The following is a 57,671-nucleotide window of genomic DNA, read 5'->3' as shown; positions in this document are numbered from 1 at the left end:
GCAATTATGGGGGCTATGGAAAATCAAAAGCCTCCTAGACCTTTAACCCATGACCTGATGGTGAATATGCTGGAAGCATGGAATATGACCTTGGATAGAGTCATTATTCATACTCTCCAAAAGGATACCTTTTATGCTGCGTTAATTCTTCAGCAAGGGGATGTCAAAAAAGAAATTGATGCTCGTCCCAGTGATGCGATCGCTATTGCACTCCGTACAAATACCCCGATTTGGGTCATGGAAGAAGTAGTTGCTGATGCTTCTATCCCCGTAGATCGTGATGCTGATGAAGCTGAACAGGAGGCCTTCCGCGAATTTATTTCTAATCTCCGTCCCGAGGATTTAATTAAGCGGTTTGGAAATAGTGAAAGCTAATATCGGTTTATCAAAAGGAAAAATTAACAATTGAAAATTAAAAAAGCAAATAAAAAAAGCTTTTTAGAAATTTTTAATAGTTATTTAATTAGCTGGACAGAATTAATTACATATTAGTTATTTACCACTTCTTTGCTAGTCAAGGATTTCAGTCGGTATTTTTGTGTAATTAATTTTGTCTTATTACTGATCTGTTCTAAGTGATTGACCGAAAATAATGGGATACAAGCCCCGTCCTTCTAGGACGGCTTTTTATTAATTCTTAATTAATTCTTAATTACAGCACTTCCCGATGTTATGAGGTACAAGAACCCCACCCCCAACCCCCTCCAATATCAAAAGTTTATCCTTTTCTTCCCCCCGCAGCGGGGGGATTGAGGGGGGTGCGAGGAGGGGGCTTAGGATGTACCTCATAAGAGCGAAAACCTCTGTAATTCTTAATTTTCTAATCAATTCTCTAAGCACATCAGATTTTGTAATAAATGTATTAACGGTGGGTTAGGCTGTCGCTAACGCACCCTACAAGGTAAAAATCGCCCAGTTGAAACCGTCAGTTGGTATGATCAGGTTTAAATTAAAATTATGCTTTTTTCCTGAAAAATGAGTAACGAAATTCGTACTATATTTAACCGCATTGCTCCCGTATATGATCAACTAAATGATCAATTAAGTTTAGGACAACACCGAATTTGGAAAGAAATGACAGTCAAATGGAGCGCTGCTAAACCTGGTGATACTAGCTTAGATCTATGTTGCGGTACGGGTGATTTAACTTTTCGTTTAGCACGTCGTGTGGGAAGGACAGGAAAGGTTTATGGAGTTGATTTTTCCCCTAATTTACTGAATAATGCTCAAGAACGCTGCAAAAATTATTATCCTCAACCTCCGATTAATTGGGTAGAAGGAGATGTATTAAATTTACCTTTTGATCATAATTATTTTGATGCAGCTACTATGGGATATGGATTAAGAAATGTTAAAAATATTATCAAAAGTCTTCAAGAAATATACCGTGTTCTTAAACCAGGAGCTAAAGCTGCGATTTTAGACTTTCATCGTCCCAGTCATCAACAGTTACGCGCTGTGCAACAGTGGTATTTAGATAATTGTGTAGTTCCTATAGCCACTAATCTTGGTTTAAAGGAAGAATATGCTTATATTAGCCCTAGTTTAGACCGCTTTCCCACGGGTAGGGAGCAGATAGAGTTAGCGCGTCAGGTTGGTTTTCAGGAAGTTAGACACTATCCCATTGCGAACGGTATGATGGGAGTATTAGTAGTAATTAGGTAATCCAAAAGCCGTGGATTTGTCTCAAATCTTATTATATGTATCACCCCCAATTCTGGGTGGATTAATTGGCTATTATACTAACGATATAGCCATAAAAATGCTGTTTCGTCCCTACAAACCAGTTTATGTTTTTGGGAAAAGAGTACCATTTACTCCTGGGTTAATTCCTAGTAATCAAGAGCGGTTAGGACAAAATATTGCTAATGCGATTATGAAGTCCCTACTGACTCCAGAAGAACTGCAAAATCTAGCGCGAAAACTTTTACAACCTGAACGGTTACAAGGAGGAGTTCTGTGGTTATTACGTCTGCTATTTGAGCAAATTAGAGATGATAAAAACCCCCGTACTACTAAAATTGTAGCGGGAATTTTACGGGATTTATTGGGTGAATCTTTACCGCGTCTTTTGAGGGTATTAGCACGACAGGAAACATTTTTAGAAACTCAAATTAACCAAATATTTGATAAGGTATTACTAGAATTTCAACTTAGTGAAGAACAGTCTAACCGGTTAGCTGATTGGTTATTAGAGATAGTTTTACCTCCTGATAGATTACGACAAATTATCATTGATTTCTTAACAGATCGGACAATTCAAACTATTGATGAAAGCTTTCGAGAAAAAACCAGTGGTACTTATTGGGTAGTTGCAAATTTGTTCGGTTTAAAGAATACTCTAACCCGGTTACGGACATTTTGTTTAGATGAAAAAGAAGCGACCAATGAACGATTACAAGAATTAATTAAAGATCTAAAAATGCGCGATCGCATTAAGGGATTATTACAGAATTTATCTTTACAAAATCTCCCCGTCGGTACTGTACGTCAACTGCGAAAAACTATTAGAGATAATGTACGTCAATACCTGCAAAATAGTGGTAGTGATTTACTCAAAGAATTAACAGAATCCGCTGACTGGGAAAGGATATCTATTATATTACTAAATCGCTTGAGTAATTCACCAGTTGTCAATACTTCTTTAGAAGTAGTTTCTGGGGATTTGACCTTAATTTTAGAAAAGTATCTAGAGAAAGATTTAGAAATTATTGTAGCGCAAACAATTCCCATTTTATCTATAGATCAAGTAATTGTAGAACGAGTAAAAGCTACACCACCGGCTGAACTAGAAGACGCTATTGAAGGAATTGTCAGAAATGAATTACAAGCAATTGTGACTTTAGGTGGTATTTTAGGGTTTTTTGTTGGTGTATTACAAACCGGATTTTTATTCTTTAATTAATCTATAAAGTACCTAGTTTATGTATTTTTGGGCGGGCTAGAAGCCCACCCCACAATTACCAATTACCCATTACCAGCCTCAACTAGATAACTAACAACTTGAGTTAATAATATGAGCCTGTTTTCCGGTGGTTAATAGCAGTTATCGCATCAGGTTTAAGTAATTTACCATTATCTACAGTTGCATATATTACCCAATGATCACCGCATTCTAACCGCTGCTGTACTGAACACTCTAAGTATGCACAAGCATCGGTTAATACTGTACAACCATTGTCCGCTTCCGCTGTGGGGAAGTTACTAAAGCGGTTTTCTCCTGGTTGGAAATTTTTGCGGAAATGTTTCATATATTCCACGTGAATACCTTCAGGGAGGATATTCAGCACCAATTTACCACCAGGATATAATAAAGATTCGATCGCTCTATCCTTGGCGATCGCTACCGTAATTCCCGGTGGATTAAACGTAGCTTGAGACACCCATGCGCCCATCATCCCCGTAGAAAATTCCCCCTGTTTAGCTGTAATAACGCATACAGAACCGATAATCCGGCCTACAGCTTGTTCCGTAGGGGTTGCTGCTTGTTGGGGAACGCGGACTTTCTTGGCCTTTCGCAAGCTTTGAGCAAAATCTGTACCCACTTCTTCACAATATTTAAGAGTTACTTCATCAGGTTTAAATTTTACCTTCAAAGTATCAAAACCAAAACGATATCCAGCGTCTCTAAGTTTACCTTCTACTAAATCTAAAGCTTCACCACTCCAACCGTAAGATCCAAATACTCCCGCAGGTTTACTATTATCACCCGTAGAAAGAACAATACCTAAAGCAGTATGAATAGGTGTAGGTGCGTGTCCTCCAATAGTAGGAGTTCCAATAATAAAACCGTCTGCTTGTTCTACAGTAGTACAAATTTCATCAGCAGAAGCAAATTCACAATTAACAGATTTAACCGCAACTCCACCTTTTGTTAATCCTAGCGCCATTGCTTGTGCTAAAGTTGCAGTATTACCATAAGCAGAAGCATAAAGAAGTGCTACAGATATTTCTCTATCTTTTTGGGCGCGACTCCACTCATGATAAGATTTTGTTAATTCAATTAAACTAGTACGTACTATAGGTCCATGACCTACAGCATACATTCTCACTTGTAAATCAGAAATTTTCTCCAAAGCTGATTCTATATGTGTCGCATGGGGAGCCATAAGACAATTAAAGTAATAGCGTTGATCTTCTTTAAAGCTTTCCCAGTGATCATCAAATACTTCTTCACCACAAATATGAGCGCCAAATAACTTATCTGTAAACAGAATTTGCGTTTTTTGATCATAGCTACAAAGTGCTTCTGGCCAACGAGGACTAGGAGTAGGTAAAAATCTTAAAACATGATCTTTACCCAAATCTAGTATTTCTTTTCCTCGCATAACTAAAACTTTAATATCTTGGTCAGTGAAAGCCGCACGTAAATTATTAGCAGCAGGAAGAGAACAAACAAAAGTAATTTGTGGCGCAATTGCTAAAATTGCTTTTAACGTTGGAACACGATTAGGGTTAAAATGTCCTAAAATTATGTAATCTAATTTTTGAACATTAATTGTTTTTTGTAACGCTTCTAAATAAATTTCTGTAAACCCTTCCGCTGGTGGGTCAGTAATAGCAATTTTATCTGCTTCTATTAAATAACAGTTAGAAGTAGTACCGCGTTCTAGTGCATATTCAATTTCAAATCTGAGTCGTGATTTACTCCGCGCTCTTAAAACTTTTGTGTTAGTACCAATAGGTAAAATTTGTACATCTCTGGGTCGAGAATCATTCATAGATACCTGTTGAGGTGAAAAAACTTGAGAAACCCAATTTTTAGCTGATTCAACAGCGTTAGAAAAAGAATCTGGAATTGACATATTAATGATCTGCAACGAGTAAATAATTATCTAGATAAGAAACAATTAATAATTGATAATAAATTATTACCAATTAAAAATAAGTAATGGATTAAATGCAATTAACAATGGATTAAATGCAATTAGCAATGGATTAAATGCAATTAGCAATGGATAATAAAACTTAATTTATTGTTTATTATCCATTATTTATTGTAATTAGTAGTAATTTCCTACTTTACGATGACGAACTGCTGTAATACCATCGGGTTTAGAAACTTTACCATCATTAACAATGCAATATAAAATCCAATGATCACTACATTCCATACTATTAATAACTTCACATTCCATATATGCGAGTGCGTCGCTAAGAATAGGTGAACCATTTTTAGCAATTTGGATTTTTACATCTGTAAATCTATCAATACCGGGAAGTAAACGTTTAAGAAAATGTTTTTTCAAGTCTTGATAATTTCCTTCTTCAAGAACATTGAGAACAAAACGATCATTAATTTGCAGTAAACTATCAAGAGCGCGATCTTTAGCAACCGCAATAGTAAAACCTAAAGGTTGTAAACTAGCTTGTGTTACCCAAGAAGCAATCATTGCACCACTAACATCACCTTTTTTAGCAGTAACAATATATAAACCATTGCTAATTCTTCCCAACGCTTTTTCCATATTCACGTCGAGAGCTTTGATTTGTTTAATATTGCGTTCTCGTACTAACAATTGTCCTAAACCAGTTCCCGCTTCTTCACACAGTTTATAAATAGATTCATTAGGTGTTTCTTTGATCCGAATAGCTGGAAAAGCTTCCTTAATACCTAAGTCAATAAATTTGCGTCTAAGAGTATCAATTGGTTCATCATCTCCACCATAAGATTCAAATAAACCAACTACTTGTTTATTTTTAGCAACTGCTAATAGAGAACTAATTGCGGCTTGTGCTTTAATTGCACTAGTAGGAGGCATACCAATAATTAAAGCAGATGATCTTCCTGCTAACTCTTGAATTTCTTGGCTTTCTGCGGTGCTAAGATCCAATATTTCCACACCGATACCGGATTTTTGTAAACCCTCAGAAATACTATGTCCTAAAAGATCACTATGTCCATAACCAGAAACATAAAATAAACCGACAGTAGTTTCTGTTTTCGTTTGTTTCTGACTCCAATGCTGATAAAATTCAGTCAGAATATCAAGATTATGATAAAGCAATGGACCATGGCCATTGGCAATAATTTTAATTTTACCAAGTTCACCCATTCTCTTCATTGCATTTAGCAAAGAACGAGCATTTGGACCCATTAAACAATCATAATAAAAGCGAAAATCAGCTTCAATGGCTTCTAAATCTTCGTCGAAAGTGCGATCATCACAGAAGTGCATCCCAAAAGCATCACAGGTGTAGAGAATTTGGGTTTTGCGATCAAAACTAAAGATAGTATCTGGCCAGTGTAAATTTGGCGCACTCACAAATTCTATGTCATGATCTTGACCGATTTTAATCCGATCTCCACTTTTAACAATGCGTTTAGAAAAAGGTTCATGTACCAAACCTTCTAGAAATTGTAAAGCCACTTTTGATGCTAAAACAGTTGCTCTGGGAGCTAATTGTAAAACATCTTCTACTAAGCCACTGTGATCAGGTTCAGTATGACTAACAATGATATAATCAATATTTTTAGGATTAACTAAACCTTTGAGAGTGTCTAAATAAAGTTGACGAAACTTCTGATGAGAAGTATCAATTAAAACTGTTTGTTCACCCCTAATTAAATATGAATTATAGGTTGTACCATTTTGTAACCCAAATTCAATATCAAAACGATCTCTATCCCAATCAAGAGAGCGAATTGCGGTGGTATTGGGGGCAATTTCTACAGTTTGTATAGTTAATCGGTTCTGAATGTTCTCTGAGATAGCTACCATGATTTCACAACAGCAAATAAACTATTATTTCTTCTGCCCCCCATTCTCCCTATTATTTTTTTTTAAAGCTGTAATGAAAAGTATATTTTGGAAAATTAAAAGTGTAATAATAGCTGCAAAAAAATTAAAAAACGACTGACAACTAACAACTGACCACGGACAACTAACAAATCAGTCCACTTTCACGGTAAACTCTTTATGTTGCAATAAAAGACATTTACCCTCATGACTGGAGAATTAAGACTTTGGGCATAGAACTACGCAGTTTCGTATTTCTAGACAACCTGCAACCTCAACACGCTGCATATATGGGAACAGTAGCCCAGGGTTTCTTACCATTACCAGGGGATACATCCTTATGGATTGAGATTTCCCCTGGTATCGAAATCAACAAGATTACGGACGTAGCCCTCAAATCTGCTTCTGTCCGTCCCGGAGTGCAAGTAGTAGAACGTTTATACGGACTTTTAGAGGTACATTCTGGCTCTCAGGGGGAAACACGAGCCGCTGGGGATGCGATTTTGGCGTTTTTGGGCGTGAAAAAGCAGGAATGTCTCAAACCTCGTGTGGTTTCTAGTCAGATTATCCGCAATATTGACGCGTATCAAACTCAATTGATTAACCGTACTCGTCGAGGACAACTGTTATTAGCAGGACAAACTCTGTACGTATTAGAAGTTGAACCAGCAGCTTACGCAGCACTAGCAGCTAATGAAGCAGAAAAAGCAGCACAAATTAATATTCTGGAAGTTCAAGCTGTGGGTAGTTTTGGCCGACTTTATTTAGGGGGAACGGAACAGGATATTTTAGCAGGAGCAGCAGGAGCGTTAGCAGCAATTGAAAATTCACCTGGTAGGGAAAATCTTCAAGGTAAGCGGAACGAATAAACAATTAAAAGTTAAAAATTAAAGGTTAAAGATTTTTTCTAATCATATAAATGATGTATTAAACTCTTTAATTTTTGTTAATTTTTGATCGAGGAGGAAAAAATGGCGAATCAACAACATCTTAATTTATTACGATCTGGGGCAGTTATTTGGATAGAATGGAGAAATCAAAATCCTGAAATTGAAATTGATCTTAGTGGTGCAAATTTACTAGGAGAAAACCTGCGAGGGGCAAATCTTACAGGGGTAAATTTTAATCAGGTCAATTTAGCTTATGCTTTGTTAGTGCGAACTAATTTTAGTCAAGCAAATCTGAGTAATGCTATTTTTTATGAAGCTAAATTAATCGCAGCTAATTTGAGTCAAGCTAATTTGAGTATTGCTAATTTGATCGGAGCAATTTTGACCGCAGCAAATTTAAGTTATGTAAATTTAATTGGTGCTGATTTAAGTGGAGCAAATCTAGAAAATGCTATGATTAATGATGCTAATTTAATTGGTACAAATTTTCAAAATGCTAATTTAAAAAATGCGGATTTATCAGGGTCAAAACTTATTCGCAGTCATCTCAGTTTTGCTAATTTAATGGCGGTTAATTTAATTGCGGCTAATTTAAGTCAAGCTAATTTATATGAAGCAGAATTAATCACTGCTCAACTTTATCAAGCTAACCTACATCAAGCTAATTTAACTAAAGCTCATTTAGGAAACGCATTTTTATCTAAAGCTAATTTAACAGAGGCAAATTTGACAGAAACTGATTTAAGTTGGGCTAATTTAAAAGGTGCGAATTTAGCAGGTGCAAATTTACAAGGTGCAACTATTAGGGGAGCAAATTTTCAGGGAGCAAATTTGAAAGGCGCGAATACCAAGGGGGTAAATTTTCAGAGTGCAAATCTAAAAGGAACGATTCTAGAAAAAGATTAATGTTCTATAAAAACCTCTTTTTGGGTTTTGATAAATTTGTTTATCTCAGAGGTTGCTTGAAAAGTTAGGACTTACGCACAAGTCACGGAATAATGAACCACGTTCGCGGAGCGTCCCGTCAGGGATAGGAACGAAGAGAACGAAGAAAAGAGGGTTTGAGAGATATTTTGCGTAAGTCCTGAAAGTATTAGATGAAACTGATAATCTCCAGAAACCTAACCCCCCTTCCCTGCCTCTCCCTAGCCCTCTCCTCTTAGAAAATGAAAACCCCCTGCTTACAAAGCAGGGGGAAACAGAAACCCAAAATCTAAAATTTTTCGGTCAACCCAACCCGAAATTTTGATTTATATAAACGGTGTTAAATCTAAATGTTCTTCAATGTGATTCCCTAAAGATTCTAAAAGTTGTTCTCGCTGTTCTCTGTAATTTCCTACACCTGTGGGTAAAGATTTCAAACCTCGTTGTTGACGAAGACGATTTAACCAAGCACGTCGCCAAGGTCCATTATCAAAAATTCCATGCAGATAAGTTCCCCAAACTGATTGACAACTATCTACTAACCCTAAATTAACATCATCAAATAGAGGTTGATAGGATTGTTGATCTAAAATTGAGTTTTCTATGCGTGTACGCCCTTGGTGAATTTCAAAGCCTGTGACAGGTAAACCCGCTTGGGGATAATTGGAGGTAACTTGACGCTGACGGGCAATTTTATAACCTGTGATTACTGTTTGTATTGGTAATAAATTTAACCCTTGATATCTACCAGATTGTCCTTCGTTTGCTTCTGGGTCGGCTATAAATTGTCCCAGCATTTGGAAACCGCCACAAATGCCTAAAACCGTGCCACCAGAGGCTGCGTAATTTTGAATTGCTTCTGCCATACCGCTTTTTTGCAAAGCTATTAAATCGCCAATGGAGGTTTTTGTCCCAGGTATAATTACTGCATCTGGATGTCCTAAATCTTGCTTAGGATGTAAGTATTTTACTGTTACTGATGGTTCTGATTCTAGGGGGTCAAAATCGGTGAAATTGGCAATTCTGGGTAAACGAATCACCGCAATGTTTAGTTCAGAGTTAGCTTTTGTGGGTTTGCGTTCCAGTAAATCTAGGGAGTCTTCTGCGGGGAAAACCTGTTCTAAATAGGGAATAACACCAACCACAGGTATACCTGTCCGTTCTTCTAACCATTTAATTCCGGGTTCGAGAATTGAGCGCTGTCCTCGAAATTTGTTAATGACTACACCTTTAATTAAGGCGCGTTCGTCTGGATCTAATAGTTCTAATGTGCCGACGACATGAGCAAAAGATCCACCCCTATCAATATCTACTACTAATAATGTAGCTGCATTTAAATGTTTAGCAACCCGCATATTAGTTAAATCCCGGTGTTTGAGATTAATTTCGGCGGGACTACCAGCACCTTCACAAACTAGGACTTCATAATCTGTAGATAGGCATTCTAAACATTCTTTGATGGTCTGCCAACCGAGTTCAAAATATTGTTCGTAGTAATCTGTGGCGCTGACTGTACCTATGGCTTTACCTTTAAGAATGATTTGGGATGTCATATCCCCCTGGGGTTTAAGTAAAATTGGATTCATTTCTACCCGAGGTACTATTCCCGCAGCCCAGGCTTGTACTGCTTGGGCATAACCAATTTCTCCCCCACTGGCGGTAACATAGGCGTTTAAAGCCATATTTTGACCTTTAAAGGGGGCTACTTGCAACCCGCGCCGGGAAAGAATCCGACAAATGGCGGTGGTTATCAGTGATTTTCCTGCGTGGGATGTTGTTCCCACTACCATAATTGATTTCATTTTTAACTACTATTTAGTATTATTAGATGCAGTAGTGTATCAGTGAATAAACTGTTATTTTTTCAAGTTGTATAAGTATGGCAGCCAGGATGCCTACCATACAAGATTTTTAACCACAATTAAGTTAGTTAAAAGGGTAAGCGTAACCAACGGGTGATAAAATCATTTAAGCGATCGCTCAGTGTAGCATCAGGAAGATTGTGATTTTTTAACTTTCCGATCAATTGATGACCAAGGGGCGTTAAACGAAAACTGTCTGTAATTCCCTGGCCGTCAACTTCTCGTCGCAATACGCCTACATCAATTAACCAGGCTAAGGCGTTTTCACAGCTTAATTCTGATAATGGGCGGTTGGTGTAATTTTGCTTAACTCCTTTATCCATTGCTATAGCACCCAATTGGATGCTTTGACTAGTCATGGCCATAAACAAATTCAGATTAAAGGGCGAACAAATTAGCGATCGCTCGGCTCTTTTTAGTGCTTCCTTAGTATAAACTAGGGGTTTGAGGTTTGGAGAATCCACAGCAGACATTTTTTCTTACTCTAAATTGGGCTTTTTGTCAAGGCTTTGAAAATAAATACTTCTGGGGGAACATATTGAATAATCAGGTTATTTAAATATTGTAAATTATTGTAAAATCTTGATTGCATGAATATTTCTTAAACAGGATAAGGTGAATTATGCCTCTAGCAGTTGGTACAGACGCACCTGCATTTACCACTAAAGATACTAACGGTAACACAGTTTCATTGTCTGATTTTGCTGGTAAAACAGTGGTTCTCTACTTTTATCCCAAGGATGACACACCGGGCTGCACTAAACAAGCTTGCAGTTTCCGCGATGCTCAATCAGAATATATAAGCAAAGGTATCGTGGTCTTAGGTGTGAGCGCTGATGATGAAGCTGGTCATCAAGCTTTCACCCAGAAGTATAATCTAAATTTCCCCTTATTGGCTGATACCAACAAAAGCATCATTACAGCTTATGATGTTGATGGTGGTGGTTATGCCAAGCGTGTTACTTACATCATTGATGGTAATGGCAAAATTATTGATGTTGATGCTTCTGTTAACACTTCTACCCACGCTAGTGATGTCTTAGCAAAAATTGGGTAATCATCAGCATTGAGTTTTTTTCCTCTGGGTTCTGTGTCTCTTGGGTAAAAGGTAATTTATTACAGCACTTCCCGATGTTATGAGGTACAAGAACCCCACCCCCAACCCCCTCCCCGCTTGCGGGGAGGGGGCTTAAGATGTACCTCATAAGAGCGAAAACCCCTGTATCTAACCACAGAGGACACAGAGTTAAGAGGTTTATGAGAATTTTTCCGGCTTCAGGTTTTATTTGCCTGATGATGGTAGGGTTTTTAAGGGCAATTCTGATGCAGTTGGATTTTGTTGTGACTGACTTTGAAGCCGTTTCTGTTGTGCTGCTTTAAATGCTGTTGCTGCTTGATCTAATTGTTGATTCTGTTCTTCAGCATTCCATTGGATAGTCCCCATTTGTGCTTGATGAATCAGGTTGAACATATTAAAATCTGAGCTATTACCAGATAAAGGGTTACTATTGCGATCACTTTCCAAACTGCTAAAGGTTTGGTTAGGATCAGCTAAGGCAGGTTCTAATGTGACTATAGTAGCAGTAATACTAGCAATAGTCACGGCCATAATTTTGTGAATTGCTAAAAATGATCTTTTCATGGATTTTCCCCTCCTATTCTGCTTTTTGGATTAAGCAAGACTGCGACGTATTTGCGATTGTATACTAAGTAAAGCAAAGAGGGCAAAACCTAGTAAGACTAATAGTGCAGACCCAAAGGTAACATTACCCCAGAAGGCTTGCATGACTATATTATCTAATCCCCAACTGCTATGTAGATATAAGTAGCGAATTGGTTCAATTGCGTAGCTGAGAGGGTTGAGGGTAGCAATAACCTGTAACCAACTGGGCATAAAGGATAAAGGCGCTAAGGCTGTACTGGCAAATAATAAGGGAAGATTAGTAACAAAAATTACGGCTATCAGTTCAATGTGTCCCGGTAATGCAAAGGCCAAACCTAGTGATATTGCGGTGACACCCAAGGCGAGAAGAAAGACAATCAAAGCGATCGCACATAATCCGGTAAAATCAGGTAAACCAGCCCCTAAAAATGCCGCTGCTGCCACAATTACCGCCGCTTGTAGTAAGCTTTGGCTAATGATAAAGATAGCAGATGCAAAAACAATTGAAAAGCGTGAGGCTAAGGGTGCAACCAGTAAGCGATTTAAAAAGCCAAATTCTCTGTCAAACATGACGGGTAAACCGGCATTTAAAGCCCCAGCAAACGCGGTAAATACTATTACACCTGCTGCAAGAAATTGACCGTAATTAGACGTACTACTAAATAAACCTTTGGGGGCATTTTGGAATAATGCACCAAATAAAACTAACCACATAACGGGCTGAATAATCCCTGCTATCAGGCTGGAAGGTCGTCGTTGCAGTTGAATAAACAGACGACGGGTTAAAGCAAAGGTTTCTTGCACAATTTCCCCGAATAAATTGGAGTTTGTATCACCAATTACATCTGGTGTGGTTAGTTGTTGCCAGTTCATAACTAATTTATCATTACTCATACAAAATGCTAAAATCAAAAGGTATCAATTATAAACATCCCTGCTATGCTAAATTAGCAAAGAATATTTATGATTCTTAATATTACATTATAGGGCTTGCTGAAAAAGTTGTCTGTGAGGGCAGGGAACTCTTAACTGGGAACTCTTAACTGGGAACAGGGAACAGTTTTAACTGTTTGGATATCGATATCCTCAATTTTCCAAATCCGACAAAGAAAAATGCAAATTTTGAGACACCATTAGCCAAAATCTTGCACTTTTCTGTGGTAAAAATCCGCGAAACCCTTTGTTAATAAATGGTTTTAGGTTTATATGGCTAACGCCACGCTACGCTATCAGCAAGCCCTAACTAAAATCATTACAGTATATAACGGGTATATCAAGTCTAGAATTTGGTGAACAGCCGTAATTCATTGAACTGTATACAGAATATACTTGTGAAAAAAGTTAAAATTAATACGTTTATAAAAAGTCTGAATTATGAGTGAAGCTTTATTTGTTGTGGAAAATCTGCGTGTAGCCTATCCTCAACGCAGTGGAGAAAGGGAAAACTGGGCTGTTGATGATGTATCTTTTGTTCTCAAATCTGGTCAAAGCATGGGATTGGTAGGAGAGTCTGGTTGTGGTAAATCAACTATTGGTAGAGCAATTATGGGTTTATTACCAGCCTCCAGTCGTGTGGAAGGATTAGTAAAATTTCAGGGAGAATCTGTATTTAATTTAACACCAATGCAGATGCAAAAGTTTCGGGGTGAAGCCGTGGCTTTGATTTTCCAAGATCCCATGACGCGATTAGATCCATTAATGACTATTGGTAATCATTGTATTGAAACTTTACAGGCTCATGCACCAGAATTATCCAAACAGCAAGCCAAGGAAAGAGCTTTAGCGACTTTAGACAAGGTAAAAATCCCTTCTAATCGTTGGCATCAGTACCCCCATGAGTTTAGCGGAGGAATGCGTCAACGGGTAGCGATCGCGTTAGCTTTGTTATTGAGTCCTAAATTAATTATTGCGGACGAACCAACAACTAGTTTAGACGTGACTGTTTCTGCTCAAATTCTCCAAGAATTAACGCGATTATGTAGAGAAGAAAATATGGGATTATTGTTAATTTCCCATGATTTAGCCATGGTGGGGGAATATTGCGATCGCATTGGGGTGATGTATCAGGGTAAAATAGTCGAAATGGGGAAAACGGAAACTGTATTTGCTCACCCTGAACACAAATATACTCAATCCTTATTAAAAGCAGCGTTACATATTCAACAGGAAGAGGGAAAAGAGAACGGGGAACAGGGAAAACTCAACCAAGAAAATCCCATTTTAAAAATTACCGAACTCAAACAACATTATACCATAGAACCGAATTTTATTGAAAGAATATTTAAAGGAGAAGGTCAAACAGTTAAAGCCGTAGATGGAATTAACTTAGAATTGTATCCAGGGGAAATTTTAGGATTAGTAGGAGAGTCTGGTTGTGGGAAAAGTACACTTTCGAGAACCATCTTACAATTGATCAGTCCCACATCAGGAAAAGTCGAATTTTTAGGACAGGAATTAACCAGTTTATCCCGTCAAGAAATCCGTTTTTCCCGGAGACAAATCCAAATGATATTTCAAGATCCTCATGCTTGTTTAAATCCAGCCATGACCGTAGGGGAAAGTATCACAGATCCTTTATTAATTCATAATTTAGCTCATGGAAAAAAAGCCAAAGAACAGGTGTTATGGATGTTAGAAAAAGTTGGTTTAACCCCAGCAGAATTATATTATCACCGTTATCCTGCTGATTTATCTGGAGGACAACAACAACGGGTAGCTATAGCCCGGGCTTTAATTACTCGTCCGAAACTGATAATATGTGATGAACCGGTGAGTATGTTAGATGCGAGTGTACAAACCCAAGTCCTCGATTTAATGTTACAATTAAAAGCAGAATTTGATTTAACCTACTTGTTTATTACCCATGATTTATGGTTAGCACGGTTTTTGTGCGATCGCATTGCCGTCATGAATAGTGGTAAAATAGTAGAAATAGGACAGACTAAACAAATTTTTGCTCATCCTCAACACCCTTATACCCAAACCCTCCTAGCTGCTGCACCTTTACTAGCAAAAGCTTAAAGGAGTTAGGAGCAAGAAAATTACCAATTACCAAAGTAATAAATGTCTAAAAATTCACCTGCTAATACTTATAAAACCAATAACTATTCCGCTGATAAATGGCAAGAAAGAATAGCACAAATAGCATATCGTTTTAACCGTCAATATCAAAATCAAAAATTTACATTACCCGAAGAAATAGAAGCAATGCCAATATTTCAGGAATGGATTAATGGCAGATTAAATGATAGAATAGTTTCACCATTTTGGGAAATTGCTCAACCTCAAAAAAATCAACACTGTTTAGACATTGGTTGCGGTTTTAGCTTTTTAATCTATCCTTGGAGAGATTGGCAAGCATTCTTTTATGGACAAGAAATTAGTAATATAGCCAAAGATACTCTTAATTCCCGTGGTTCACAATTAAATTCCAAACTGTTTAAAGGTGTAGAATTAGGACCATCTCACCATTTAAAATATCCAGAAGATCAATTTGATTTAGTAATTGCCACAGGATTTAGTTGCTATTTTCCCTTAGAATATTGGCAAGCTGTATTAATAGAAGTCAAACGAGTATTAAAACCAGGAGGAAATTTTGTTTTTGATATTCTCAATTCCGAACAACCCCTAGCAGAAGACTGGGCTGTACTCGAAACCTATTTAGGTGCGGAGGTGTTTCTCGAACCGATTTCAGAATGGGAAAAAATAATTAAAGCTGGGGGTGGTAAAATTGTTAAACAGCAATTAGGAGAATTATTTGAATTGTACAAAGTCCGGTTTTGAACTACCCACACTGACTTGGAGTATCAAGTGCAGTGTTGGCTTCTGTACTCACGGAGGAGTAGCGCAACTTGGACTTTCCTCCTAGCTTTGGTCTTACCTCCCCTCATACAGCAGAGACGGCTGAACCTTCCCCCTTAAAATGGTCTAAAAAACTCAGCCAGGAAAACCCAAACTGGTGTTTTAGCACATTTTCAAAAATTATCTTTCTATATGGGAGTGGGGGGACTTGAACCCCCACGACCGTTTAAGGTCAACGGATTTTCATTCTCCTGCAGTTTTCACTACTACTCAGTTGCTAAAGCAGTTCTAAGTTTTGAGAATTGGACTCTCTCTTTACCCTCGTCTTGACGTTAGGGTAGCTCCCGTCGAGTCTCTGCACCTTCCCATAGTCTTTAACTTGAGAACTTTTCATCTCAAATTTTAGATTTTTTGGGCTTGGCTCAGGATTGCCATATCTATAAACTAAATTTAGGTTATGAGATTTAGGTTTCCCTGAGTTTGAGAGCTTCCACTTGAAAGGTTTCCCAATCAAGGCTCAATTCCTTAAGTCCGTAGCGTCTACCATTCCGCCACACTCCCGAAGGGTTTTTAGTTTTTTGTGCAGTTTTTCGCCTGCTTGTCTGTTATACCACTAATTACTTTTTTTTGGCAAGTAGATTTTGAAAAAAATTTCCAAAAAATTTAGTTTTTATTTTTCTAACTTGAATATTTGGGACTTGGCCCCAAACAAAACAGAAAGTTAGTCTTTTACTTGCTCAAGTTTCCAGTTTAATGGTTCTATCCGATTATATCATAAAGTTGAGATTTTGAGCAAATTAAATTTTTCCCGTGTTGAGAAATGGAGATTGATACACTAAATTGCTGATTACTGATTCCCTTAATCCGGGCATTCAGCGTATTATGAAGTGAATACACCAAATATAGTTTTCTCAAATTGCGGTAAGGAATATGGTTGTAGCACTACTGTATCTGAGTTTGGCTGGCGCTTATCTGCTGGTGATACCAATTGCTGTCTTGTTTTACTTGAGTTTAAGATGGTATGCGGCTGGTTCTGTGGAACGGGTGTTTATGTACTTTTTGGTGTTTTTCTTCTTTCCGGGTTTACTCGTTCTCTCACCATTTGTAAATTTGAACCCCCGTCCGCGCAAAATTGCTTAAATTAAGATTTGGTAGGTCATAAAACTCATGCGACGTATTGACGCGATTGGTATTGGTTTCGGCGTTTTCGTAGCCGGTGGTTTGGCTTATGTGGGTTTGCAGCTAGTAGGTTTAGATAGTCAAAATGCTGGGATCTGGAGTCAGGTATTTTTGATAGCGGGTCTAATTGGCTGGTTATGCACCTATATTTTCCGAGCAATGGGGAATAAAATGACCTACCATCAACAACGAGAGGCTTATGAAACAGCTTTTTTGCAAAAGCGTCTTGATGAACTTTCTCCTGAAGAATTAGCCAAACTACAGGCGAAAATTGAACAGGAAAAAGAATCTCAGGTTTAAGGTTATCATTGTTCAGTTGTCAGTTGTTTCTTTATGTTTCTTTATAAATAACCACTGACCACTGACCACTGACCACTGACTACTGACTAGGTGAAATGACTGCTATTTCTCGTTGCTTTGAAAGTTTGAGACGGAATCAGGAGTGCGCTTTGATTCCCTTTATTACCGCTGGTGATCCCGATTTAGAAACTACAGCTAAAGCTTTACAGGTTCTAGATCGTTCTGGTGCTGATCTGATTGAGTTGGGTGTACCCTATTCTGATCCCTTGGCCGATGGTCCAGTGATTCAAGCTGCTGCTACTCGTGCCTTGCAACGGGGGACAACTCTAGAGCGGGTATTAGAAATGCTTAAATCTATTAGCCCAAGCTTGCGATCGCCGATTATTTTATTTACATATTACAATCCGATTTTACATCGAGGTATTGATAAATTTCTCCAGCAAGTTCAGGAGGCTGGAGTAGCGGGTTTAGTAGTTCCTGATTTACCCCTAGAAGAGTCAGCAGGGCTAATAAAACCTGCCGCCGAGAGGGGGATAGATTTAATCCTATTGGTAGCTCCTACCAGTGATCAGGAGCGGATAAAAGCGATCGCTCGTGCTTCCGGGGGCTTCATCTATTTGGTAAGTGTTACTGGTGTCACTGGTATGCGAACCCAGATACAAGGACGGGTTTTTGATTTACTCCAAGAAATTCGTCATGTTACAGATAAACCCATTGGTGTGGGTTTTGGTATTTCCGAGCCTGAACAAGCGCGACAAGTAAGGGAATGGGGTGCAGATGCAGCAATTGTGGGTAGTGCTGTAGTCAAGCGCCTAGCAGAAGGAACGCCAGAACAGGGACTAGAAGCCATTGGTCAGTTTTGCCAAAGTCTCAAGACAGCCCTCAACAATCCCATTTAAGCAAAAATAAAAACAGTGTATTTTTTGTGATTTTCTACTGGACAATTTGACTGTAATAGCGTTAAATAATAACAGCATATATTAGAATAGGCGAAAAAATAACTGATACACTGTTTTAAAACTTGATTCTTACACATAGGAGGTAAGTAAAAATTATGGGTGTGAGAGTACATCTGTTAAAAATGAATTACTGTTCATTAGTATTAAGGGGTAACAACAATGAGTGAAAGTATGGCATTTATTGGTGGAGTTGCCGTAGCTGGGTTAGCGGCTCTAGTTTTGCTTAAAGGGACAAATACCCCTTTATCATCAAATTTTGCTGTCAGCCCACAAATGCCAGGAACAGTAATGGCACCCCAGGTAATGCAGTATCCTCCTAATTACGGGCAACCAGTGTATTCTAATCAGCCGCCAACTGCTCCCAACTCTGATCAGCGGTTAGAAATGGAAAAGCAGAAGATGCAGATTGAGAAGTTTAAAAGTGACTATGAACAACTAAAGTTACAAAACCAACAACTCCAACAACAACTGCAAAGTGCTACTCAACAGCAATGGCAAGCCCAATTAGCTAGTCAACAACAAAAAATGGCTGCGTTACCACAACCGGAGCAAAATGATTGGCGAAATTCCCCCATGCTTTGGGCTGTGGGTGGTGCAACATTAACCATTGGTGGGGGTATTGTGGTTGCTGGAGTATTGTCCTTATTTGCGCCGAAACAGCGTCCTATTCGTACTGTCCAAGTAATTCATCCTTCTTACAATGGACAGACACCGCCCTTAGCCCCTGTTCGTCGCGCTGAGTTTTTACCTTCTTCGCGTATGGAAGCAAGAAGGGTAGAAACCGCTGAATACGACGAAATGCACTAAGAGACAACAGAAAGTTACACATCAAAATGTAGTTTTCTGGATTTTGAACCAATCAAAAAGCATGAGCAATACTTAGGTAAAAGAGTTAAAAAAGGTTTATTTAATTCCTAGTCTGGTAAACATTATTCAACAGACTTAAACGGTTCTTTGAACATATTAAGAAAAGTAGTTGGGGACTCTATCTTTGATAGAAACTCAGTTTTAGTGGCTTGTAGTTAGTCCTGTAAGGTGTAGGCCTTACCAAGCTAGAAATATTTGACTATATTTCTAGTAACTATCTGAAAAAAGAATTTAGAATTAAACTCTGTTACCGATAAAATACAAAAGTGCCATTCGTACTGCTACACCGCTAGTTACCTGAGATTGAATCAAACTAAATTCAGGGTCATCCATTAAATCAGAACTAATTTCTACACCACGATTAACTGGTCCTGGATGTAAAACTTTAACGTCAGGTTGACAAAGTTTTAATTTAGGGCGAGTAATACCAAATAATTGATGATATTCTCTTAAACTAGGTAATAAATTGGCTGTCATGCGTTCTTTTTGTAAACGTAAAGTCATGACAAAATCAGCATTTTCTAAAGCTGGTTCTAGTTGCCAATGGGTAAATAAATTATGGGAATTTTCATGAACACCCAAATATTCAGCGAAGAATTTAGGTAATAATGTGGGGGGTGCTGCTAAATGAACTTCTGCCCCACTAGCAATTAAACTCCAAATATTAGAACGGGCGACACGGGAATGTAAAATATCTCCAACAATAGCAATTTTCTTACCTTTTAATAATTCAATTCTTGGTTGTGCAGGATCAATTAAATTACAAATAGTAAATAAATCAAGTAATCCCTGAGATGGATGTTCGTGTTGTCCATCACCAGCATTAAGAACGCTAACTTTTACACCTAAACGATCCATTTCTTGGGCTATACTCAAGGGTACTCCGGCATCTTTATGGCGGATTACCATGATATCAGTTCCCATTGCTAAATAGGTTTTTGCTGTATCTAAAATAGTTTCTCCCTTAGTCATGGAAGATGTGGAAGCAGCAAAATTAAGAGTATCTGCACTTAACCGTTTAGCTGCTATTTCAAAACTACTGCGGGTGCGGGTAGAGGGTTCAAAAAATAAATTTGCTACCACCTGTCCCTGTAATGTGGGGACTTTCTTTGTCCGTCGTGATAGTACCTCTTGAAATGAAGCCGCAGTTTGTAAAACGGCGTTATATTCGGCCGTTGTAAAGTCCGCAAGTGTGAGAATATGATGACGATTCCAGGTAGTTGTAGGCATTTGGATTTTGGATTTTGGATTTTAGATTTTGGATTTTAGATTTTGGATTTTGGATTTTGGATTTTGGATTTTAGATTTTGGGTTATTAGATTTTGGATTTGAGATTTTAGATTTTGGATTTTGGATTTTGGATTTTGGATTTTGGGTTATCAGATAATTAGTAATAATGAAAATAATATATACAGGACTTACGCAAAATATCTCTCAAATCCTCATTTCTCCGTGATCTCTGTGGCTGGAGTGGTTCGTTATTCCATGAATCTTGCGTAAGTCCTAATATATAATTACCCGTTACCAATTACCAATTACCCATTACCCATTACCCATTACCCATTACCCATTACCCATTACCCATTACCAATTACCCATTACCCATTACCCATTACCAATCTTTTAAGATTGTAAATGAAATATATTTAAAGCCATAGAAACCATACTGAGAAAGGTTAAAAAACCGATGGTATCTAACATGGTTGTGACTAACGGACCACTCATTAAAGCCGGATCTAATTTGCACCGTTTTAAGGCCATGGGTAACAAAGTTCCCAGAGTCACAGCCACCATTGTATTAGTGGCCATGACTGCCCCTGCAATTAAAGCTACCCATTTTTCTTGAGGTTTAGCCCAAATCAGGGAAAGGGCAATCATTGTTATTCCTAATGCTAGGGCTGTTCCTAAACCAGCTAAGAGTTCTTTACGGAGGATTTTCCAGGTATCTTCAGGTGTAACGTCTCCTACGCCTAAACTACGAATAGTTACGGTAAGTGCTTGTATACCGACAGTGCCGCCAGTATTAGAAAATATGGGCATAATCACGGCCAGGACTGGTACAGCAGCAATCACAGATTGAAAAGGAGCGATCGCACTGGCCGCGCCAATGTATAATCCCATAATCCCCAATAACCAAGGCAACCGTTTCCGAATGGTGATGTGTGGGGCAGATAAAGCTTCTTCGTCACCACTGACCCCGGCCAATTTTTGGATATCTTCTGTAGCTTCTTCTTCTAAAATATCTACTACATCATCAATCGTAATAATACCGACTAATCTATCTTCCCTATCAACCACAGGCATGGCGATTAAGTCGTAACGCTGCATAATCCGGGCGACTTCTTCCTGGGCTGTTTCTGTTCTCACTTTGACAACGTGAGGGCTGGCAATATCTTTAATTAAAACATCGGGAAAGGTAAATAATAGCTGACGCAAAGAAACTACACTCACTAATTTGCGGTTATCATCAGTTACATAGGCGTAGTAAATTGTTTCCTTGTCTTGGTCTTGCAAGCGGATTTTACTGAGGGCTTCACCCACCGTTAAGCCTCGCCGCAAGCGGACATATTCCGTAGTCATTACCCGCCCCGCTGTCCCCTCTGGATAGCCGAGAATCGTTGATGTGGCTTGTCTTTGTTCTGGGCTGAGTTGTTGTAATAGTCGTTTAACTACTCCCGCTGGTAGTTCATCAAATAATTCCGCCCGTTCGTCGGGACTCATTTCTTCCACCAGGTGGACTACCTGGGCATCGTGAAGAGAGTTGATTAGTTCTTCCTGTACTTCTGTGGGTAAATATTCAAAGACATCTATGGCTTGGTCTTTGTTGAGTAGCCGAAAAGCGATCGCCCTTTGTTTTTCCGGCAATTGGCTGATATAATCTCCCACATCTACAGGTTGTAGACAATTCAAATCAAATTTAAGCTGATTTAAGTCAGCAAGATCTAAGGAACTACGAATTTCCTGGGTCAGCATAATAGACATCTCCTAAAGTCTCCCCCGCGCTGGGAGACTGCCTCGCCAGCTTAGAGGAGGGTACTACTGCCATCTGTTGGACTTTTGTCCATAACCTCTCGTGAAATTTAATATAAACACTGAAATCAAATAGCACTGCTAATTGATGGGTTTAGCCTGGAATTTGATTTCCCGATAGACGCTGTTTAACATTTTAAGGGTAAGTTGTCACTTGTACAAGTGGTGACAGCAAATTATGGGTAAAGACTGGGAAGAAATTAATTATCCAATCTTTGCCCCCAGATGTCTATTAGACATCTGGTGAAAATGAATGTAGAGACGTTCTATAGAACGTCTCTACAAGGGTTTCAAACCACGCACATTTAATTACCCCAGATGTCTATTGTGTACATAATCAAAAAAAGCAATTTCACCTTTCCCAACTCCATGTCCCGTGGCGATATTTCACTCGATCCATAATAAGCTGTTACGCACCTAAATTTTCTCATCCTAAAATGGTTAAATCTTGTGGGGTGGGCATACAACGGCCAAACCAGACTTATACAAATTAAATACACAACAGCTTAGTCCCACTAAGTAATGACTTTAGCCTGAAATTTGGTTTTCCGATTGGTAGTGTTAAAAACTTTTTCATCAAAATATCATGGTTTGCGAGAATTGATATTAGCAAATAACCAAGAAAGAAGATTAGCAACTGTAGCCGCACCAAAGGAAAATAGGGCAATAATGGCATCACGAGGTAAAACACCATCTAACCAACTACCTTGAATACTAGAAACAGGAAAATCTTGATCTAATCCGATTTGAATTTTTTTAGTTTTCCCAGAAAAACGGGCTTGTATACCTTTCTTTTCGGGAATTATTTGCATATTGTTGATTACTTGAATATTTAAGGGTTTATCACTGTTTTCTCCCATGAGAAATTGATTTTCTTTAATGTCTCTATCCTGTTCTACCATACGAATTTTACCTTCAATAATAGTGGATATTTCTAAATCATTTTTGGGATCGTTACCATCTTTCAATAATTGAGTAAATTTTACATCTTTAGTTTGTATTTTCCCTTTAAACCATCGGTTTGATTCAGATTTTTTTGGTGGTTTTGATTTTGATTCAGATTTTTTTGGTGGTTTTGATAAGGTCAGATAAAGATTAATATCCTTTTGAATTTTCAAGTTCAATCCTGGATTATCGGGGGTGACAATAAATTCTAATTCTTCTTGATCATCTGGTGATTTCGGTAAATTTAAACTGGGTATTTTATAACCTGCTACGGTCACTTTCACGGGTTTTTGACCTAAAAATATTTCTAAGATATTGGGATGATTCCGAGAATTGGGAACTACAGAAAAAGCTAATCCTTGACGCTCAAAATCATAATTTAATTTAGTTATTCTTGTTTGTGGTTGCAGTTGTAATTTTTCTAGTGTAATGTCACTTTCTGTCTGAGAATTAGCTGGACTAATAATAATTTTACTTTTCTCTTCTAGAAGTTGGATTTCTAATGAATTTGATTTATTAATTTCTGGTAATTGACTTTCAAAACTGCCAGTAAAGGTTAAAGTTTGTATACCTTCGTTTTCTAATTCCTGAATATTTTTAATATTTCGCAGAAAAACTTTAGGTTGTGGTTCATTATAAGTAAAACTCATTTCTTGAAAAATAAGATTACCTTCAAATGTATGATTTCCTGGAGCAATAGCAGCAATAGTAATAATACACAAAACCGCAAGCAATATGATCACTAAAATAGATGATTGTTGCCGAATTAGATATTGTTTCAAATTTGGCAATTGCTGGAGAAAATTATTAAAATTATTATTGATATTATTAAATTTTGTCTGAATTAAGCCAGACTTAGTAATAATAAAGTTCTTAATCTTAGTAAATCTGGAATTTTGAGAAGATTTCTGTCTGCCTTTTTGCCGAAATGCCATGATTTATTTTAACCAATTGGGATGATGTTCAAATACAATTACATTCTCAATGCGATCGCTAGGTTCATTAATTCGGTCAATAAAAGCAATATAATGTAACTTATAGCGTCCCCCAGGGGCTTTACTACCATCCGGTTTACTACCATCCCAGGTAAAACTAATTTCACCACTATTTGCAGTCTTACGAGATGTATTATATATTGGATTTTCCTGATCTTTATCTTCGAGAGGGAAGATTTTTAAACTATTAAATCTTACCCGATCTTGAGAATAAAAAACAAACTCATATTTACCAGAACTTTTTGCCAAAGTCACAGGAACATAGACCTTTTGAGAACCGAGACTATAGGACGCTAACGCGCGGAGTTTATTTGCGGGTATATTGGCTTTTTTCAGAACGTAGGTATCCCAGCTAAAGCCAAAATTTGCACCATTATTAGATAATAGCAAATCATCTAATATATAGTTATATTTATCATCCCATGATGTCACTAAAACTTGAGGATTGTTACCTTTTTTGATGCGGGGAACTTGTAAGCTTATCCTATTGCCATAATCAGTAATATTGCGAGTAGCAATAGAAATTAAACTCAAACTATTACCGCTTATTGGTTGCACCTTAATACCTTCGCAACGGTCGGGAGTTTTACGACGGATATAATCTGTAGAACGGGGATTTCCTTGCGGACAATAAGCATTAGCAGATAGAGGATTAATGCCGAGGATTAATAAGCTGGTAAGAAGAATTTTGTAATTCATAAATCATTGTTTGGTGAAAGTAATTTTCCAGATGGACAGTTGTTTTTTAACCTGAGATATAGGATAGGCAAAATTTCTAGTTTCACCTGGTTTTCGGGCATAAACTATGGCTATGAACCTATTTTCTGAGTCTATCACAGGACTGCCAGAATAACCAGGTCTGAGTTCAGTTTCAGATATTTCTAATTCTTGATTTTTAACAATGATTTTTCCCGATTTTACAGACCATGATTTATCTTCACCTCGTTGGGCATCATGACCGATAATTTGAATAGGCATTATGGGGTCAATGGTGGTAGAGATTGATAAAGGTTGGATGTCTTCTGGCAGTTTACCGCTAATTTCCAACACAGCTAAATCAAGTTTGTCCTCTGTAGAAGTCATTTTCAATAGTTTGGCATTTCGTTTCATTCTGACTCTATTTGCTGGTGGTACACTAAAAAACTCCACCTGAATATTTTTACCCTGGTCATTACCATCAAAAATCACATGACGACCTGTGAGAATTAATGTCCGGTTAGCATTTCGCTGGATAACTACACCAGTACCAACCTCAAGCCCCTGACGTTCGCTATTAGAAAACTTAGCAGTAATGCGTACTACAGAACGCTTAACAGGTAGATTTGGGTCATTTTTGGGCAACCATGGGCTATCATCTTCTACACTACCTAGTTTATTCTCTTGTTCAGTCAATAAATCTCTTGCTGCTTTATTGTTGTTACGGGCATATATATAATCGGGGTCAAGTTTTTCTGACTCATCAAAATATTGTATGGCTTTTTTTAACTCACCTTGGTCTTGCAATGCTAAACCTAAACCATTATTTGCAAGAGTATGGGCAGTTGTTGGAATTACTGAAGTATCTTCTGGTAACGATAGGGCTGTTTTATATTTGGATATAGCTGCATCTAATTTCTTCTGGCCTCTCAGGACCTTGCCAAGATTGTTGTAAGCAGCAGCTAATTTAGGGTCAAGTTCAATAGCTTTTTGGTAAGCAGCAACAGCCTCATCTAATTTCTTCTGGTCATACAGGGCATTGCCAAGATTGTTGTAAGCAATAGCATATTTAGGGTCAAGTTCAATAGCTTTTTGGAAAGCAGCAACAGCCTCATCTAATTTCTTCTGGTCATACAGGGCAATGCCAAGATTGTAGTAAGCAGTAGCATATTTAGGGTCAAGTTCAATAGCTTTTTGGTAAGCAGCAACAGCCTCATCTAATTTCTTCTGGTCACTCAGAGCATTGCCAAGACCATTGTAAGCAATAGCATATTTAGGGTCAAGTTCAATAGCTTTTTGGTAAGCAGCAACAGCCTCATCTAATTTCTTCTGGTCACTCAGGGCATTGCCAAGACCATTGTAAGCAATAGCTAATTTAGGATTAAGCTGTAAAGCCTTTTTATGGTACGCTAAAGCTTCCTCTGGCTTACCTTGGGCATTTAATACATTACCTATGCCAACATAAGCTTCTGCATCATTATGATTGATTTGTAAGGCTTTCTGGTGTGCTGCTAAAGCCTCCGCTAATTTTCCCTGTCGTCGTAAAGCATTACCCAAATTGTTATAAGCCTTGCCATTATTGGGTTCAACCCGCAAAATCTCACGCCAAATCGTCTCCGCTTGGGAATTGTTACCCACTGCTTCCGCTGTTTCACCTTGCTTAAATAGCTGTTGGACGGTATTTTGAGCAAATACAATCTGAGTGGTGCTAGTTAGAGATAAAGTCAGCAATAAAGTAATAAATATCCGATTCCTCATATATTTTGAGATATTTGCCATAATTTGACTTTTTTATCTCAATAAAAAAACAGAGCATTTATGGCATTACATAGACGATATTATCACAATCACGACAATATTTTATTTCTTCAAAAACTTTTGTCGCATCTTAATTACAAAACTATTCACCTCAGGAATATTCATTCTCGAAGCAATAAGAGAAAAAACACCAATTCCCACCAAAGCAGATATAGATAATTCTATTAATAAAGTAATTAAATTTGGTTTACCCAAAACTTGACGAGAAACTATTAAAGCTCCAAAACTAGCTAGACCCGATATAATACTACCACCAGTTAAACTCAAAATAGGAATACACCATTCCCGCCAAGGTAAACCATTAAGTTTGCGGTTCAGCAAAAATAACAACATCAACATGGAACTACAATTAACGCCAACTGTAGCCAAAACTAAACCCGGTGCGCCAAAAGGTTCAACTAATAAGAAATCCAATATAGCATTGAGAAAAATATTAAATGTACTAATTTTAAAGGGTGTTTGTCCATCACCTAAAGCATAAAATACTCTGACTAAAACATCACGCCCTAGATAGACAAACATCCCAATTCCATAGGCAATTAATAGAGAAGATACTAACTGAGTTGCTTCCTGTTTAAATGCTCCCCGTTGATAAACTATCTGGACAATTGGTTCAGATAAAGATATCATTAAAGCCCCTAAAGGTAGCATGGTGACAGCAGTTAGTAAAAGTCCTTGACGAATGCGTAATTTTAGTTCTGGCCAATTGTCCGGGTGAGAAAGTTTAGCAAATGTTGGTAATAAAGGCAGTAAAATAATATTAGAAATAATTCCCAAAGGAGTTTGCACTAAAAGATTAGCATAGGTAAAACCTGCTGCTGCACCGGCAATAGGACTGGCAAAATAAAGGTCAGTGGCGACATTTATTGGCATCATTCCTGATGATATGGTGGCTGGAGTCATGATTTTAATTACTTCTTGAACACCAGGAGATTTAAAATTAAATCTTAGCCTTAATGTCCCTAATCCTAACCGCCATTGGACAATTAATTGCACTAACCACTGAATAATTCCTCCTGCTAAAGTCCCCCAGGCTAATACCATGCCACCGATGAAAGCATATTCGGGATTAATAATTTGTTTACCATATTCTAGAACTAAAATACCGATACCGATAATAACGGCTAGACTGGATAATAAAGGACTAATTGATAATAACCAATATTGATTAGCTGCATTTAAAGTCCCAAAACCAATCCCAATTAAGCCCGCGAATAAGGATAATGGGGACATAATTTGGATTTGACGAATTGCGATCGCTCTTGTAGTCGCTTCTAAGCCATGACCAACTAAATCAATAATTAACTCAGCGCAGAAGATTTGGGCAATTGTCACTACTAGCAACAACCCACCCACAAGAGTTGTTACTGTTTCTACTATAGGTGCTGCTTCTTCTTCTTTATGTTTAGATAAAACACTGACAATGGCACTATGTAAAGGTCCGTTGACACCACCAAGTAAGATTAAAAGAAAACCGGGGATAATATAGGCATAACTATAAGCCGTAGCTGCTGCACCTACACCAAAAGCCGCAGCGATTATTTGTTGTCTAATTAAACCAAATACCTTACTAATTAATGTTGCTGCGGCAACAATACCAGCAATTCCAGCGAAAGAACGGGCAGTTTTTTTTTCTTGTTTTGTCACAAAATATTAGTTGTCAGTGGTCAGTGGTCAGTTGTCAGTTGTCAGTTGTTAAGCTGTTACGCAGCTAAATTTGATAACCACAATTTACTTGAACTTTGTGGTGCGGGCATCTTGCCCGCTATAATTATACAAACTAAATGCAGTACAGCTTAGTGGTCAGTTGTCAGTTGTCAATTGTTCAACGACAACCTAAACTGTCGCGGGTAGAAATACCAGTTACAGAATTAACACCATTTGCTCTTTTACACAGCAGCGATACTTGATAACGGTCAATGATTGCATTTGTAAAATCAGCGCCAGTGATATCAGCATCATAAAAGCGGCTGCGGGTCAAAGTTGCTTCTGTAAAAACGGCATTTCTTAGATTAGCACCATCTAAGGTAACACGATCAACTAAAGCGCCAGTTAAATTTGCATCTTCTAAATTAGCCTTTAATAAAACGCCTTTGGTAAAAATTGCGTTAGTTAAATTTGCACCTTGGAAATTTGTTCCCCGCATTTCGGCTGCTACAAAAGTTCCACCGACAAAATCAGTATAGGAAAAGTCACGATTATTTAAGTTAGCATTACTGTAGTTAATGGTATTAACTTGAGCCAATGTTACTTGCGGAAGCATAATACACAATCCCGCCAAAATAGAAATTAAAGTTAAATATCTTAACAAAATTTTGTTCATAAACTTGCTAAGTAGGTTGGCGTTAAAAATTGTCGTTATAGCAAGGGAAAGTTCCCCCCTTTCCCCTTCCCAGTTCCCTGTCCCCTATTCCCTATTCCCCGTGACCAAGTTCCTTATTTCCAATCTTTACCAATGCGAATTGTCAGGTCAGATTCTAGATCACCGTTGCCTGAAACCTCAACTTGTCCTAAACCTAAAACCTGTTGCAAATCAACTCCTGGTTTTCGGTTGCCTTTTTGGACAATAATCTGAGTTTGATTCTGGGTATCTGGCCAGTCTGGAACTGGGTAAACATTAGTAAAACCCTTCTGTTTAAGATAGGTAATTACCCTTTCCGTTAGCTGAGGTTGATTAGTAGTATTTTGAACAGCAACTCTCCGGGCAGAAATAGGCCTGGTATCCGACGTAATACCAGCGACATTTACACCAGTAAAATCACTTAACAAGCTTTGTTGACCAGTCATATTTAACCAATAGCTATTAGCATCTTGACTCAACTTGCTAAAAGTACCGGGTAACATTGCCATTTGGAAATTATTTCGTTCTACATTCACGGAAAAATTCGCCAATGCCATCATTTCCTCCGTTTTGAGGTTGGTATCAAAATACTTTCGCATAATGCGAGTTAATTGGGGCAACCTGGGTAAAACAGTGGGACTGTTGAGCTTTTGCATGAGAGCAGTGATTAGTGCTTGTTGTCGCTGAACTCTGGGTAAATCCCCCATACCTTCTTCACGAAAGCGGGCAAACTGTTCTGCTTGTTCACCATTAAGACTTTGCCAACCGCTGACTAAATTGATTGACAACCCACCTGAGCGATCTTGATAATTCATAGTTTGGGGGACAAATACATCTACTCCACCCAACTGGTCAACTAATTGGCGGAAGCCACTAGTTGAAATGCGGATATATCGATCTATAGGAGCATTGTTTAAACTGCGACTAACTACCCGTGCGGCTAAAACTGGACCACCCTTAGCATTAGCTTCAGATACCTTAGTTAAGCCCTGTTCCGGGATAGCTATCATTGTCCCTCTGGGAATTGACAGAACGCGAATCGTCTGATCACTGGGATTTAAGCGCACCAACATCATGGTATCACTTTTACCAGCAAAACTTTCCCGTGAACCGTCTACAGTCCCCGCAACTGGTTCAATACCCATAATTAAAATATTCATGGGTCTTGATAGTTTATACTGAGAAAGCTTAGTCCATAGATCTCCAGGTACTTTGACTTGATCTTGTTTATGAGAACCAAATTCATCATCTTTCGTTTGGTCTAGATTGCTCCATAGAGGAGTCCATAGTGCTAAACTGGATGCTAATAAACCAGATACAGTGATGCCTAGAACAACGGTTAGCACCCACAATAACCAGCGGGGAATTGATAAGCCTAGTCGCTCATAGAGTTCGTTGGGAATAGCGCCCACTGATTCCACGACGTTACGAGAAGAGTAGACTGATTCTGGCGGTTTTGCCAGGGGGGTTGACACTGTTACCGGTTGAGGTGTTACCTGATTTTCTGACTTTTGAACTGGTGGCTGTTTCACCTCCTGTTCTGGCGCTGTTACCTGTTGAGGTATAACCTGATTTTCTAACCATTGAATTTGTTTAATCACAATTTTCTCCCCACTCAACCACTCCTTAAAGGTATGTTAATACAAGCTACAAATATTGCCACTGTAAAAGTTGACAGTGCAAATTTTGGATTTTAGAAAAGCATCAGCCAGATTTTGTTGGGTTTTACCGTTCTCACAGTTTTAATCTGTGATAATTACAACATACTTAACTAACCGAAATTATCAGTCAAGATCATCCAAAATTCAAAATTAACAAAATTAAATGGATGTAAACTTGTATTGTTCTGCATTGGGTATGCTTTCCAGTATGAATAATTTATTTTTTCCTGTGATTTTAGCAGGTGGTAAAGGTGAACGTTTTTGGCCTTTGAGCCGACTGGACAAACCTAAACAATTTTTAAGTCTTGATGGTAGCTCTAAAAGCTTACTACAAGCAACTGCTGAACGATTGTTACCATTAGCTGACGGTTGGCAAAACTTGTGGGTAATTACCTCTAGCGCCATTGCCCAAGGGGTGAGAGAACAACTTCCTGATTTACTAGAATCAAATTTACTCATTGAATGCGTGGGACGAGACACTGCTGCTGCTGTGGCTTGGGCAAGTTTAGAAATTAAAAGGCGTTACGGAGAAAACGCTATGATTGGTTTTTTCCCGGCTGACCACTGGATTGCTGACCCAGAGGTATTTTTAGCTACCCTGTCTGCTGCTACCGAGTTAGCAAGAAGTACCCCGGCAATAGTGACCTTGGGGATCAAACCTAATTTTCCATCAACTGGCTATGGTTATATTGAGCAAGGTGAAAAATTATGTGACTTTAATAGCTTGCCAGCTTATCATGTTCACCGTTTTACTGAAAAGCCGGACCGGGAAACGGCCGCAACTTTTTTATCTACGGGACGGTTTAGCTGGAATAGTGGTATGTTCGTTTTTCAAGCCGGTGTTGTTTTAGCAGAATTACGCACTCATGCACCGGAAATTATCCAACCTTTAGAACAATATGGCCCTGATATTTATCCCCAGTTACCTAAAAAAAGTATAGATTACGCGCTGATGGAAAAAACTAGTTTAGCTTATGTTTTACCTGTGGCATTTGGTTGGGATGATTTGGGTGATTGGAATGCTATTGAACGTTTGCTAAAACAAGAGGATAATCCTAATGTAGAACTTGCTACTCATGTTGGCTTAGATACTCAAGGAGCTATTATTTATGCCTCCAATCCTGATGATGTAATTGTTACTATCGGTTTAGAAGATGTGGTCATTGTCCGCGATCGCAATGTTACCCTAGTAGTGAAGAAGGATCGTACCCAGGAAATTAAGCAGATCCTGAAAACTTTGCAAAACGATGGCCGATTTACGGACTTATTATAGGATTTAAAATCTTGGTAGATAGCTCAAACTGTTGTTACTCATTATAACTTATATATTGTATTCTGTGAAATAACAGATTTGAGCCTGTTTTTTGGTGTTGCATAATAGCGGTATTAATTATCTTTATCTTTCCCATATTTTCCACTAAGATGCGAAGGTGCAAAGTTTTCTTGATAAAAAGTCAGCAGAAGTTAATATAAGTTAATACAAGTTAATATAAATTAATCCTATCAGGACTTTACAACTATACGTAAGTGTAGTTATTATATTAATCCATAGTCTCATTGCCATGCTCTGGGTGGGAAAGAGAAAACGAGAAGGGGATCTAAAAAAAAGGAGAAATATAAAAATGACTATTTACAAAGCATTAAACGAAATTCAATCAACTTCCACCTCTCCCCGTGATTTAGGTGATAAATTTGAAAGATTAATGTTAAATTATCTCAAAACTGATCCCTTTTATAAAGACCATTTTAGCCAAGTTTGGTTATGGATGGATTTCCCTAAACGCGGAAATATGCCAGATACAGGAATTGACTTAGTAGCAGTAGAGCGCAATACTGGAGATTATTGTGCTATTCAATGTAAATGTTATGATTTAGATTACACTTTACAAAAATCAGATATAGATTCATTTTTCACCGCTTCCGGGACAAATTTATTTAAAACACGGATGATTATTTCTACTACTGCAAAATGGAGTAAAAACGCCGAAGCAGCATTAGAAAATCAACAAATTCCTGTTATTCGTGCTGATATTTTTGCTTTACAAAATAGTCCCATTGATTGGGATAAATTCAGTTTAAAAAATCCTGATCATTTAGAACTTAAACCTAAAAAACAAATTCGTCCCCACCAACAAACCGCTTTAGAAAAAGTCCTCGCTGGGTTTAAAACGGGAGATAGAGGTAAATTAATTATGGCTTGCGGTACGGGTAAAACCTTTACTGCTTTGAAAATTGCGGAAAATTTCCCTAAAGAAAATAATTTAATTCTCTTTTTAGTTCCTTCTATTTCTTTACTTTCCCAAACTTTGCGAGAATGGACTGCTGAAACTGATATTAATTTTCATAGTATTGCAGTTTGTTCTGATGTGAATGTGGGTAAAAATAAGAAAAAATCTAAAAATGATGATGTTGCAGATATTACTGTTAATGATTTAGCGTTTCCTCCCACTACTAACGCCCAAGATATTATAAAATCCTATCAAAAAATCCGTGAAAATAATACCGCAAATGTTAATAATACCCCAAATGTAGAGACGTTCCATGGAACGTCTCTACAAAAAAATCCAACGTCTCTACAAAAAAATCCAACGTCTCTACAAAAAAATCCAACGTCTCTACAAAAAAATCCAACGTCTCTACAAAATCAAAATCAACATAATCAATCAGAATTAACCGTTATTTTCTCAACTTATCAATCAATTCAAGCAATTTCCGATGCACAGAAAAAAGGTTTACCAGAGTTTGATTTAATTATCTGTGATGAAGCCCATAGAACCACAGGAGTAACTATTGCTGGTGAAGATGAATCTTATTTTGTGAAGGTACATAATCAAGATTTTATCCAAGCTAAAAAACGTCTTTATATGACAGCAACCCCGAAAATTTACAGTGATGATACCAAAGTCCAAGCACAGGAAAACGACGCTTTTTTATGTTCAATGGATGATGTAGATATCTATGGTCAAGAATTTCATAGGTTAAATTTTGGGGAAGCTGTCAGCACTGGTTTATTAACTGATTATAAAGTGATGGTTTTAGCTGTTGATGAAAAATTTGTTAGCGCAACTTTTCAACAACAATTAGCAGACGCAAATAATGAGTTAAATTTAGATGATGCAGTTAAAATTGTCGGTTGTTGGAATGGTTTAGCTAAACGTTTACTCAAAGATGCAACGGGAGAAGATATAGAAGATAATAACCCTATGAAACGTGCAGTGGCTTTTTCTCGTAGTATTAAAGATTCTAAAAAGATTGTTGATGTATTCGCTGATATTATTAATCAATATCAACAATTGAATCCTGATGATGAAGATTTCTTAGAATGTAATTTAGACCACGTTGATGGTACTCAAAATTCTTTAGAAAGAAACAGTAAATTAGAATGGTTAAAAGCTGAACTTCCCCTAACTCCTACAAAGGGGGGAAATAGCGGTAATATCTGTCGAATTTTATCAAATGCGCGGTGTTTATCCGAAGGTGTGGATGTTCCTGCGTTAGATGCTGTGATGTTTCTCACTCCTCGTAATTCTGTCGTGGATGTGGTACAGTCCGTTGGTAGAGTGATGAGAAAAGCTGAGGGGAAAAAATACGGTTATATCATTTTACCGGTTGGTATTCCTGCTGATATACCTCCCGAAGTCGCTTTAAAAGATAATCAAAAATATCAGGTAATTTGGCGAGTTTTACAGGCTTTACGTTCTCATGATGAAAGATTTAATGATACTGTCAATAAAATAGAATTAAATAAACGTCGTCCTCCCCAAATTGCTGTTATTGGAGTGGGAGGTAAAACTGAAAATGATGGTAGTTCTCAAAGTGCAAAAAAAGGCAGTTCTTACAAACAATTAGAATTAAATTTTCCCATTGAAGAATGGAGAAATGCCATTTATGCGAAAATAGTTACTAAATGTGGTGATAGACAGTATTGGGAAAAATGGGCTAAAAATGTAGCGGAGATTGCTGATACTCACATTTCCCGAATTAAGGCTTTATTAGAAAATTCAGAATCGGAAGCGAAAAAAGTATTTGATGAGTTTATCACAGGATTACATCAAAATATTAATCCTAATGTCACCGAAGATGAAGCCATTGAAATGTTATCTCAACACTTAATTACCAAACCGGTTTTTGATGCTTTGTTTGAGGGTTACGAATTTACTAAATATAACCCGGTTTCCCAGACAATGCAAAGAATGTTAGATGTGTTAGAAGGTCAATCTTTGCAGAAAGAAGTCAAGACTTTAGACAAGTTTTATGAAAGTGTCAGAAAAAAAGCTAGTGGTATTGATAATGCGGAAGGAAAACAGCGGATCATTATTGAATTATATGATAAATTTTTCCGTGCGGCTTTTCCCCGGTTGGTAGAAAGATTGGGAATTGTTTATACTCCCGTGGAAGTGGTAGATTTTATTATTAAAAGTGCTGATTTTGCTTTAAAACAAGAGTTTGGAGTGGGTTTAACTGATGAAGGTGTGCATATTTTAGACCCCTTTACTGGGACGGGTACTTTTATGGTGCGGTTGTTGCAAAGTGGGTTAATTAAACCAGAGGATTTACAACGGAAGTTTAGTTATGAGTTACATTGTAATGAGATTGTTTTATTAGCTTATTATATTGCAGCAATTAATATTGAGGAAAGTTATCATTTTTTAACTCAATACCCCCCAACCCCCCTTGCAAAGGGGGGCTTAGATTCCCCCCCCCTTAATAAGGGGGGGGTAAGGGGGGGGTATCAACCTTTTAATGGCATTGTTTTAACTGATACATTTCAAATGTTTGAAAATGAAGGTTATTTGTTAGAAAGTATCTTTCCTGAAAATAATCAACGGGTAATTAATCAAAAGCAAAGGGATATTACTGTGATTATTGGTAATCCTCCTTATTCTGGCGGACAAAAAAGTGCTAATGACAATAATCAAAATCTCAAATATGAAAATTTAGATCAAAAAATTGCCAATAGTTACGCTAAATATTCCACAGCTACGAATAAAAACAGCCTTTATGATTCTTATATTAGGGCTATTCGTTGGGCAACTGATAGAATTAAAGATAAAGGTATAGTTTGTTTTGTTACAAATGGTTCTTTTCTTGATAGCAACTCTGCTGATGGTTTAAGAAAATGCTTAGTAGATGATTTTACAAGTATTTATTACTTTAATTTAAGAGGAAATGGAAGAACTTCTGGAGAAACTTGTCGTAAAGAAGGACATCCTTTATTTGCTGCATTAGGTGGAAAAGGAGGAAGTTTAGCACCAATAGCTATTACTGTACTTATTAAAAATCCCGAAAATAAAGGAAATTGTCAACTTTTTTATCATGATATTGGTGACTATTTAAAACGAACAGAAAAACTAGATATTATTAAAAATTTAGGTGATATTTCTACTATGAAATGGCAAGAAATAACCCCTAATGAAAATTATGATTGGATTAACCAACGCAATGATGATTTTGAAAGTTTTATTTCATTGGGTGATAAAAAAGAACAAAAAAATATTTTTATACTTTCATCCAATGGACTTCAAACAAATAGAGATTCTTGGACATATAACTTTTCTTATTCCTCTGTTTTATATAATATGAAAAGAATGATAGAAGTTTACAATAATCAAATAGGTAAGGATGAAATCAATAATGATCCAAAATGTATAAGTTGGACAAGAGGACTAAAAAAAAGGCTAAGTAAAAACGAAAAATTAGATTTAGAAGCAGAATCTATTAAGATTGCTATATATCGTCCTTTTTGTAAGCAATGGCTTTATTTCAGTAGAGAGTTTAATGAATATGTATATAAAATGCCAATATCTTTCCCAAATAATTTAGTAGAAAATCAAATTATTTGTATAACTGGAATAGGTGCTAACAAAGATTTTAATTGCTATATTGTAAATCAATTACCAGATGTTCAATTACAATCTAATAACCTATGTTTCCCCTTGTATACCTACGAAAAACAAAGCGAACTAGGAGAACTATTTGCAACAGCAACCACAGAACAATACACCAAAAAAGAAAACATCCCCGATAGCATATTAAAAGAATATCAGCAAAAATATGAAGACACAACCATCACCAAATCAGATATCTTCTATTACATTTATGGAGTATTACATTCACCCGAATATAAACAACGCTTTGCGTCAGACCTGAAGAAAATGTTACCACGAATCCCCTTTACAGCCGATTTTTGGACATTCAGTAAAGCGGGAAGAGAATTAGCGTATTATCATCTCAACTATGAAACCATAGAACCTTATGAATTAGAAGAATTTAAAAAAGATTTATATTTAGATCACCAAGATTATCAAGTCGAAAAAATGGTCTTTGGTAAGAATAAAAACGGCCTAGATAAAACCATCATCATCTATAATAGTAAACTTACTCTATCCCAAATCCCCCTAGAAGCCTACGAATATATAGTAAATGGCAAATCAGCCCTAGAATGGATTATGGAAAGGTACAAAGTCACCAAAGATAAGGATAGTGGCATAATTAATGACCCTAACCATTGGTCAGAAAATCCCCGTTATATAGTGGATTTAGTCAAAAGGATTGTGAGAGTCAGCTTAGAAACCGTGAGAATTGTTAAAAGCTTACCAGCATTGAATGAATGGTAATATACAATCAACCTAGGGGGTAATTCATGAATTACCCCTACAAATAAACGGAATAACCATAAAACCATCAGCGTTTATCTGCGTTTATCTGCGTTCAACATTATTATAGTCCGAATCAGGATAACCAGGATCAGTTAGTTTATTAGCCAATGATATGCAATAATTAATATTATTCCCTATTTCCTATTCCCTATTCCCCTATGTCAATTATTGTTGCAGAAAATCTGAATAAATCCTATCCAGTAGCAATTAAAAATCCAGGAATAAGAGGAACAATTACCCACTTTTTTCGTCGTAATTATCGTTTAATTAAAGCCGTTCAAGACGTTTCCTTTACTATTGAACCTGGGGAAATTGTCGGTTTTTTGGGTTCCAATGGTGCAGGGAAAACTACGACTTTAAAAATGCTAACAGGATTAATTCATCCTTCGAGTGGTGTAGTTAAGGTCGGTGGTTTTGTTCCCTTTCGTCGTCAGGAAACATTTCTCCAAAAAATCACTTTAGTCATGGGACAAAAACAGCAATTAATCTGGGATTTACCCGCTTTAGATTCTCTCAAAATTAACGCCGCAGTTTATAATATTTCTGATAAAGAATTTCAGCGTCGCGTTGGGGAATTAACAGAAATGTTGGGTTTAGAAGGTAAACTAACTCAACCGGTGCGAAAATTATCATTAGGGGAAAGAATGAAAGCCGAAATATTAGCCGCACTTTTACACCGTCCCCAAATCTTATTTTTAGACGAACCCACTTTAGGGTTAGATGTTAATGCTCAGGTAGGAGTCCGTCAATTTTTAAAGGAATATAATCAACTTTATCAAGCAACTGTATTATTAACCAGTCATTATATGGCTGATATTACAGCTTTGTGTCCACGAGTATTATTAATTCACGAAGGAAAATTAATGTATGATGGTAGCTTAGAGGGATTATTAGAAAGTTTTGCTCCCTATCGAGAAATTTATGTCGAATTAGCTCAAGCATTACCATTAGCACAACTTATGTCCTATGGTGATGTACAAATGGTCGAAGAAAGAGCGGTAAGATTTATTGTTCAACAAGAAGCATTAACTCAGACTGTATCCCGGATTTTAGCTGATTTAGCAGTGGTAGATTTAACAGTTACAGAACCACCAGTAGAAGAGGTCATTGGCCGAGTTTTTCAAAAAGGATTTATTTGAAAACCCCACCCTAACCCTCCCCTTAGTAAGGGGAGGGGACTGGACTGTAACCTGTAACCTGTCCCCTGTAACCTATAACCTGTAACCTGTAACCTGTCACTTATCGAGTTTTTCAAAAAGGATTTATTTGAAAACCCCACCCTAACCCTCCCCTTAGTAAGGGGAGGGGACTGGACTGTAACCTGTAACCTGTAACCTGTAACCTGTAACCTGTAACCTGTAACCTGTCCCCTGTCCCCTGTCCCCTGTCCCCTGTCCCCTGTTCCCTGTTCCCTGTAACCTATGAAAAAAGCGATTAAAAAAGCCTTAACTTTACTGTCAGTTTACTATGCTTATATGCTGGAATATCGCTCAGAATTAATCCTATGGGTTCTAGCAGGTTCTCTACCAATGATTATGATGGGTATTTGGGTACAAGCAGCCGAAAGTGGTAAATTTGGTTTTCAACCTGTGGATTTTGCTCGGTATTTCTTTGCTGTTTTCCTGACTAAACAAATTAGTGTAGTTTGGGTAATTTATGACTTTGAAAAAGAAATATTAGAAGGTAAACTTTCTCTAAAATTATTACAGCCTTTAGATCCAATTTGGCATCATCTTGGTAGTCATTTAGGTGAAAGAGTCGCTCGAATGCCTTTTGTATTACTTTTATCCACATTCTTTTTTGTTCTCTATCCCCAAGCCTTTTGGTTTCCTGATATAGGTAATTTATGCTTATTTATCTTGACAGCAATTATGGCTTTTGCTTTAAGATTTATCATTCAATATACCTTTGCTATGTTTGCATTTTGGACCGAAAGAGCAGCAGCTTTAGAAAATTTATGGTTATTGTTTTTTCTATTTTTATCGGGTTTAATAGCACCTTTAGATGTCTTTCCTGAAAATATCAGAAACATAGTTATGTTAACACCTTTTCCCTACATGATTAATTTCCCAGCCAGTATTTTGGTGGGACTACCTGTAAATTTAACTAGGGGATTTTTGTCAATTATTGGTTGGTTTCTTGTATTTTTGGGCGCTAATCGTTTTTTATGGCGTAAGGGTTTAAAACGCTATTCTGGTATGGGGGCTTAATACGGTCTTAATTTATTAGGTCTTAGTTAGGGTTTTAGTTTTGTTTAGCGAGGTGTAAATGAAATTGTACAAGTATTAACCTATTTATGATGTAGATTTTTACTTATGCAAAATCGTTCCATTGTCGCACATAAAGTAATTTTTATTACTTATAAAAGGACAAAAACTGACCCTAATCAACAATCTGCTAAAATCAAATTCCACTCATTTTCAGACAAAGGTATCACCTCTATTTCCATAGCAAAACAATCACAAGCTGCGGCTATTAAAGCCTTAATAATTGTTTCTTGATTAATACTTTCAGGAAATTGAATGAAATCAAAAAACTCCTGATTAAATACCTTAACAAACAAATCCCCATCTGGATTTAATCTTATAGAACCATGTTGAAGAACTGCGTCACCTCTGCGTAATTGGGCGCTACCAATGAGTTTAGAACCATCTGCTAAAACCAAATCTGCACCAGTGGCCGTTCCAAAACAATTAGGATTATGAATATAACCGCGTCCAGCCTGACCATAGTACAACTCTATACCAAGCGATCGCCATCCTTGGATTAAAAATTCACAAATCTTTGCATATATTTCTAGAGTATTTCCCCTGACTCCAGAACTGACAACAGAGTAAGTTAAATCACCTTGATGTAAAACCGCTCTCCCACCAGTAGGACGACGCACCAAATCCAATTTTTGGCCTTTCCAGATTAAATTTTGCCAAAATTCAGGATATTGACGTTGATGATAACCCAGAGAAATTGCCGGGGGAGACCAAGTATAAAAACGTAAAGTTGGTAAACATTTTCCCAACTCATGCTGTACTAATAACCAACGGTCTATAGCCATCTGGATAGAACCAGAAGCTGCTAAAATCGGAATAAGTCGCCATACCCGCTGCTCAGGCATTAAAAGTCAACCCCCAGGCTAAAATACTAAAATAGTTACAGCAGTTTTCATGTATTTAAACCACAAAATCAAGGTATTTCTTTGCGGCTTTGCTCCTTTGCGTCTTAGCGCGAAACATAATAAACATAATTTATACCGCAAATACCTACACTTTACAAAACTCAGATTGCAGATATTCATCATTATCATCAGCGATAGTTGCAACGATAGTAATGATCCGGGAAACTTCCCCCGGAGACAACTCTGCTAAGGTGCGTGTAGAAATCACCACCACTTGATTGTCAATAATCCCAAAACGGGCTTCAAAGGTACTAACACAGTTCAATTCTAACAAATAGCGTGTTAATCTGGCCTCATCTTGAACTGGTAGTGTTAGCACAGCAGACCAAACCGTAATTGTATCCTCATCAGTAGTTCCCGTCAACTGTACAAATACTTCTACACTCCCATACTGGAATTTCCACAAATACCCACCCTGGGACGAATGGCTCACCATTGCACTTTGATCTTCCGCTAGAGTATTAATCACATTTTCAATAACTTCTACATGATTAAGCGGTGTGGTTTCTTGCATAACTTGATCAAGCAACTCTTCTGGAGATTGGGTTTCTAGGTAGCTTGCCATACAGATTTTTTTCCAAAAATATAGTTCCTAGTGTAATCTACTATGATGCTACCAGAAATGCCAGTATCTACTTTGCTTGTTAATCTGGCCCTAGCATCAGCGTACATGAAAATCATTAGATATATATTCAATTTGCTTTAATCTTTTTTGATAAATACAAATAAAGTCATAACTATATAATAGCTTATGTAAAATTCGGTCAATCTGACAATTATTTTTTCCCGGTTTCAGACGTTTACATCCAGAAATATTAGATGTAACTCGTCTTTACCAGCATTGGGTGTCAACATCAGGAAAGACTCTCCAATTTGTTGTTTACTGCGTTTTATCAGTTACACACAAGCCTATCCATCCTACTCTAATTGCCAAAAATGCCTTTTGTCTGTTACATAAACTACAAACTACTAATTTGATTGATAAATTTAATCAAATTAATTAAAAACAGTTTATTTGGTATAGCCCAAAAATTACCCGACTTACTTAGTGTTACAAAATGCAAGAATAATAGAAAAGGAGTAATTTCTTGATTTATAGTATCAGGGAATACGGAAATATAAGTTAAATTCTGCACTCTTTCATGGAGTTCTCTAAAAACTCAAGTTGACAACTTGGGGTGATATCTGTTCCGTTTGTTTACTAGGCAATCGGTAAAATACTATATATTCTCTGTCTTCTCTGTGTAATTCTTAGTTAGTTGCTGTTAAGACATGAATCATGGCTATGATTTTAATCTAGCAATGTTTATAGAGTGTTTGACAGCAGCTTATCTATCAATTGTGATTGAGTTTAGAGGTCTTCGGTTCTGGGATAAATCCCTACATCAAAACTGCTCAACTTTCCAACTCACCCTGTTGATATTCCATTAAAACCCGAAACTAAAATTATTGTCTGCCAAATTGCCAAAACCTTAGATCATGAATGCAACATTTCTGGAAATATAGGTTTTGCAGATGAAGCGAGCATTTGGTTTCCAGAAGTTAGATTAATAATTTCACCTTTATTTCATCTGGAGTTGGCATCTTGAGAGATGAACAGTATCGAGCTAATAACAATGCTTACTTACTCTCCAGAACCGACCCTGAGAACCAGCTTATCAAAATCACCCCTATTTGCAACGGTGACGGAAGCACTAGGTAACGTTCCTATTGTCCGCTTAAATCGAATTCATGCCAGTTGTCAAGATCATCATTTATATTTAAAACTAGAATCTTGTAATCCCGGTGGGAGTATTAAGGAAAAAAATGCGGCCTATCTGGTGAATGAAGCCGAAAAACAAGGTTTGTTGCGGTCAGGTGGTACAATTGTTGAATCTAGCTCTGGTAACTTTGGCATTGGATTAGCAATTGTGGGCGCAACCAAGGGTTACAGGGTGATAATTATTATTGATGCGAAAACCCCTGTCACCATGCGAAGAATGCTCACTGCCTATGGTGCAGAATTGGTACAAGTTCCTCTGAGTGCGGCTGACGCTCAAGGTTCGATGCAGGTAGCAAGAATGGCAAAAGCTCAGGAATTAGCCACAAATATTCCTGGTGCATGGTATCCTTGTCAACATAAAAATCCTAGCAATACTGATGCCCATTCCCTGTGGACGGCGCGGGAAATTGAAGCTGCTTTCGGTGGCGCGCCAGATGCTATCGCGATTGGAGTCAGTACAGCCGGACAGTTAGGCGGTATCGGTCACTACTTTAAAAAGTATTATCCCCAAACCAGAATTATTGGTGTAGATGTGGCAGGATCGGCTATTTTTGGTACACCCAGACACCCTTATAAGATGACTGGACTGGGTTTATCTTTCGTTCCCCCCAATTTTGACCCGCAAGTGTTAGACGCAGCTTATAGCGTGGATGATGGTTTAGCGTTTTCTGTTTGTCATGCTTTGGCTAAACAGGAAGGTATGCTTTTAGGTGCTTCCACAGGTGCAATTGTGGCAGCAGCCTTAGGGGATGCTGGTAGATTTACTCAGCCTCAAACTATGTTACTACTTAATCCTGACCGGGGCGATCGCTATTTAGAAACAGTTTACAATACTGATTGGCTTACAGAACAAGGAATCAATATTCTTGAACATTCCCATCTCACAGAAGCAATTGCTAATCTTCTACCTGTACCATTAGATATTGTCGGTAGGAGTCAAGAGTGAAATTACAAGAACCCCAATCTCAATCAGTTAGTTTCGGGACTTTATGGCGGGAATTTTTGCCTTTATCTCTTAGTGATGTGACTATGGCCTGTGGTGATCCGATGATTACCACTACATTAGCTCATCTTCCTGATGCTCAAGTTAACCTGGCGGCTGTAGGTATTGCCAAATCTTTGGCGATATTTTTTGAAAGTCCGATTATTATGATTTTGCACGCTTCTAATGCTTTAGCTGGTTCTCAAGATTCACGCAAAGCATTGTGGCGGTTTACATTATTGGTGGGTGGAGGACTAACTTTTTTATTAAGTTTGTTGGGACTACCGATTATATTTAGTTTTGTGGGTGTGAGTCTGTTGGGTATACCATCAGCAATGTTAGCCACTGTTAGTCAAGTATTATTACTAATGGGGGGTTGGCCATTTGCGATCGCTTGGCGGCGTTATTTTCAAGGATTATTAATTTATCATGGTCAGTCTCGCGCTGTAGCTAAAGCTAGTATTCTCAGGTTATTCACATTAGGATTAGTCCTCACGGGTGGATTTTTCTTCCCCATATCTGGGGGTATACTTGCTGGACTTGCCCTCATCAGTGGGGTGATTGTCGAAGCAGTAGCTGTAACAATTTTTGCTCGGATTTTTGCTGCAACTATACCGCCGGAAACAGTCACACAACCTAATTTACCCCGCAACTTAGCACAAATTGGGAAATTTTATTTACCCTTAGCTAATTCCATGATGGTGGTTTGGGGCGGAAGGGCGATATTAATTAGCGTTATTGCTCGCGCTGAAGATGCCACAGTGGCTATTGCTGCTTGGTCTGCGGCTTGGGGACTGGTTCTCGTAATTGCCAATTCTACCCGCATGATACAGCAAATGGTGATTAAATATCATCATCAAGTGAGCGATAAGCAATTACTGACTTTTGCTATCAGTGTCGGCGCTGCTTGTTCTACCTTACTATTATTCATGAGTTTAACACCTGTAGGCGATCGCATTGTCCAAAGTTTTATCGCTAATGATCTTACCCTGGCTAAAAGCATGAAACCAGTTCTTTTAATCTGTGCAATTGTGCCATTATTAGTAGCTTTACAAAATGCAACTCAAGGTTTTTTAGTCAGTGAAAATCGCACAGGTCACGTCAATCTATCTACTTGGTTAGGAACAGTAACTTTATTAATAATTGCTACTTTAGCTATTAACAAAGGCATGAATGGGGCAATATCTGCCGCTATGGCTATGATTACATCTATGTTAGTTGAAGTTACCTGTTTAATTTGGAAACGAGCGGCAAAATCACAGTAAATGTACTGCCCTTATTTACATGACTTTGTACTTCTAATTTGCCTTTATGAGTTTGGACAATAGCCAAAGTAATAGCCAAACCTAATCCCGAACCACCAGTATTGCGAGAACGATCTGCATTAACTCGATAAAAGCGCTCAAAAATGTGGGGAAGATCAGAATTAGGAATACCAATACCTGTATCTTTGATAGTAATTACACCTTGATGCTCATTAGTTGTCAGATGAATATTTACTTCCCCAGATGCAGGAGTGTATTTAATGGCATTACTAACTAAATTCAACAACATTCGATAAATTTGACTTTCATTACCTTGAATATAAAAATCAGATTGATCAGGAATATGACTAGATAATAAAACTTGTGCATCCATAGCCATAGGCATTAATTCTTCTTCTACATCTGCAACTAAATCATTTAAACAAATTTGTTGTAATTTGGCTTCTTGCAATCCACCTTCTAGTCTAGATAATAACAACAAATCCTGTATTAAGGTTACTAATCTTTTAATTTGTCTCTCCAGTGCTTTTTGAGTTTCTGGGTTAATTGAATTTGTTTCAACAATTGTTTGTAAAGATGTAATGGGAGTTCTTAATTCATGTGCCGCATCAGCGGTAAATTGTTGTAATTGTTGATATGATTTTTTAATTGGCCGCATAGCTAAACCTGCTAACCACCAACCTGCACCACCAATGATGATCATAGAGGAAGGAACACCTAATCCTAATAACCAATGTAAACTATTCATATAATCATTTAATCTTTGTACAGATCGTCCAACTTGTAAATATCCCCACAATTGATTATTGTTGATTTTTAAGGGCATTAAATGTAAATGATAAAGTTCACCATTGCGATTTTTAATATCGTAAGAAGGATAAATTTGTAGATTAGGGGGAAACTCATCAGGATTATTACCAATAGCTGCAATTACTTCTCCTGATAGTGTTAAAAACCTCAGATAATATCCTTCTACCAATAACCCCAGTAACTCTGATTCTGATTTAATAGGTAAACAAGATTGTTGTTTAAAACAAATTCCTGGCAAAGATTTCTGAGTAGTAATAGATAATTCTCCAGGAATTTTTAACTCTGTTTTTAATTGATCTTCAAATACCTTACCAAAAAGTTCTAATTCTCGATCAACTGTGCGAGTAAAAGCCTGTACCATAACAATATGAGCCATATAGCCACATATTAATAAAGTTGTTCCCATCACACCAGCATAGGTAATGGCTAATTTTAACCGAGAATAATTGAATAGTGAATTATTATTCATCTGAATTTTAGATTTTGTAAATATAAGATCCCCGACTTCTGGCATTAATTGATAACTTATTGACAAAATAAAAAAGAAGTCGGGGATCTCAACTATGCGGAAAAACGATAACCAAAACCTCGGATAGTTTCAATTGCTTTAGAAAAACCACATTCTGATAATTTACGTCTTAATAATCTTACTTGTGCAGCAACAACATTACTCACAGTATCACTTTCAAAATCCCACAATCTAGCGCGAATTTGTTCATGATTTAGTATTTGTTGAGGATGTTGCATAAAATATTCTAAAAGTTGAAATTCTTTAGCTGTGAGAATAATTGGTGAAGAATTTTCCGCTTCTAAATTCACAACTGAAAAATTACTATAATCTAACATTAATGAACCTATTTGTAATTGCGGTGGTTGAAAATTTGGTAATCTTCTCTGTAATGCTCTTACCCGCGCCAATAATTCTTCCATCCCAAAAGGCTTAACAAGATAATCATCTGCACCCGCATCTAAACCCGTAACACGATCATTCATACTATCTCTTGCTGTTAATAGCATAATTGGTAATTGATTTTTTTGCGATCTTAATCTTTTACACAATTCCAATCCTGACAACTTTGGTAACATCCAATCTAAAATCGCAATTTCATATCTTAGTGGTATTGTCTGTAAATAATCCCAAGCAGTCTCTCCATCTTCCACCCAATCTACTACATAATTACATTGGGTAAGAGCATGATGAATACTCATTGCTAAATCATGTTCATCTTCAACTAATAATAAACGCATATATAAAATATAAAAACAGTATTTAATAATACTAATTATCGGATACAGGGAACAGGGAATAAATTGGTGTGTACTTCATTAGACTGGGAGACGATACATATAAAAATTATATTTAATAATACTGATTATTAGGGTGAGTCAGATATGAAATTTTGTCCATCTTTTCTCACTTATTGAGTCTGAAACACCCTATAATTTCTGAGTACGATTTTCACAATGGTTCACAAAGGCTTCGACTTATACCAACTTTGATACCATTGCTCCATCTGGTTAATTTCGACCGTTTGAGTTTTAATGATAGACTTAGCCAAATTACGGATTTCCGGCTTGGTAGTTGTTTTAGCAATCATCTGTGACATTTTGACAGCCATACGATGATGAGAAATCATTTGACGAATAAACTCTTTGTCAAAATCTGGTGCATTTTTTAATGTTTCTAAATCCATATTCATGCAGTGCATTTTACCATTCATCGGCATTTTCATCGTGTCTGGTGGATTCATCTGCATCTGTTGACACATATTCCCATGACTTGCCATCATTTCTTGATGAGTCATAGCCATTAAGGGTACTTCCTTACCGTACCATGCCTGATACCAGGTTCGCAGTTGTTCAATTTCGCGGTTTTGGTCTTTTTTAATAGCAACTGCTAGATTCTTAATTTCTGGATGTTGAGCGCGAGTTAATGCGATATCAGCCATTTCTACTGCTTGCTGATGGTGCGGAATCATCATTTCTATAAAATGCTGATCTGTTTGCATCACCATTCCTTTTTTGGGGGGATTAGCTTGTTTAGATGGATGATGAGAATTGTGTTCGGAATTGGGAGTTTGCGCTTGTGTACTACTGATCATCAATAATCCACTAACAGCACTACTACTTAGTAACCCAATTAAACTATAAATCAAATTTTTAGTCTTCATAATTTTAGCTCCTTGAGAGCATGAATATCTGCTATATAAAACCTAGACAAAACTAGAATTTACTTTCTACTTCAACGGGAGCATAGAAGTAGTTATCCCACCCTTAGGGAAGCAAGGTACAGTAGACTTACACGCTGTAACCCAATGCGATAGATTACAATAGATTACAGCAGTTTTCGGCGATTTAAGCCACACTTTAATTACCTTCTTCCTTTGCGCCTACCCTTCGGGATCTCTAAGAGAGATTGCGCGAAACAAAAACCGTGGTTCATTTACCAGAAAAATCGCTGTAATTGCTCTTGCTGATTATTTACTATCAGAAAATTTTTGAAATCAAAAAGCGTCCGGGAGTGTTGCCGTGTTTCCACCCCAGACGCTTTTTGAGTTTTCTCCTCACACACAAATATAACTTATCACTATTTCAATTAAATGGCAAGTACCTTAGACAACAATTTTAGAAATTGTTTTTCCAAGGCAAGAATAAGTAGGTGAACGGAAAAAACCCGACATAAGTAACGAAAAGTAAAGTTGCCCAGAACCTGTTCCCTGTTCCCCGTTCCCTGTTCCCTGTTCCCTTGTCATAACGACAATTTTTAACGCCAACCTACTTAATGTAAAAAGTGCCGGACACCAGTTGTAACCATGAGTAAGCCTAGTTCATTAGCGGCCTTGATAGAATCCTGATCTCGAAGACTTCCCCCCGGCTGGACAATGGCAGTAATGCCAGCAGCAGCGGCAGCGCGAATGGTATCATCGAAGGGGAAGAAACCGTCACTGGCTAAAAATGCACCCTGGGCTTTTTCTCCGGCTTGGGCAATAGCGATTTTTGTTGAACCGACGCGGTTCATTTGTCCAGCACCAATACCTAATGTAGTGCGACCGCTTGTAATCACAATAGCATTTGACTTGACGTGCTTACACACTTTCCAAGCAAATAATAATTCACCCAACTCCTGGGGAGTAGGTTGACGTTCAGTGACAACTTGCCATTGAGTAGGGTCAGCAATGATATCATCAGCAGATTGGACTAAAAACCCACCCGCGATCGCTTTTACAGTTTCTTTCGGTCCAGTCAACAAGTCTGGTAAAATTAAAAGGCGAACATTGCCCTTTTTAGTTAATATTTCTTGGGCTGCTGCGTCACAACCAGGAACAACTACGCATTCCAAGAATGTCTTTGTTAACTCCGTTGCCGTGGCCGCATCAAGAGGACGATTTAAAGCCACAATTCCCCCAAAAGCCGAAGTAGAATCGGCATTAAAAGCCTTTTGATAAGCATCGAAAATGTTGGTTGCTTCCGCAGTTCCACATGGGTTAGTATGTTTAATAATTGTCGCTGCGGGACTGTCGGTAAATTCGGCAATTATGCGCCGTGCGGCTTCCAAATCTACCAAATTATTATAGCTGAGTTCCTTCCCTTGCAGTTTGGTGGCTGCCGCCCAACCTGTGGCTTCACTGCCAGTTTGATACCAGGCTGCCGGTTGGTGGGGATTTTCCCCATAGCGTAAAGATTGAATTTGTGTCCCAGCAAGAGTAAATTCTTGTGTTTGCGTACCAGCTAAATAAGATGCTATGGCATGATCATAACTAGCAGTGTGCAAAAATCCCTTTAAAGCGCATTTTTGGCGAAACTCTAAAGAAACTACTTCATTTTGGCGTAATTCTTGTAAATACTCGCCATATTGGGCAGGATCACATAATACCGTTAAATGGGCGTAATTTTTAGCAGCAGCCCTTAACATTGCCGGACCCCCAATATCAATTTGTTCCACAGCGTCAGCTAAGGTAACACCAGGTTTAGCAATGGTTTCCGTAAATGGATAAAGATTAACCACCACCAAATCAATGGGGCGAATTTGGTTATTTTCCAGGTCTATGATATGCTCTTCCATATCCCGCCGTGCTAAAATACCGCCATGAATGCGAGGATGAAGAGTTTTCACCCGACCGCCTAAAATTTCTGGTGAACCTGTATAATCAGAAACTTTAGTAACTGGTATTCCTGCATCTTTGAGGGTTTTGGCTGTTCCCCCACTGCTGATAATATCAAAGCCAAATTCTTCAACCAAACTCCGGGCTAAATCGCCGATACCAGTTTTATTAGATACACTCAGCAGGGCTAAACGCGCCATAATTCCCCAGATTCCTTTGGACTAAATTACAAACAAAAGAATATTTTACCGAAAGGTTGCTCAGATTGATAATCAACTTGGGGAGTATTGGCAAAATTATGTTATGTAATTATAGCGGGCATCTTGCCCGCAGCACAAGATATAACTGCATAACAGTTATTACCCATTACCTAATTTGCGTTGTAATTGTTTGCAAAATTGATATATTTCCGGTAATCGGCTATAAATTGCTGATGCTTTCAAGTATATTTTGTGGGATACCGCTGGAGTACCAGAAACAATTTCTCCCGGTGCTACGTCTTTGTGGACACCAGTTTGAGCCGAAGCTATGGCTCTGTCTCCAATTTTAACCTGATTGGCAATTCCCACTTGTCCAGCTAAAATTACCCCATTTCCAACTTTTACACCTCCAGCCATGCCTGCTTGACCTGCTATGGCGCAACCAGCACCGATTTTACTACCATGTCCTATCTGGACTAAATTATCAATTTTGGTATTTTTACCAATTCTCGTTTCTCCCACGGTGGGACGGTCTATGGCTGTATTACAACCTACTTCGACTTCATCCTCTAACACAGTATAACCAGATTGTTCTATTTTTAACCAACCTGTGCGGGTAGGAACAAAACCAAAGCCTTCAGCACCAATGACAGCACCGCTATGAATGACGCAATCTGCACCGATTAAACTTCGTTCATGAATGGTACAATTAGCGTGTAAGATGGTGCGATCGCCTATTTTCACTTCTGGATAAATAACGACATTGGGGTGAATTATGGCCAAATTGCCAATTTCCACCCCTTGAGAAATGACGACATGAGGACCAATATAGACATTATTCCCGATGTGGGCTGTGGGGTGAATAACTGCCGTAGGATGAATTTCTGCACTAGGATGGTATGGTTGATAAAATAGAGCGATCGCTTTGGCAAATAGTAAGCGTGGTTCTGTAGTTGTTAACCATGCAATACCCCTGGCCGTTGCTTGGATTTGCAATTTTTCATCTTCTGGTAAAATCAAGGCACTTGCACCAGTAGAATCAATCAAAGACGCGAATTTTGTCCCTTCTACATAACTCAAAGTACCAGATGTAGCTTCATCTATGGCAGCAACTCCAGTAATTTCTAAATCCTGATCTGGTTGTATGGTCAGGCTTTCGGCTTTAACAGCTTCACTAAATTGGCTGATGATTTTACTTAATTTCATAATTATTTACTAAAAAATTTTACAGTTTTTTGTCTCACGCCAAGCCAGAAATAAGCTGTACTGCATTTAATTTGTATGATTATAGCGGGCAGGATGCCCGCACCACAATATCTAGCCATATTAGGATTGTACAATTTAGCTGCGTAACAACTTACAGCAATTTCCTGGTCAATGAACCAGAGTTTTTTGTCTCACGCCAAGGCGCAAAGACGCAAAGGCAGAAATAAGTTAATTGTCTTCTGTTGTTTTGATCATGGACTGACCAACTAAATATGCGGTTGTCCAAGCACTTTGGAAGTTAAAGCCACCAGTGATGCCATCAATATCTAATATTTCCCCTGCAAAATGCAAGCCCGGTACTAATTTACTTTCCATTGTTTTAAAGTTAACTTCTTTCAGGCTGATACCTCCACAGGTGACAAATTCTTCTTTAAATACACCTTTACCTGTAATTAGGTATTCTCCTTGGGATATTTCCTGGACTAGCTGATTTAAAGTTTTATTAGATATGGCTGCCCAACGATCTTCTGTGGTAATATTGACGCGGTTGATAATATATTGCCAAAGACGATGAGGTAATTCTACACCACGATGTAAGGCGATCGCTTTTTTTCCCCATTCGGCTTTTACCGTTAAAAGTTTTTGTCTCACTTCCTCCTGTGATAATTCGGGCAACCAATTGATTAATAATTGACATTGATAGCGGTGGTCATGGAGAATCCTCGCCCCCCAAGCGGAAAGTTTCAACACTGCTGGACCACTTACACCCCAATGGGTAATTAATAAGGGTCCTGTTTGTTGTAATTGGGTTTTACCTGGGAGCAATAACCGTAAATTTACAGAATTAACGCTAATTCCTGCTAATTCCCGTAATTGACTATCTGCAATATTCAAGGTAAAAAGAGAGGGTACAGGAGGTTCAATTTGATGACCTAATTCCCTAGCGATTTTATACCCAGCTAAACTACTACCTGTAGCTAAAAGTAAGCGATCGCATTTTTTACTTTCTCCTGATTTGAGGAGAATTTCAAACCCGTCATTTTTGCGAGTGACAGCAGTTACAGGTGTACCAATGCAGATTTCTATTTTAGCCGCAAAAGCAGCTTTAATCAAACATTCCGCAATAGTTTCCGCTCGATCTGTAATGGGGAACATTCGCCCATCGGCTTCAGTTTTTAAGTTTACCCCATGAGCCGCAAACCAGGCAATAGTATCTAAGGGTTGAAAACGGGTAAATGCACCTAATAAGGCTTTACCACCTCTAGGGTAATTCTGGACTAAACGCTGTGGTTCAAAACAAGCATGGGTAACATTACAACGACCTCCACCGGAAATTAGCACTTTCGCCAAGGGTTGACGACTGGCTTCAATTAAAGTAACATGAGCTTGGGGATTAGCTTCAGCACAAGCGATCGCACCGAAAAATCCCGCAGCCCCACCACCAATAACGACAATTTGCAAGGGTAACAAAATCAAAAATCACAAGTTTCCGTAATATCCATATTACTCTTCATATAACTCAAAGTCATCTTTTTGGGCAGCACAAACTGGACAAACCCAATCATCTGGAATATCTTCAAAAGCTGTTCCTGGTGCTATACCGCTATCTTCATCACCTATTTCTGGGTCATAGATATAACCACACACCTTACATATATATTTTGTCATTTTTATACACCTCAATAATTAATTCAAAAACATTAATCTGTGACAGTTGGGGTTGCTGAATGAGAATGATAGAAAAAGTTAAGTTTGTTTGCTAATTTGGTTTTAAGGGAACAAATTCACCCCAATTTCAGCCTTGATGTTCATAAGGTGGCGATAAGTACCACGACAGAATTAATTATATATTAATTATCTGCTAATTCTTAATTACTAAAGAATTTCAGAGCAAATTTTTGTGTAATTATTTTGTCCAATTACTTAACAACAACTTTCCTTCGACCGTTGACATTTGTAAGAACACTAGTGAAAATACCCGAAACACATAAGTTATGAGTCATCAAAATTTCCAGAATAAATCTATCAAGTTTGCACAAGCATCCCTAGCTGCGGCTGCACTAATGATAGCTTCTATTGGGACTGCCTTTGCCAATGACCAGAATAAAGTTAAAATTGTAGGTGCAGGATATGGTGGTAATGGTTGTCCTGAAGGGTCTGCTAGCGTCAACGTTAGCCCCGATGGTCAAGAACTAACTCTTCTATTTGATAAGTTTATTGCTGAAGGGAATAAATCACAAGAATCACGCAAAAGCTGTAATTTGAGCATTCCTATTCAAGTCCCCCAAGGTTTTCAAATCTCCCTCTACGATGCTGATTATCGAGGCTATATTGCTCCCAATACGAGCGGGAAACTAAGAGCAGAATACTTTTTTGCAGGTCAGCGTGGCCCGGTTTTTTCCAGGACATTTAGAGGCGAAACTGACTACAATGTTCGAGATCAATTAGTGACTGTGGGTGATGTTTGGTCAGCCTGTGGTGATAGTGTAAATATGCGGGTGAATGCTTCAATGAGTGCTAATGGTTCAGGTATAGCGACAGTTGACTCCTTTGATCTCGCCCACCGTGGTTTAGTTTATCACATTAAATATCGTCAGTGTCGGTAATTAATACTAATTCCTCGCTTTGAAAAGCGGGGAATTGACAACAGATTTCAGGTAAATGAGGTATAAGTTTAAGAACGCCACCATCTCTTGGAACAATAACTTAAAATTGCCAATGCGATCGCCCCGAAAAACAGTAAAGTAATTAAACCACCAGGAAAATTAGTAATAATGCCAAAACCTCTGAGTAGAAATAAGGCTACACTTATACCCAAGAGAATACCAAAACCCTGGATTAATTTGCCACTTAAGGAAGATTGACTCACGCTGTTTTCCTCTTAACTCCAATTTACGCGCTGATGCACAAATTATGATCTGATCATTTAAAATCAACTTTAGACTAATTGTCTGCGAAAAATCCATGAATTTGACTGTAATTAAAATTGAGTGACGTAAATTCAATTCAGGACAAGTAAAAAATCCGTTAAAAAGTCGCCAAAATTACTATATCTGCGAGAATATCATATATGTCAAACTCCAATCTTAAAAGTATACCTGATGCCAGCTTACCATTATCAGATATACTCTGGAATCAAGATCAGCAGAGATTATTGATTCAGGGTGAAGTGTTACTACAAACGAAATCCCATACTCACTGGGGTGGTGCTGTTACTGCTTGTATGTATATTCCCTTAATTAGATCCCATGTTTGGCAACAAATTACAGATTACCCCCGTTGGGTACAATATTTTCCTGATATTACTAAAAGCGAAGTTATCTCTAAAGGTGATGTTAAACGTCTGTATCAATCTGCACAAAAAGCCTTTTTATTTTTCACGGCTCAAGTAGAAATTTATCTGCGTGTGGTAGAAGTAGTAGGACAACAGGTTCAGTTTCGCATGGAAAGAGGCACATTTACAGATTTTCATGCTAATTTAGAGCTTAAAGACATGGGTAATGGTACTCTATTAGCTTATACTGTACAAGCTACGCCCCATATTCCCATTCCCTCAATTTTTATTCAACAAGCCATGAATTTGGAATTACCAGCAAATCTCTGTAAAATGCGACAGGTGCTTTGTAATTATAAATAGTTGTCAGTGGTCAGGAAAATACTTTGTCCTTTCCTGTACCACTGTACTCTGTACCCCTGTACCCAGGCTAACCCGTAAACACTTCTGCGGGTAAGCGATTAAAGGAAAGACGCTCATTTTGCACATCTACAAAAATGGTGTCACCGTCACTAAAATCACCCCGTAAAATGGCTTTCGCTATTTGGGTTTCTAATTCCCGCTGAATAGCCCTTTTTAAGGGTCTTGCACCAAAAACAGGATCATATCCTACTTCTGCTAAAAAGTCAAGGGCAGAACTAGATAATTTCAAAGATATTTTTCTGTCAGTTAATCTTTGTTTTAACCTATCTACCTGTAATTGGACAATATGCCGTAATTCCGATTTTTGTAAACTGTGGAAAATAATTAATTCGTCTAGACGGTTTAAAAATTCTGGACGGAAACTATTTCGCATCGCTTCCATAACCCGATTCCGCATTTCATCGTAACGGGTGTCATCCCCAGCTACATCAAGGATATATTGAGAACCGATATTACTGGTCATAATGATGATACTATTTTTAAAGTCCACTGTGCGACCTTGGGCATCTGTCACCCGACCATCATCAAGAATTTGTAGGAAAATATTAAAAACGTCAGGGTGTGCTTTCTCGATTTCGTCGAATAAAATCACCGCATAAGGACGACGACGAATGGCTTCAGTTAATTGTCCTCCCTCTTCATAACCGACATATCCAGGAGGCGCACCGATTAAACGGGAAACATTATGTTTATCCATGTATTCGGACATATCAATCCGTACCATAGCTTCCTCTGTGTCGAACATATAAGCCGCTAAAGCCTTAGCTAATTCAGTTTTACCAACACCAGTGGGACCTAAAAATACAAAACTAGCAATGGGACGGTTGGGGTCAGAAAGTCCAGCGCGAGAACGTTGGATAGCGTCTGCTACAGCGGTAACAGCTTCCTGTTGACCGACAACACGATCATGTAACTCGTCTTCTAAATGTAACAGTTTTTCTTTTTCTGATTCTACCAATTTATGCAGGGGAATACCTGTCCATTTAGAAATAATTTCCGCGATATCGGCTTCTGTGACTTCTTCCCGTAATAGTGATTTTCCGGTTTTTTGGGTTTGGGAGAGTTCGGTTTCTACTGCTTGTAATTGGCGGTGTAGGTCTGTTAATTTACCATATTTTAATTCCGCAGCCCGGTTAAGATCATAGTTTCTTTCCGCTTGTTGAATTTCTAAATTTACGCGGTCAATTTCTTCTTTGATGGACTGAATTTTAGTAATAATACCTTTTTCAGATTGCCATTGTACACTGAGAGTTCTTTGATCTTCCTTTAAGTCAGCCAGTTCTTTTTCTAATCTTTCCAAACGTTCACGGGAAGCAAGATCACTTTCTTTTTGTAAAGAGAGTTTTTCCATTTCCAATTGCAGAATTTTCCGGTCTATTTCATCCAGTTCTTCAGGTTTAGAAGTAATCTCCATTTTCAGTCTAGCAGCCGCTTCATCTATCAAATCAATGGCTTTATCAGGGAGAAAGCGATCGCTAATATAACGATTAGATAAAGTAGCCGCAGCCACAAGAGAACTATCAGAAATTCTCACCCCATGATGAACTTCATAACGTTCTTTCAAACCGCGTAAAATGGAAATTGTATCAACCACATTAGGCTGATCTACATAAACTTGTTGAAAGCGTCTTTCTAAAGCCGCGTCCTTTTCCAAATATTTGCGGTATTCATCCAAAGTTGTCGCCCCAATACAGCGTAACTCACCTCGCGCCAACATCGGTTTTAATAAATTCCCCGCATCCATCGCCCCTTGGGTAGCACCAGCACCAACAACGGTATGAATTTCATCAATAAATAAGACAATATTGCCACCAGATTCTGTGACTTCCTTTAATACGGCCTTGAGACGTTCCTCAAATTCACCTCGGAATTTAGCCCCCGCAATTAAAGCCCCCATGTCCAAACTAATCAGTTTACGATCTTTGAGAGATTGGGGAACATCACCCGCAACTATGCGCTGTGCCAAACCTTCCGCAATTGCAGTTTTCCCCACCCCAGGTTCACCAATTAAAACCGGGTTATTTTTGGTTCTACGGGAGAGAATTTGTACCGTACGTCTAATTTCATCATCACGACCGATTACGGGGTCTAGTTGACCTTTGCGGGCGGCTTCCGTGAGATCCCGTCCGTACTTCTCTAGTGATTGATATTTACCTTCTGGATTTTGGTCAGTCACCTTTTGTTTCCCCCGAATTTCTTTGATAATATTTTTGAGTTTGTTTTCATCTAAACCAAATTCTTGACACAGACCCTTGCCAAAACGGTCATCTTTGGCGTAACCTAGTAATAAATGTTCAATAGAAATAAATTCGTCTTTAAATTCTTGACGATATTTTTCTGCCCGGTCTAACAATGTATCTAAACTGCGTCCTAAATATACGGAAGTGCTAGAACCGGATACCTTGGGTTGACGTTGAATGAATTGATCAGTACGATCACGGACTTTTTGCAGGTTTGCCCCGGCTTTGGTGAAAATCGCACTGGCCAGTCCTTCCTGTTCCAGTAACCCTTTCATCAAATGTTCACTTTCTAATTGCTGTTGCTGATACTGTTTGGCTACATCGGGGGTGTGAGCGATCGCTTCCCAGGCTTTTTCTGTAAATTGATTGGGGTTAGTTGGCTGCATAAGCTTTTAGAATAACAAACTACTGTTTAATAGGATCATTGTAAAAATATTTGGCAGAATAGCTAGATCGGTCTTCACATCTTTAAAATGTAGTATTATTGCCCAATCTGGAGTAATAAGTTGTCAGTTGTCAGTTGTTAGTTGTCAGTGTTTTTTATCTATTCCCTATTCCCTATTCCCTATTCCCTATTCCCTATTCCCTGTTCCCTGTTCCCTGTTCCCTGTTCCCTGTTCCCTGTTCCCTGTTCCCTGTTCCCTGTTCCCCTTTTTGTAATTAAAACTTAATTACCAGATTGGACTTGTAGGTTTTTCAGAGGTGGATTTTTCCAATCTAAAGGATTTAATTATCGTGTCTTCCACAGTTTTCGCAAACTCTGGATAGGATTTATCTTCAGCGCGATAGGTGAGCTTGTCCTAAGTTGACAATTTAATAGACAAACCTGTACACTCATAGACACACCTATGAGTGACTTTATGTTTAAACCTCATGAATTTGCTAAAAAAATCGGAGTTTCAGT

General features: G+C 37.9%; 45 protein-coding genes (1 of these 45 running past the window's edge). 20 read left to right on the top strand and 25 right to left on the bottom strand.

Features of this window, described 5'->3' with window-relative positions; genetic code table 11:
• The 3 genes from H6G25_RS17070 to H6G25_RS17060 form a co-directional block, all read left to right on the top strand.
• Positions 1-375, top strand: partial view of a bifunctional nuclease family protein gene (locus H6G25_RS17070; protein WP_190393520.1) — the 3' portion only. The gene continues 123 nt to the left of window position 1, outside the view; the window shows 375 of its 498 coding nt (coding positions 124-498); its start codon lies beyond the left edge, outside the window; its stop codon occupies positions 373-375.
• 600 nt (positions 376-975) lie between these two features.
• Positions 976-1,665 (top strand): bifunctional demethylmenaquinone methyltransferase/2-methoxy-6-polyprenyl-1,4-benzoquinol methylase UbiE, encoded by a 690-nt coding sequence (gene ubiE / locus H6G25_RS17065; RefSeq protein ID WP_190393519.1) that lies wholly within the window; start codon positions 976-978, stop codon positions 1,663-1,665.
• Positions 1,666-1,675: 10 nt separating this feature from the next.
• A complete protein-coding gene (locus tag H6G25_RS17060) occupies positions 1,676-2,905 on the top strand; it encodes a DUF445 family protein (protein WP_190393518.1) in 1,230 nt (409 codons plus the stop codon).
• A 103-nt stretch (positions 2,906-3,008) separates the two neighbouring features.
• Here H6G25_RS17060 and H6G25_RS17055 read toward each other — a convergent pair whose 3' ends face one another.
• Entirely contained in the window at positions 3,009-4,721 is a 1,713-nt protein-coding gene (locus H6G25_RS17055) for a diflavin flavoprotein (RefSeq protein WP_190393525.1), read from the bottom strand.
• A gap of 282 nt (positions 4,722-5,003) precedes the next feature.
• Positions 5,004-6,722, bottom strand: coding sequence for a diflavin flavoprotein (locus tag H6G25_RS17050; RefSeq protein WP_190393517.1), 1,719 nt, complete (start codon positions 6,720-6,722; stop codon positions 5,004-5,006).
• A 245-nt stretch (positions 6,723-6,967) separates the two neighbouring features.
• Between H6G25_RS17050 and H6G25_RS17045 the strand changes: the two genes are divergently transcribed.
• Positions 6,968-7,609, top strand: a complete 642-nt coding sequence (locus tag H6G25_RS17045) for a hypothetical protein (RefSeq protein WP_190393516.1) — start codon at positions 6,968-6,970, stop codon at positions 7,607-7,609.
• 102 nt (positions 7,610-7,711) lie between these two features.
• Positions 7,712-8,536, top strand: a complete 825-nt coding sequence (locus tag H6G25_RS17040) for a pentapeptide repeat-containing protein (protein ID WP_190393515.1) — start codon at positions 7,712-7,714, stop codon at positions 8,534-8,536.
• A 344-nt stretch (positions 8,537-8,880) separates the two neighbouring features.
• Here the strand turns inward: H6G25_RS17040 and cobQ are convergent, their stop codons facing one another.
• Together cobQ and H6G25_RS17030 are read right to left on the bottom strand one after the other, a co-directional pair.
• Positions 8,881-10,356 carry a cobyric acid synthase CobQ gene (gene cobQ, locus H6G25_RS17035; protein ID WP_190393514.1) on the bottom strand — a complete coding sequence of 492 codons (1,476 nt, stop codon included), beginning with the start codon at positions 10,354-10,356 and terminating at the stop codon, positions 8,881-8,883.
• 128 nt (positions 10,357-10,484) lie between these two features.
• Positions 10,485-10,889, bottom strand: a complete 405-nt coding sequence (locus H6G25_RS17030; RefSeq protein ID WP_190393513.1) for an Npun_F0494 family protein — start codon at positions 10,887-10,889, stop codon at positions 10,485-10,487.
• A 149-nt stretch (positions 10,890-11,038) separates the two neighbouring features.
• On the opposite strand from H6G25_RS17030, the gene H6G25_RS17025 reads away from it, so the two are divergent.
• A complete protein-coding gene (locus H6G25_RS17025; protein WP_190393512.1) occupies positions 11,039-11,473 on the top strand; it encodes a peroxiredoxin in 435 nt (144 codons plus the stop codon).
• A 225-nt stretch (positions 11,474-11,698) separates the two neighbouring features.
• On the opposite strand, the gene H6G25_RS17020 is transcribed toward H6G25_RS17025, so the two are convergent.
• Both H6G25_RS17020 and H6G25_RS17015 read right to left on the bottom strand, forming a co-directional pair.
• Positions 11,699-12,058 carry a hypothetical protein gene (locus H6G25_RS17020; protein WP_190393511.1) on the bottom strand — a complete coding sequence of 120 codons (360 nt, stop codon included), beginning with the start codon at positions 12,056-12,058 and terminating at the stop codon, positions 11,699-11,701.
• 30 nt (positions 12,059-12,088) lie between these two features.
• Positions 12,089-12,973 (bottom strand): ABC transporter permease, encoded by an 885-nt coding sequence (locus H6G25_RS17015; protein ID WP_190393510.1) that lies wholly within the window; start codon positions 12,971-12,973, stop codon positions 12,089-12,091.
• 480 nt (positions 12,974-13,453) lie between these two features.
• On the opposite strand from H6G25_RS17015, the gene H6G25_RS17010 reads away from it, so the two are divergent.
• The 6 genes from H6G25_RS17010 to H6G25_RS16985 all read left to right on the top strand — a co-directional run bounded on the left by H6G25_RS17010 (position 13,454) and on the right by H6G25_RS16985 (position 19,125).
• Positions 13,454-15,100, top strand: coding sequence for an ABC transporter ATP-binding protein (locus tag H6G25_RS17010; protein WP_190393509.1), 1,647 nt, complete (start codon positions 13,454-13,456; stop codon positions 15,098-15,100).
• 42 nt (positions 15,101-15,142) lie between these two features.
• Positions 15,143-15,862 carry a class I SAM-dependent methyltransferase gene (locus tag H6G25_RS17005; RefSeq protein ID WP_190393508.1) on the top strand — a complete coding sequence of 240 codons (720 nt, stop codon included), beginning with the start codon at positions 15,143-15,145 and terminating at the stop codon, positions 15,860-15,862.
• Positions 15,863-16,810: 948 nt separating this feature from the next.
• Positions 16,811-17,020: an NAD(P)H-quinone oxidoreductase subunit L gene (gene ndhL / locus H6G25_RS17000; protein ID WP_071604934.1), complete on the top strand. Its 210-nt coding sequence runs from the start codon at positions 16,811-16,813 to the stop codon at positions 17,018-17,020.
• A 27-nt stretch (positions 17,021-17,047) separates the two neighbouring features.
• Positions 17,048-17,359 carry a DUF3007 family protein gene (locus H6G25_RS16995; RefSeq protein ID WP_137907337.1) on the top strand — a complete coding sequence of 104 codons (312 nt, stop codon included), beginning with the start codon at positions 17,048-17,050 and terminating at the stop codon, positions 17,357-17,359.
• Between the two features lie 95 nt (positions 17,360-17,454).
• Positions 17,455-18,258: a tryptophan synthase subunit alpha gene (gene trpA / locus H6G25_RS16990; RefSeq protein WP_190393507.1), complete on the top strand. Its 804-nt coding sequence runs from the start codon at positions 17,455-17,457 to the stop codon at positions 18,256-18,258.
• Positions 18,259-18,477: 219 nt separating this feature from the next.
• Positions 18,478-19,125, top strand: a complete 648-nt coding sequence (locus H6G25_RS16985) for a heterocyst differentiation related protein (protein ID WP_190393506.1) — start codon at positions 18,478-18,480, stop codon at positions 19,123-19,125.
• 297 nt (positions 19,126-19,422) lie between these two features.
• On the opposite strand, the gene H6G25_RS16980 is transcribed toward H6G25_RS16985, so the two are convergent.
• The 8 genes from H6G25_RS16980 to H6G25_RS16945 all read right to left on the bottom strand — a co-directional run bounded on the left by H6G25_RS16980 (position 19,423) and on the right by H6G25_RS16945 (position 30,611).
• Positions 19,423-20,415: an aspartate carbamoyltransferase catalytic subunit gene (locus tag H6G25_RS16980; protein ID WP_190393505.1), complete on the bottom strand. Its 993-nt coding sequence runs from the start codon at positions 20,413-20,415 to the stop codon at positions 19,423-19,425.
• Between the two features lie 393 nt (positions 20,416-20,808).
• Positions 20,809-22,158 carry a magnesium transporter gene (gene mgtE / locus H6G25_RS16975; RefSeq protein ID WP_190393504.1) on the bottom strand — a complete coding sequence of 450 codons (1,350 nt, stop codon included), beginning with the start codon at positions 22,156-22,158 and terminating at the stop codon, positions 20,809-20,811.
• A gap of 641 nt (positions 22,159-22,799) precedes the next feature.
• Entirely contained in the window at positions 22,800-24,095 is a 1,296-nt protein-coding gene (locus H6G25_RS16970; protein WP_190393503.1) for a hypothetical protein, read from the bottom strand.
• 3 nt (positions 24,096-24,098) lie between these two features.
• Positions 24,099-24,854 carry a hypothetical protein gene (locus tag H6G25_RS16965; protein WP_190393502.1) on the bottom strand — a complete coding sequence of 252 codons (756 nt, stop codon included), beginning with the start codon at positions 24,852-24,854 and terminating at the stop codon, positions 24,099-24,101.
• A gap of 3 nt (positions 24,855-24,857) precedes the next feature.
• The gene (locus H6G25_RS16960; RefSeq protein ID WP_190393501.1) at positions 24,858-26,630 is read right to left on the bottom strand and encodes a serine protease; all 1,773 of its coding nucleotides are present in this window, start codon (positions 26,628-26,630) and stop codon (positions 24,858-24,860) included.
• 81 nt (positions 26,631-26,711) lie between these two features.
• On the bottom strand, positions 26,712-28,316 hold the full coding sequence (gene murJ, locus H6G25_RS16955; protein ID WP_190393500.1) for a murein biosynthesis integral membrane protein MurJ: 1,605 nt from the start codon (positions 28,314-28,316) through the stop codon (positions 26,712-26,714).
• Positions 28,317-28,494: 178 nt separating this feature from the next.
• The gene (locus tag H6G25_RS16950; RefSeq protein WP_190393499.1) at positions 28,495-28,992 is read right to left on the bottom strand and encodes a pentapeptide repeat-containing protein; all 498 of its coding nucleotides are present in this window, start codon (positions 28,990-28,992) and stop codon (positions 28,495-28,497) included.
• A 113-nt stretch (positions 28,993-29,105) separates the two neighbouring features.
• Positions 29,106-30,611, bottom strand: a complete 1,506-nt coding sequence (locus H6G25_RS16945; RefSeq protein WP_190393498.1) for an LCP family protein — start codon at positions 30,609-30,611, stop codon at positions 29,106-29,108.
• 268 nt (positions 30,612-30,879) lie between these two features.
• Between H6G25_RS16945 and H6G25_RS16940 the strand changes: the two genes are divergently transcribed.
• The 4 genes from H6G25_RS16940 (at position 30,880) to H6G25_RS16920 (ending at position 39,540) form a co-directional block, all read left to right on the top strand.
• Positions 30,880-31,944: a mannose-1-phosphate guanylyltransferase gene (locus H6G25_RS16940; protein ID WP_190393497.1), complete on the top strand. Its 1,065-nt coding sequence runs from the start codon at positions 30,880-30,882 to the stop codon at positions 31,942-31,944.
• 349 nt (positions 31,945-32,293) lie between these two features.
• Positions 32,294-37,288, top strand: coding sequence for a type ISP restriction/modification enzyme (locus H6G25_RS21330; protein WP_242035004.1), 4,995 nt, complete (start codon positions 32,294-32,296; stop codon positions 37,286-37,288).
• 200 nt (positions 37,289-37,488) lie between these two features.
• A complete protein-coding gene (locus H6G25_RS16925; protein ID WP_190393496.1) occupies positions 37,489-38,469 on the top strand; it encodes an ATP-binding cassette domain-containing protein in 981 nt (326 codons plus the stop codon).
• 282 nt (positions 38,470-38,751) lie between these two features.
• On the top strand, positions 38,752-39,540 hold the full coding sequence (locus H6G25_RS16920) for an ABC-2 family transporter protein (RefSeq protein WP_190393495.1): 789 nt from the start codon (positions 38,752-38,754) through the stop codon (positions 39,538-39,540).
• A gap of 176 nt (positions 39,541-39,716) precedes the next feature.
• Here the strand turns inward: H6G25_RS16920 and H6G25_RS16915 are convergent, their stop codons facing one another.
• Positions 39,717-40,442, bottom strand: a complete 726-nt coding sequence (locus tag H6G25_RS16915) for a biotin/lipoate A/B protein ligase family protein (RefSeq protein WP_190393494.1) — start codon at positions 40,440-40,442, stop codon at positions 39,717-39,719.
• Positions 40,443-40,587: 145 nt separating this feature from the next.
• Complete coding sequence (locus H6G25_RS16910; protein ID WP_190393493.1) at positions 40,588-41,067, bottom strand: YbjN domain-containing protein; 480 nt, start codon at positions 41,065-41,067, stop codon at positions 40,588-40,590.
• Between the two features lie 1,051 nt (positions 41,068-42,118).
• Between H6G25_RS16910 and H6G25_RS16905 the strand changes: the two genes are divergently transcribed.
• Positions 42,119-43,210, top strand: a complete 1,092-nt coding sequence (locus tag H6G25_RS16905; RefSeq protein ID WP_190393492.1) for a cysteine synthase family protein — start codon at positions 42,119-42,121, stop codon at positions 43,208-43,210.
• Positions 43,207-44,511, top strand: coding sequence for a hypothetical protein (locus H6G25_RS16900; protein WP_190393491.1), 1,305 nt, complete (start codon positions 43,207-43,209; stop codon positions 44,509-44,511). Before H6G25_RS16905 ends, H6G25_RS16900 begins: the two co-directional genes overlap by 4 nt.
• On the opposite strand, the gene rppB is transcribed toward H6G25_RS16900, so the two are convergent.
• The 7 genes from rppB to rd form a co-directional block, all read right to left on the bottom strand.
• Positions 44,471-45,790: a two-component system sensor histidine kinase RppB gene (gene rppB / locus H6G25_RS16895; RefSeq protein ID WP_190393490.1), complete on the bottom strand. Its 1,320-nt coding sequence runs from the start codon at positions 45,788-45,790 to the stop codon at positions 44,471-44,473. The genes H6G25_RS16900 and rppB overlap by 41 nt on opposite strands.
• A gap of 92 nt (positions 45,791-45,882) precedes the next feature.
• A complete protein-coding gene (rppA, locus tag H6G25_RS16890) occupies positions 45,883-46,569 on the bottom strand; it encodes a two-component system response regulator RppA (RefSeq protein WP_190393489.1) in 687 nt (228 codons plus the stop codon).
• A gap of 221 nt (positions 46,570-46,790) precedes the next feature.
• Positions 46,791-47,492 (bottom strand): DUF305 domain-containing protein, encoded by a 702-nt coding sequence (locus H6G25_RS16885; RefSeq protein ID WP_190393488.1) that lies wholly within the window; start codon positions 47,490-47,492, stop codon positions 46,791-46,793.
• Positions 47,493-48,100: 608 nt separating this feature from the next.
• Positions 48,101-49,624: a bifunctional phosphoribosylaminoimidazolecarboxamide formyltransferase/IMP cyclohydrolase gene (purH, locus tag H6G25_RS16880; RefSeq protein WP_190393487.1), complete on the bottom strand. Its 1,524-nt coding sequence runs from the start codon at positions 49,622-49,624 to the stop codon at positions 48,101-48,103.
• Positions 49,625-49,783: 159 nt separating this feature from the next.
• Positions 49,784-50,830 (bottom strand): UDP-3-O-(3-hydroxymyristoyl)glucosamine N-acyltransferase, encoded by a 1,047-nt coding sequence (gene lpxD / locus H6G25_RS16875; RefSeq protein WP_190393486.1) that lies wholly within the window; start codon positions 50,828-50,830, stop codon positions 49,784-49,786.
• Between the two features lie 228 nt (positions 50,831-51,058).
• Positions 51,059-52,300 carry an NAD(P)/FAD-dependent oxidoreductase gene (locus tag H6G25_RS16870; RefSeq protein ID WP_190393485.1) on the bottom strand — a complete coding sequence of 414 codons (1,242 nt, stop codon included), beginning with the start codon at positions 52,298-52,300 and terminating at the stop codon, positions 51,059-51,061.
• A gap of 33 nt (positions 52,301-52,333) precedes the next feature.
• Positions 52,334-52,498, bottom strand: coding sequence for a rubredoxin (gene rd, locus H6G25_RS16865; RefSeq protein WP_190393484.1), 165 nt, complete (start codon positions 52,496-52,498; stop codon positions 52,334-52,336).
• A 326-nt stretch (positions 52,499-52,824) separates the two neighbouring features.
• On the opposite strand from rd, the gene H6G25_RS16860 reads away from it, so the two are divergent.
• Positions 52,825-53,436, top strand: a complete 612-nt coding sequence (locus H6G25_RS16860; protein WP_190393483.1) for a DUF4360 domain-containing protein — start codon at positions 52,825-52,827, stop codon at positions 53,434-53,436.
• A 68-nt stretch (positions 53,437-53,504) separates the two neighbouring features.
• Here H6G25_RS16860 and H6G25_RS16855 read toward each other — a convergent pair whose 3' ends face one another.
• Positions 53,505-53,699 (bottom strand): hypothetical protein, encoded by a 195-nt coding sequence (locus H6G25_RS16855; protein WP_190393482.1) that lies wholly within the window; start codon positions 53,697-53,699, stop codon positions 53,505-53,507.
• Between the two features lie 201 nt (positions 53,700-53,900).
• Between H6G25_RS16855 and H6G25_RS16850 the strand changes: the two genes are divergently transcribed.
• Positions 53,901-54,467 (top strand): SRPBCC family protein, encoded by a 567-nt coding sequence (locus tag H6G25_RS16850; protein ID WP_028090073.1) that lies wholly within the window; start codon positions 53,901-53,903, stop codon positions 54,465-54,467.
• 67 nt (positions 54,468-54,534) lie between these two features.
• On the opposite strand, the gene clpB is transcribed toward H6G25_RS16850, so the two are convergent.
• Positions 54,535-57,153, bottom strand: coding sequence for an ATP-dependent chaperone ClpB (gene clpB / locus H6G25_RS16845; RefSeq protein WP_190393481.1), 2,619 nt, complete (start codon positions 57,151-57,153; stop codon positions 54,535-54,537).
• Positions 57,154-57,671 lie beyond the last annotated feature (518 nt).

Origin of the sequence: Dolichospermum sp. FACHB-1091, assembly GCF_014697585.1 — a bacterium.
Taxonomy (GTDB): Bacteria; Cyanobacteriota; Cyanobacteriia; order Cyanobacteriales; family Nostocaceae; genus Dolichospermum.
Note: the sequence above shows the minus strand (reverse complement) of the source record. Positions and strands in the feature narration are given on the sequence as shown.

What these genes read in the sequence shown, in the direction of transcription:
- ubiE (WP_190393519.1), top strand. Translation starts at nt 976, where the DNA reads ATGAGTAACGAAATTCGTACTATATTTAACCGCATTGCTCCCGTATAT.
- H6G25_RS17055 (WP_190393525.1), bottom strand. Translation starts at nt 4,721, where the DNA reads ATGAATGATTCTCGACCCAGAGATGTACAAATTTTACCTATTGGTACT.
- H6G25_RS17050 (WP_190393517.1), bottom strand. Translation starts at nt 6,722, where the DNA reads ATGGTAGCTATCTCAGAGAACATTCAGAACCGATTAACTATACAAACT.
- H6G25_RS17040 (WP_190393515.1), top strand. Translation starts at nt 7,712, where the DNA reads ATGGCGAATCAACAACATCTTAATTTATTACGATCTGGGGCAGTTATT.
- cobQ (WP_190393514.1), bottom strand. Translation starts at nt 10,356, where the DNA reads ATGAAATCAATTATGGTAGTGGGAACAACATCCCACGCAGGAAAATCA.
- H6G25_RS17030 (WP_190393513.1), bottom strand. Translation starts at nt 10,889, where the DNA reads ATGTCTGCTGTGGATTCTCCAAACCTCAAACCCCTAGTTTATACTAAG.
- H6G25_RS17025 (WP_190393512.1), top strand. Translation starts at nt 11,039, where the DNA reads ATGCCTCTAGCAGTTGGTACAGACGCACCTGCATTTACCACTAAAGAT.
- H6G25_RS17020 (WP_190393511.1), bottom strand. Translation starts at nt 12,058, where the DNA reads ATGAAAAGATCATTTTTAGCAATTCACAAAATTATGGCCGTGACTATT.
- H6G25_RS17015 (WP_190393510.1), bottom strand. Translation starts at nt 12,973, where the DNA reads ATGAGTAATGATAAATTAGTTATGAACTGGCAACAACTAACCACACCA.
- H6G25_RS17010 (WP_190393509.1), top strand. Translation starts at nt 13,454, where the DNA reads ATGAGTGAAGCTTTATTTGTTGTGGAAAATCTGCGTGTAGCCTATCCT.
- H6G25_RS17005 (WP_190393508.1), top strand. Translation starts at nt 15,143, where the DNA reads ATGTCTAAAAATTCACCTGCTAATACTTATAAAACCAATAACTATTCC.
- ndhL (WP_071604934.1), top strand. Translation starts at nt 16,811, where the DNA reads ATGGTTGTAGCACTACTGTATCTGAGTTTGGCTGGCGCTTATCTGCTG.
- H6G25_RS16995 (WP_137907337.1), top strand. Translation starts at nt 17,048, where the DNA reads ATGCGACGTATTGACGCGATTGGTATTGGTTTCGGCGTTTTCGTAGCC.
- trpA (WP_190393507.1), top strand. Translation starts at nt 17,455, where the DNA reads ATGACTGCTATTTCTCGTTGCTTTGAAAGTTTGAGACGGAATCAGGAG.
- H6G25_RS16985 (WP_190393506.1), top strand. Translation starts at nt 18,478, where the DNA reads ATGAGTGAAAGTATGGCATTTATTGGTGGAGTTGCCGTAGCTGGGTTA.
- H6G25_RS16980 (WP_190393505.1), bottom strand. Translation starts at nt 20,415, where the DNA reads ATGCCTACAACTACCTGGAATCGTCATCATATTCTCACACTTGCGGAC.
- mgtE (WP_190393504.1), bottom strand. Translation starts at nt 22,158, where the DNA reads ATGCTGACCCAGGAAATTCGTAGTTCCTTAGATCTTGCTGACTTAAAT.
- H6G25_RS16970 (WP_190393503.1), bottom strand. Translation starts at nt 24,095, where the DNA reads ATGGCATTTCGGCAAAAAGGCAGACAGAAATCTTCTCAAAATTCCAGA.
- H6G25_RS16965 (WP_190393502.1), bottom strand. Translation starts at nt 24,854, where the DNA reads ATGAATTACAAAATTCTTCTTACCAGCTTATTAATCCTCGGCATTAAT.
- H6G25_RS16960 (WP_190393501.1), bottom strand. Translation starts at nt 26,630, where the DNA reads ATGGCAAATATCTCAAAATATATGAGGAATCGGATATTTATTACTTTA.
- H6G25_RS16950 (WP_190393499.1), bottom strand. Translation starts at nt 28,992, where the DNA reads ATGAACAAAATTTTGTTAAGATATTTAACTTTAATTTCTATTTTGGCG.
- H6G25_RS16940 (WP_190393497.1), top strand. Translation starts at nt 30,880, where the DNA reads ATGAATAATTTATTTTTTCCTGTGATTTTAGCAGGTGGTAAAGGTGAA.
- H6G25_RS21330 (WP_242035004.1), top strand. Translation starts at nt 32,294, where the DNA reads ATGACTATTTACAAAGCATTAAACGAAATTCAATCAACTTCCACCTCT.
- H6G25_RS16925 (WP_190393496.1), top strand. Translation starts at nt 37,489, where the DNA reads ATGTCAATTATTGTTGCAGAAAATCTGAATAAATCCTATCCAGTAGCA.
- H6G25_RS16920 (WP_190393495.1), top strand. Translation starts at nt 38,752, where the DNA reads ATGAAAAAAGCGATTAAAAAAGCCTTAACTTTACTGTCAGTTTACTAT.
- H6G25_RS16915 (WP_190393494.1), bottom strand. Translation starts at nt 40,442, where the DNA reads ATGCCTGAGCAGCGGGTATGGCGACTTATTCCGATTTTAGCAGCTTCT.
- H6G25_RS16910 (WP_190393493.1), bottom strand. Translation starts at nt 41,067, where the DNA reads ATGGCAAGCTACCTAGAAACCCAATCTCCAGAAGAGTTGCTTGATCAA.
- H6G25_RS16905 (WP_190393492.1), top strand. Translation starts at nt 42,119, where the DNA reads ATGCTTACTTACTCTCCAGAACCGACCCTGAGAACCAGCTTATCAAAA.
- rppB (WP_190393490.1), bottom strand. Translation starts at nt 45,790, where the DNA reads ATGAATAATAATTCACTATTCAATTATTCTCGGTTAAAATTAGCCATT.
- rppA (WP_190393489.1), bottom strand. Translation starts at nt 46,569, where the DNA reads ATGCGTTTATTATTAGTTGAAGATGAACATGATTTAGCAATGAGTATT.
- H6G25_RS16885 (WP_190393488.1), bottom strand. Translation starts at nt 47,492, where the DNA reads ATGAAGACTAAAAATTTGATTTATAGTTTAATTGGGTTACTAAGTAGT.
- purH (WP_190393487.1), bottom strand. Translation starts at nt 49,624, where the DNA reads ATGGCGCGTTTAGCCCTGCTGAGTGTATCTAATAAAACTGGTATCGGC.
- lpxD (WP_190393486.1), bottom strand. Translation starts at nt 50,830, where the DNA reads ATGAAATTAAGTAAAATCATCAGCCAATTTAGTGAAGCTGTTAAAGCC.
- rd (WP_190393484.1), bottom strand. Translation starts at nt 52,498, where the DNA reads ATGACAAAATATATATGTAAGGTGTGTGGTTATATCTATGACCCAGAA.
- H6G25_RS16860 (WP_190393483.1), top strand. Translation starts at nt 52,825, where the DNA reads ATGAGTCATCAAAATTTCCAGAATAAATCTATCAAGTTTGCACAAGCA.
- H6G25_RS16850 (WP_028090073.1), top strand. Translation starts at nt 53,901, where the DNA reads ATGTCAAACTCCAATCTTAAAAGTATACCTGATGCCAGCTTACCATTA.
- clpB (WP_190393481.1), bottom strand. Translation starts at nt 57,153, where the DNA reads ATGCAGCCAACTAACCCCAATCAATTTACAGAAAAAGCCTGGGAAGCG.